The organism is Occallatibacter sp., assembly GCF_049510455.1.
GTDB lineage: Bacteria > Acidobacteriota > Terriglobia > Terriglobales > Acidobacteriaceae > Telmatobacter.
In genome coordinates, this window is sequence record NZ_JBEKYX010000032.1 from 1 (window position 1) to 41,171 (window position 41,171).

Annotated in this window: 32 protein-coding genes and 1 tRNA gene; 12 read left to right on the top strand and 21 right to left on the bottom strand. The window is 59.0% G+C overall.

The window, feature by feature from the left end; translation table 11 throughout:
* Positions 1-120 precede the first annotated feature (120 nt).
* From ABSG47_RS07860 to ABSG47_RS07905, 10 genes are all read right to left on the bottom strand, one after another.
* On the bottom strand, positions 121-1,359 hold the full coding sequence (locus tag ABSG47_RS07860) for a tetratricopeptide repeat protein (RefSeq protein ID WP_424168584.1): 1,239 nt from the start codon (positions 1,357-1,359) through the stop codon (positions 121-123).
* 26 nt (positions 1,360-1,385) lie between these two features.
* On the bottom strand, positions 1,386-2,921 hold the full coding sequence (locus tag ABSG47_RS07865; protein WP_424168586.1) for a pyridoxal phosphate-dependent decarboxylase family protein: 1,536 nt from the start codon (positions 2,919-2,921) through the stop codon (positions 1,386-1,388).
* 421 nt (positions 2,922-3,342) lie between these two features.
* Positions 3,343-3,418, bottom strand: a tRNA-Ala gene (locus ABSG47_RS07870).
* Between the two features lie 2,255 nt (positions 3,419-5,673).
* Positions 5,674-6,447 carry a DUF3142 domain-containing protein gene (locus ABSG47_RS07875; RefSeq protein ID WP_424168588.1) on the bottom strand — a complete coding sequence of 258 codons (774 nt, stop codon included), beginning with the start codon at positions 6,445-6,447 and terminating at the stop codon, positions 5,674-5,676.
* A gap of 84 nt (positions 6,448-6,531) precedes the next feature.
* On the bottom strand, positions 6,532-7,800 hold the full coding sequence (locus ABSG47_RS07880; RefSeq protein WP_424168590.1) for an EAL and HDOD domain-containing protein: 1,269 nt from the start codon (positions 7,798-7,800) through the stop codon (positions 6,532-6,534).
* 109 nt (positions 7,801-7,909) lie between these two features.
* Complete coding sequence (locus ABSG47_RS07885) at positions 7,910-8,374, bottom strand: hypothetical protein (protein WP_424168592.1); 465 nt, start codon at positions 8,372-8,374, stop codon at positions 7,910-7,912.
* 100 nt (positions 8,375-8,474) lie between these two features.
* Positions 8,475-9,725, bottom strand: a complete 1,251-nt coding sequence (gene rho, locus ABSG47_RS07890) for a transcription termination factor Rho (RefSeq protein ID WP_424168594.1) — start codon at positions 9,723-9,725, stop codon at positions 8,475-8,477.
* 378 nt (positions 9,726-10,103) lie between these two features.
* Positions 10,104-10,325, bottom strand: coding sequence for a DNA-directed RNA polymerase subunit omega (locus ABSG47_RS07895; RefSeq protein ID WP_424168596.1), 222 nt, complete (start codon positions 10,323-10,325; stop codon positions 10,104-10,106).
* Between the two features lie 508 nt (positions 10,326-10,833).
* Positions 10,834-11,043: a hypothetical protein gene (locus ABSG47_RS07900; RefSeq protein ID WP_424168598.1), complete on the bottom strand. Its 210-nt coding sequence runs from the start codon at positions 11,041-11,043 to the stop codon at positions 10,834-10,836.
* Between the two features lie 361 nt (positions 11,044-11,404).
* A complete protein-coding gene (locus tag ABSG47_RS07905) occupies positions 11,405-12,964 on the bottom strand; it encodes a YifB family Mg chelatase-like AAA ATPase (RefSeq protein ID WP_424168600.1) in 1,560 nt (519 codons plus the stop codon).
* Between the two features lie 187 nt (positions 12,965-13,151).
* Between ABSG47_RS07905 and ABSG47_RS07910 the strand changes: the two genes are divergently transcribed.
* The 3 genes from ABSG47_RS07910 (at position 13,152) to ABSG47_RS07920 (ending at position 16,829) form a co-directional block, all read left to right on the top strand.
* Positions 13,152-14,240 carry a GGDEF domain-containing protein gene (locus ABSG47_RS07910; RefSeq protein ID WP_424168602.1) on the top strand — a complete coding sequence of 363 codons (1,089 nt, stop codon included), beginning with the start codon at positions 13,152-13,154 and terminating at the stop codon, positions 14,238-14,240.
* Between the two features lie 16 nt (positions 14,241-14,256).
* Complete coding sequence (locus tag ABSG47_RS07915; RefSeq protein ID WP_424168604.1) at positions 14,257-15,648, top strand: L-serine ammonia-lyase; 1,392 nt, start codon at positions 14,257-14,259, stop codon at positions 15,646-15,648.
* A 446-nt stretch (positions 15,649-16,094) separates the two neighbouring features.
* Positions 16,095-16,829 carry a 16S rRNA (uracil(1498)-N(3))-methyltransferase gene (locus ABSG47_RS07920; protein WP_424168606.1) on the top strand — a complete coding sequence of 245 codons (735 nt, stop codon included), beginning with the start codon at positions 16,095-16,097 and terminating at the stop codon, positions 16,827-16,829.
* Between the two features lie 6 nt (positions 16,830-16,835).
* Here ABSG47_RS07920 and ABSG47_RS07925 read toward each other — a convergent pair whose 3' ends face one another.
* Entirely contained in the window at positions 16,836-17,564 is a 729-nt protein-coding gene (locus ABSG47_RS07925) for an MIP/aquaporin family protein (RefSeq protein WP_424168608.1), read from the bottom strand.
* A gap of 123 nt (positions 17,565-17,687) precedes the next feature.
* A complete protein-coding gene (locus ABSG47_RS07930) occupies positions 17,688-18,809 on the bottom strand; it encodes a purine nucleoside permease (RefSeq protein ID WP_424168610.1) in 1,122 nt (373 codons plus the stop codon).
* A gap of 59 nt (positions 18,810-18,868) precedes the next feature.
* Between ABSG47_RS07930 and ABSG47_RS07935 the strand changes: the two genes are divergently transcribed.
* Both ABSG47_RS07935 and ABSG47_RS07940 read left to right on the top strand, forming a co-directional pair.
* Positions 18,869-19,936 (top strand): isoaspartyl peptidase/L-asparaginase family protein, encoded by a 1,068-nt coding sequence (locus ABSG47_RS07935; RefSeq protein ID WP_424168612.1) that lies wholly within the window; start codon positions 18,869-18,871, stop codon positions 19,934-19,936.
* A gap of 9 nt (positions 19,937-19,945) precedes the next feature.
* A complete protein-coding gene (locus tag ABSG47_RS07940) occupies positions 19,946-20,197 on the top strand; it encodes a DUF2442 domain-containing protein (protein WP_424168614.1) in 252 nt (83 codons plus the stop codon).
* Positions 20,198-20,346: 149 nt separating this feature from the next.
* Here ABSG47_RS07940 and ABSG47_RS07945 read toward each other — a convergent pair whose 3' ends face one another.
* Entirely contained in the window at positions 20,347-22,023 is a 1,677-nt protein-coding gene (locus tag ABSG47_RS07945) for a S41 family peptidase (protein ID WP_424168616.1), read from the bottom strand.
* A gap of 401 nt (positions 22,024-22,424) precedes the next feature.
* Here ABSG47_RS07945 and ABSG47_RS07950 point away from each other — a divergent pair, with 401 nt between their 5' ends.
* The gene (locus ABSG47_RS07950; protein ID WP_424168618.1) at positions 22,425-24,212 is read left to right on the top strand and encodes a peptidylprolyl isomerase; all 1,788 of its coding nucleotides are present in this window, start codon (positions 22,425-22,427) and stop codon (positions 24,210-24,212) included.
* A gap of 97 nt (positions 24,213-24,309) precedes the next feature.
* The gene (locus tag ABSG47_RS07955) at positions 24,310-25,296 is read left to right on the top strand and encodes a 3'-5' exoribonuclease YhaM family protein (RefSeq protein WP_424168620.1); all 987 of its coding nucleotides are present in this window, start codon (positions 24,310-24,312) and stop codon (positions 25,294-25,296) included.
* Here ABSG47_RS07955 and ABSG47_RS07960 read toward each other — a convergent pair.
* The 5 genes from ABSG47_RS07960 to ABSG47_RS07980 all read right to left on the bottom strand — a co-directional run bounded on the left by ABSG47_RS07960 (position 25,287) and on the right by ABSG47_RS07980 (position 29,212).
* The gene (locus tag ABSG47_RS07960) at positions 25,287-25,577 is read right to left on the bottom strand and encodes a type II toxin-antitoxin system RelE/ParE family toxin (protein WP_424168622.1); all 291 of its coding nucleotides are present in this window, start codon (positions 25,575-25,577) and stop codon (positions 25,287-25,289) included. The two genes, ABSG47_RS07955 and ABSG47_RS07960, sit on opposite strands and share 10 nt — an antisense overlap.
* Positions 25,578-25,579: 2 nt before the next feature.
* Positions 25,580-25,837, bottom strand: a complete 258-nt coding sequence (locus tag ABSG47_RS07965; RefSeq protein WP_424168624.1) for a type II toxin-antitoxin system ParD family antitoxin — start codon at positions 25,835-25,837, stop codon at positions 25,580-25,582.
* Between the two features lie 54 nt (positions 25,838-25,891).
* Positions 25,892-26,311, bottom strand: a complete 420-nt coding sequence (locus tag ABSG47_RS07970; RefSeq protein WP_424168626.1) for an EVE domain-containing protein — start codon at positions 26,309-26,311, stop codon at positions 25,892-25,894.
* 468 nt (positions 26,312-26,779) lie between these two features.
* Positions 26,780-28,783, bottom strand: a complete 2,004-nt coding sequence (locus tag ABSG47_RS07975) for an ArnT family glycosyltransferase (protein ID WP_424168628.1) — start codon at positions 28,781-28,783, stop codon at positions 26,780-26,782.
* An 87-nt stretch (positions 28,784-28,870) separates the two neighbouring features.
* Positions 28,871-29,212, bottom strand: a complete 342-nt coding sequence (locus ABSG47_RS07980; RefSeq protein ID WP_424168630.1) for a helix-turn-helix domain-containing transcriptional regulator — start codon at positions 29,210-29,212, stop codon at positions 28,871-28,873.
* 481 nt (positions 29,213-29,693) lie between these two features.
* Here ABSG47_RS07980 and ABSG47_RS07985 point away from each other — a divergent pair, with 481 nt between their 5' ends.
* Positions 29,694-31,241 carry a Ppx/GppA phosphatase family protein gene (locus ABSG47_RS07985; protein WP_424168632.1) on the top strand — a complete coding sequence of 516 codons (1,548 nt, stop codon included), beginning with the start codon at positions 29,694-29,696 and terminating at the stop codon, positions 31,239-31,241.
* Here the strand turns inward: ABSG47_RS07985 and sixA are convergent.
* Entirely contained in the window at positions 31,193-31,720 is a 528-nt protein-coding gene (gene sixA, locus ABSG47_RS07990; RefSeq protein ID WP_424168634.1) for a phosphohistidine phosphatase SixA, read from the bottom strand. The two genes, ABSG47_RS07985 and sixA, sit on opposite strands and share 49 nt — an antisense overlap.
* A 119-nt stretch (positions 31,721-31,839) precedes the next feature.
* Between sixA and ABSG47_RS07995 the strand changes: the two genes are divergently transcribed.
* Together ABSG47_RS07995 and ABSG47_RS08000 are read left to right on the top strand one after the other, a co-directional pair.
* Positions 31,840-32,733: a hypothetical protein gene (locus ABSG47_RS07995; protein WP_424168636.1), complete on the top strand. Its 894-nt coding sequence runs from the start codon at positions 31,840-31,842 to the stop codon at positions 32,731-32,733.
* A gap of 148 nt (positions 32,734-32,881) precedes the next feature.
* Positions 32,882-33,583 carry a class I SAM-dependent methyltransferase gene (locus ABSG47_RS08000; RefSeq protein WP_424168638.1) on the top strand — a complete coding sequence of 234 codons (702 nt, stop codon included), beginning with the start codon at positions 32,882-32,884 and terminating at the stop codon, positions 33,581-33,583.
* On the opposite strand, the gene ABSG47_RS08005 is transcribed toward ABSG47_RS08000, so the two are convergent.
* Both ABSG47_RS08005 and ABSG47_RS08010 read right to left on the bottom strand, forming a co-directional pair.
* Positions 33,580-33,840 carry a hypothetical protein gene (locus tag ABSG47_RS08005; protein WP_424168640.1) on the bottom strand — a complete coding sequence of 87 codons (261 nt, stop codon included), beginning with the start codon at positions 33,838-33,840 and terminating at the stop codon, positions 33,580-33,582. The two genes, ABSG47_RS08000 and ABSG47_RS08005, sit on opposite strands and share 4 nt — an antisense overlap.
* A 543-nt stretch (positions 33,841-34,383) precedes the next feature.
* Positions 34,384-35,091 carry an RNA polymerase sigma factor gene (locus ABSG47_RS08010; protein ID WP_424168642.1) on the bottom strand — a complete coding sequence of 236 codons (708 nt, stop codon included), beginning with the start codon at positions 35,089-35,091 and terminating at the stop codon, positions 34,384-34,386.
* Between the two features lie 259 nt (positions 35,092-35,350).
* Between ABSG47_RS08010 and ppk1 the strand changes: the two genes are divergently transcribed.
* Positions 35,351-37,603, top strand: a complete 2,253-nt coding sequence (gene ppk1 / locus ABSG47_RS08015) for a polyphosphate kinase 1 (protein WP_424168644.1) — start codon at positions 35,351-35,353, stop codon at positions 37,601-37,603.
* Between the two features lie 199 nt (positions 37,604-37,802).
* A complete protein-coding gene (locus ABSG47_RS08020) occupies positions 37,803-41,156 on the top strand; it encodes a S41 family peptidase (protein ID WP_424168646.1) in 3,354 nt (1,117 codons plus the stop codon).
* The last annotated feature ends 15 nt before the right edge of the window (positions 41,157-41,171 follow it).

Genomic DNA, 41,171 nt, shown 5'->3' on the forward strand with positions numbered 1-41,171 from the left:
GGGGCTAAAGCCCAAAGACTTTATCAGCCGGATTTTCGGCACGACTCAAGTCGTGCCCTGTTACAAAACAATTCAAACTGAGCCTGTATCTCCGAACTTTATACCTTCGGGAGAGATGCTCTAGCTGCCGTTGGCCCTGGCCAGGAAGAGTTCCTTTGCCGCAGCATAAATTCGTTCTACAGAGGACCGCCGGTAATCCCATTTCGGATCTGCATTCGGCCGATACACAGCCATTGTTGCGTTTGCCTCGTACAGCAGCACCTCTCCGCGCCGGCTCAGGCCAAAGTCAATGCCACCGTAATCCAGTCCCAGTCTTTCCTCGATCCGCTGAAGGGTATGGATGACCGCCGGTCCCAGCACGCCGGCCATGTCATTCAGAAAACATGCTTCCTCAGAGCGGTGCTCCGGATGGTCTTCCATATCGGCAGAGAAGTAATGAATTTTCCACTGCTTTGAAATTGCCAGATGCACCGGGTAAAGCTTTCCTCCGATGAACAGCATGCGGTACTTGCGCATGTTGCCGTCCGCGCCTTCGCCATTCAAGTACTGAATCACGATGAGTTCATTGCCCGGCAAATCATCCACGGATGCGCTCAACTCCTCGGGCCGGACGATGCGGATGAAGTGCTCTCCCATGTGAAAGCCCGGCGAACGCACCAGGAGCGGAAATTCGAAACCATTCTCATGCAACCTATCCGCAGCCGTTGCGGCCATCAGGCTTTCACGCGAAAACACAGCACTGCGCGGCGCAACCACACCGGGAATGTCTTGCAGCCGCTGTGCGTTGTCGCAGCGGCCGGTCGCCAGCACCCGATCCGGCGGATTCACCACCGGAGCCGGAGAACGCGCAAGAACCTGCTCGGCCACGGCCAGAGCCTCCGCGCGAATATCGGCGTCGCCGACACCATTCACAATCAGGCGATGATGCGGCAGAACCGTTTCCTCGTTGTAAAGCTCTACCAGGAGAACGTACGTCTGAAAGACCCGATCATTCAGATACCTCTGCACCAGCACATTGCCCGCGTTCATGGAAAGCAGCAGCAGCACAGGCACCGGCTCACCGCTGCCACGATACGGCAAAGTGACAACCGCCGGCCATTCCACGGCCCTGCCAAGATGCGCAGCCGCGCGGTGCCTGTCGCCGAGTGCGGAATAGGTGCGGTATAGCCCGGCATGTGCCGATTTGGATTTTGGATCACTCTCAAGCGCTTGCTCGTAGAACTCCGCAGCTTCTTCATTTTTGCCCTCGGCAAGCAGCAGTGAACCGGGAGCGCCGATGTCCGGCAGGCGGGCCGATTGCTGCGCCAGGGCAATCAGGTCCGTACTTGCTTGCGTCGTGGCAGAATGCGTCTTAGTCATACACGATCCAGTCATGCACAATCCAGTCATGCGCAATCCTCCAGCATGCGCGCGCACAAGCAGCGGCCTATGCGCAGCGTTTCGTTTACCAGCATCTCGATTTCTCTATAGTCAGTGCGGTGGTTGACGATTGCCGCGCGGATTGCCACGCGGCCATCCAGTGTTGTCGTCGAAGGCGCGACCGCGCCGGACTCCTGCAACTGAATCACCAGCTCGCGATTGAGCCGATTCTGCTGGTCGATCCGGCCTGCCACGCGATAACAAAAACAAACAATGTTCAATTCCACGGGAGCCATCAACTCAAGCTCCCGCATGGCCTCAATGCGGCTCGCGAGAATCCGTGCCAGCTCGCAGGCGCGCGCAATTGCCGCTCCCATTGCAGCTGCACCATGCACCTTAAAGGTGAACCATGTCTTTAGCGCGCGAAAGCCCCGCGAGAGATCGGGCCCGAAATCGCATGGCCACGGCGAACCTGCTGCCAGCCCGCGCGTCTCTCGCGCAAGGTATGCGGCAGGCGATGCGAAAGCCTGCCGATGCAGCTCCCCATCTCGCACCAGAATGAATCCCGCATCGTAGGGAACCTGTCCCCATTTGTGAAAGTCAAATGCCAGCGAATCCGCGCGCTCAATGCCGCGCAGCCGCGGAGCAAGCTCGGGAGCCAGCATGGCCAGCGCGCCGTATGCGCCATCCACATGGAACCAGAGTTGTTCATGCCGGCATAGATTCGCAATTCCATCCAGGTCATCCACGGCGCCTGTATCCACTGTGCCGGCTGTTCCCACCACAAGAAATGGCTTGTCCCCCGCGGCACGATCCTCGGCAATGGCTTCAGCAAGCGCACGCAGATTCATGCGGCCGCTGTCGCAAGGGATCAAGCGCAATTGGTCACTGCCGAGGCCGGCAAAATCCAGAGCGCGTCCAATGCAGCCGTGAACCTGATGTGAAGCATAGGCCTTCAGCTTGAAAGAAGAATCGCTCACACCGGTGCGCCGTACTGCGCTCCCCAATGCAGCATCGCGCGATACAAGCACTGCAATCAGGTTGGCCATGGATGTGCCGGTAACAAAGAGGCCGCTTGCACTCGCCGGAAATCCGAACAGCTCACACATCCAGCGCGTAATCTGCCGCTCCACTTCGACAGGAATCTGATTTCGTCCGCCGGTGTTGGCGTTCATTCCGGCAGCCAGCATCTCCGCAAGCATGCCCACGGGTGTGCCGCCGCCGTGAACCCACCCCATAAAGCCTGGATGCGCGTTGCCCACCGTATAAGGAAGAATGTGCGAGAGAAATTCCTCATGCACGCCGGCCAGATCTGACGGCTCGAATGGAAGCCTACTGTGGAATTGCGCCCGTGTTTCCTGAGACGCCGGCTGCCACACCGGCCGCTCACGAATCTTCTCAAGATAATCCAGCATGTCGTCCAGCATGGTGTGCGCCTGACGGCGAAAGCCATGCCAATCATCTGGATCAAGTGAGGCGGAAGAGTGCGAATCTGCCGAGCCGCTTGTCAACGGATGAGACGAAGGAGCGATTGCCGCCGGAATTTCAAGGATCGACTGCATCTGTGCGCATTCCCCGTGGTGTCTCTGTTGCCAGGCTAGGCACAGATTAACCGCGGGCCTCTGCAGCTCTTGAGAGTCTTATGTCGATTTTTCCGCATGTCGCGCCGATATGGAACCAGCTACAAAGTATTTCCCAAAGTTATTTTATTTTGATTCTGGGCAGCTTGTTCATAAGTGGACGTTTCTGTTCGCTACCGAACGCCCGGTTCGGCAGTGAAGGGATAGCGAGATTGATTTGATTCGCCTTAGTTTGTACCGAGGCCGGCATACAAAATGCCATGAAGTATTGCGAGCAGGGGCAATCGCACTATTCTATTTTCAACTAATTTCAGCTTTTAGGCTTGTTGGATATGGGGCGAAGCGGTTTAAGAGACAAAACTGCGGAAGGAGATGGAAGGAACGCCGCAAGTTGTTGATTATTTGGTGGAGCTGAGCGGGATCGAACCGCTGGCCTCCTCGTTGCGAACGAGGCGCTCTCCCAGCTGAGCTACAGCCCCACAAACTCTTTTGATTTTAACAGCGATGCTGCGGTAAGGCAAAGACGCCGGGCTAGAAATAGTACGGCGTCTTTGCTGTCCAGGGTGAGTCTGGGAAGTTCTTGTGGAGGAGCTGGAATGCGGCTTTGCTGATTTGGCGTAGGCGAGAACTTGCCGACCGAGGAGTTCGGGTGCGTCAGGGAGAGATTTTAGGCGAGCGTACTCGTCTGCGGCTTGTTGTTGCTCGGAGGCAGTGAAGAGGGCTGTAGGTGCAGGCAAGACAGGCTTCGGGTGTGACTCGCCATAAGACTGCTGCGGGGCACCGATTTGACACCACCAGTTATAACGATACTGATCGAACTGGTTATAGCTGGCAACGCGGGCGATGCCGGGGTCGAGGATAGGCTGAATGCCATCATTGCGGAGAATGGCGACGATGGCTGGGAAGCCGGAGGTTGTTTGTGCAGTGACGCTGAGAGCTTTGGGCAGAAACGGGACGAGAGCGGCTGCGGATTTTGGATCGTCTAGGATGACGGCGCGGGTCCAGGCGATGATGGTGATGTTCTGGCGGAGGTTTGCGGGCAGGACAGGCGATTTTGCGGCTTCGATGAGACGCGAGAGCGGGGTTTTCTCGTTGAGGATGGTGGCGACGTCGTCATCGAAGGTGAGGGGATGGTCGAGTTCGGGGCAGGGTGCGGTTGTTTCAGCGTAGAGCGCGATTCCGGCACGGTTTTGACAGCCTGCACGCAGGTCAACTGCAGCTTGTGAGCCGGTTTCAAGCGCGGTGCGCGGGGCATAGGTGAGGAATTCGTTGAAGTCGCGGGCGGCTGAGAGGCGTTCGGCGAGGAGCGCGTTGCGCCATGAGTTTGGCTTGCTGGATTTGGTTGCGGCGATGGCGGGATCAAGGAGTGCACGGGCTTCATCAAGGTGGTTGAGTTCGAGGAGCAGGCGGACGCGATGGTAGAAGACGGTTTGATATGCGGGTGAGGTTGTGGGTACGGCTGCCGCGGCGGTGAGGAGCTCGGGGATGGCAGTGGAATCGGATTTGACGTTGGCTTTGGCGATGGAGACGACTAGCCATGGGAGCGCATGGGAGTGCTGCCAGAGGGCATAGACATCTTGCGGCTTGGCTGTGCCACGCCAGGCTGCGATCCAGGTGAGCAGTGGTGGCTGAGTTTTGAAAGAGGATGACACATTATTCGAGAGTATCCAGCTCAGGTCTTCAAGATTTTGCTTGAAGTGAGGATCGGGCGTGGGGCCGGTGAGTGCGGCGCAAATTTCTGTAGTGCGTTTCTCTGGTTCGGTACGGATGCGAATGAAGTTAAGCTCGGCTTCGAGATCAAAGCGTGAGGGCTGAGGATTGGGGCTGGCGAGCTCGCGCTCAAGAATTTGTTGCGCTTGTTGCATTGTGGCGGTATTGAAGCCTGCACGGTCCTCGCTGAAGGCATTTGCTCCTTTATCTTCTGCAAAAGCTTTGCGGACGGTGGCGCGCGCGGCGAGATAGTTGCCCCATTCCTGCCACGGAGAATCCTTATCGGCGGCAATTGCGGTGAATTGCTGCGCAGCCTCTTCGAATTTTTGCGCGTAGAAATTGGCGGCGGCGATCTGATAGGCGCGGTCTGCGTGGAGAAGAGTTGGCGCGTTAGCCGGCGCAGGGACGGGCATGGATGCGTCCTTGCCGTTGCAGTTGGAGAATACGGCATCCTGCGCGTGAATCCAGTCCCGGAATGTTGGGCTGGATTTGCCCCAAGTGGCGGCACGCTTGCGGATGGTGAGTGTAGCTGTCTGGAAGGCGTGATCTGAGCAGTTTAGGAAGTTTGACTGGTAATGAAAATTTCCGCTGGATATATCGACTGCAATGTTCTGATCGGGAGCGGGGATTGATGGCAGGTATTGTGCACGTGCTTTTTGCCAGAGTTTGGGAGGGGTTGATTCTTCAGCGGCTTTTTGGGCAGCTTCGTATGCTTTCCATTGTTCGGGCGTCATGCGGTCGAAGTCAGGCTCGTGTGGCTCGACTGCCTTTTGTTCTGCCGCGTTGAGCGAGCCGCCATTGAGGTAGCGGAAGCCGACTGCGTACTCGTTGGAATCGAAGCCGGGTTGGATAATACCGAGCTTGCCTTTGGCGAAAGCCGCTAGGTCATCGGGTTGATGAGGCCGAACGAAGACTTCGTCATAGAAGAAGGGACCGCAGGCTTCTACTTGGCCGGTGGGTGAGAGCAGAGCGGCGAGGGTGAAGGTGGCAATGGCTAAAGTGCGGCGGTGGTTGAAGGCGGGATTCACGGGAGTCTCCGGATGAGGTCGGTGGGCGAATCTTCTTGCCAGCCGTTATCGGGAAAGATGTAGAGGCGTTTGCCGGCGAGATTATCGGGCCAGGGTTCGGTGGTGGAAAGGCCGGCGGAGCCTAAGCAGAGTGGTTCGCGGATGGCGTAGGTTTCGAGATCGCCGGGATGGCGGCCTGGTTCCATGCGGAAGAGCATGGGTACGGCTTCATCGGGTTTGGCTTCGGGGGGCAACGTGCGGAGCCAGTCGTCTGCCGCACACCATGAGGCCAGCGCGGTGATGGAGAGCGGAAGTTTTGCCGGGAGTTGGCGGCGGAGGTCTGTTAGCAGGGCGCTGTAGAAGGCGCGCTGGGAGCGGGTGGCGTCGAAGTCGATCTGCAGGGCGGAGATGCCGGGTTCAGCAGCAACATCGAGGAGTTGGTGGACAACTTCGGCGCGGTTTGCATCACTGAGATCGACATAAGGCAGAGTTTCTATGCGGACGACTGGGATGCGTGAGATTGTGGCAGGAATGATAAGTGTGTCGCGTCTAGGCTGGTTCGTGACGATTAAGCCGATGGTGATGGTGCGATCGAGGTAAGCGACGGCGAAGCGATGGGTGTCGAGAGTGTGGAGATCTTCATAGCGCTCCCAGGCCCAGAGGGTGACACGGGGAAGAGCTGAGAGGCGGGATTGGAAGTGCGGCAGCGCGTCTGAACGCACGCAGAAGGCGCAGAGGAAGACGACTGCGGCTAAGGCGAGATCGTAGGCGATGGATGCGCGGCGCGGCACGGAAGTGGCAATACAACAATGAGGCAAGTGATGAAGGAAATCAAGAGGCAGATGTGAAATGAAGCGGCGTTATGTTCTGGCCCATTACGTTCTGGCGAGGATGCCGTCGGTCCACAGCGTTGCCATGTTCAGGGTGTGCTCTAAAACGTGGGGCTTGAATCCGAGTGAGGCTGCGAGCGCGTCGCAGCGCGCGAAGTCTCCGTGCTCGTGGCTTTCAAGCCAGGTGAGCGGAGATCGATCGGTGTTTTGTTGGCCGAGAAGAGCGGCTTGAATTGGCGCGGGCAGAGAAAGAGGGGCAAGCGCTTCCCGAATGGGGATCTGGAGCATTGCATCGAGCAGACTGAAGAGGCCAAGCAGATACTGCTGTGATGGTTCGAGATGGCAGAGCAGAGCTGCGGTCTCACAGAAACGCGCACGCAAAAGAGCCATACGCAGGATTTCAGGGGAGGGCCCGGTGTTGAGTTCAACGGTAACTGCCAGGGTCGCCATGCGCCGAAACAGCTCTTCGCCCATTACAAGCAAGGCAGTGGTGATCGAAGTAACTTCCTGCCTGAGACCACAGGCCGCTGAGTTGACGTACTGAAACATCCTGTAGGCGAGGGCTGGCTCCGACTTGATGATTTCACCCAGCGCCTGGACGTCCAATGGATCCTGCTGGAGCAGCCGCACGAGCTCAAGATGCACCAGATGGTTGGAAGGCACGGCATTCTTCCTTATGAGCGCGGGCTTGCAGAAGTAATAACCCTGGAAGAGTGTGAAGCCCTCCTGTGCGGCTTCTTCAAACTCCGCGCGGGTCTCGACTTTTTCCGCCAGGTACTCGCCGTGGAAATGGGTCAGGGCTGAGATCAGAGTTTGCCTGTCGGCGGCGGGCGTGCTGCGAAAGTCCATCTTGATGAAGTCGGCGATTTCGATGAGTGGATCGATGGAGGGGCTGTAGATGAAGTCGTCCAGTGCGATTTTGTAGCCTTTTTGCTGTAGCCGGATGCAGGATTGCACGATGTCTTCGGTTACTTCGACGTCTTCGAGCACTTCGAGAACGGTGGACGAGGCGGGCAGCAAGAGAATGTATTCGCTGGAAAGCGTGGCCGCTGTGCAGTTGATGAATGCGGGCAGGCCTGCGGTCAATTTTTCCAGGCCATAGATCATGGCGTTATCGATCATGGTCTGGCTCGCGGCGTCTCCTGAACCATCGAATGCAGAGACGGCTGCGCTTCTGAAGAGAAGCTCGTAGGCCACGACGCGTCCTTGCCCGTCAAGGATGGGCTGACGCGCCAGATAACGCATGGCGGGGGATGGCGACGCAGCGCGGCCTTCAAGGCCGGGAACCGGGATGCTGTGACGAGATGGCTCCATGTCCTCCTATATCGGAGATTCAGAGAGCTACTTAAGCGTTTCAGGGGCCTGAGCTAATTCAGATCACTGGAACGCTTAATTGCCAGGATGGCGGCCTGAGCCAGGCATCTCAGCGCACGTAGGTGAAGGTTCCGCAGAGGCTGGTGGAGTGCGAGATGGCGTCGAAGGTGAAGACGGGAACGGCATCGCCGGAAAAGAAGGCCACTTGAAGAGTCCTGCCGGTGGTGTAGGTGACCATGTAGTGCGTGTCATCCGATCCGCAGAGTGTGTTTTTGTGCTCGAACTTTTGCGCGGCGGGAATGTCAAGCCGGTAGACGGTGGCTAGTACGGCGGCGCTTGCGTCGGCGTCGAAGACTGCGCTGACTTCTTCTGGCTTGAGGCTGCGGATGGGAGCAATTATGTATGGTTTGAATCCAATTATGAGCTTTGTTTCGGAGATGGTGATGTCGCTGGTGACGCCGGTGGCTGTGTTGCTGGCGGCGCGCCAGTAGCCGCGTTCGGGTTGCTGTGCTGTGGCGCAGAGTGACAATGTGAGTGCGAGAGTTGCGATTGCTGCTTTGAAGATCTTCCGCATGGCTGCTCCCGTTGGATACTTGCAACGAAGGCCGGAGCTGGGCTCCGGCCTTTGCCTCATGGTGAAGTGACTAGACCACCTAGACCCACCTAGAGCTTATTTAGAGCTGGTTCATGTTCTGGAGGAACTCTGCATTGTTGCGGACCTTCTCCAGACGGCTGATGAGGAGTTCCATGGCTTCGACTGGCGAGAGCGGGTTGAGGACCTTACGGAGGACCCAGATGCGCTGCAGGTCTTCCTTGGGGATGAGGAGCTCTTCCTTACGGGTGCCGCTGCGCTGGATGTCGATAGCCGGGAAGACGCGCTTGTCGACGAGCTTGCGGTCGAGGATGATTTCCATGTTGCCGGTGCCCTTGAACTCTTCAAAGATGACTTCGTCCATGCGGGAGCCGGTATCGACGAGAGCGGTGGCGATGATGGTGAGCGAGCCGCCTTCTTCAATGTTGCGGGCTGCGCCGAAGAAGCGCTTGGGGCGCTGGAGGGCGTTGGAATCGACGCCGCCAGAGAGCACCTTGCCCGAGGGAGGAACGATGGTGTTGTAGGCGCGGGCGAGGCGGGTGATGGAGTCGAGGAGGATGACGACGTCGCGCTTGTGCTCGACGAGGCGCTTGGCCTTCTCGATGACCATTTCCGCGACCTGGACGTGGCGCGCGGCGGGCTCATCGAAGGTGGAGCTGATGACTTCGCCCTTGACGCTGCGCTGCATGTCGGTGACTTCTTCCGGGCGCTCATCGATGAGCAGAACGATGAGGACGACCTCGGGATGGTTCGCCGTGATGGAGTTGGCAATGGACTGCAGGAGCATCGTTTTGCCGGTACGCGGCGGAGCAACGATGAGTCCGCGCTGGCCTTTGCCTACGGGCGTGAGCAGATCCATGACGCGGCCGCTGGTGGCGGCGCGCTCGGTCTCCATCTTGATGCGCTCCTGCGGATAGAGCGGCGTCAGGTTGTCGAAGAGGATCTTGTTGCGGGTTTCCTCGGGCGACTCGAAGTTGATGGCTTCGATTTTGACGAGGGCGAAATATTTCTCGCCTTCATGGGGCGGGCGAACGTTGCCGCTGATGGAGTCGCCGGTTTTGAGATCGAATTTGCGAATCTGCGACGGGGAGACGTAGATGTCATCCGGGCCGGGAAGGTAGTTGTAGTCCGGTGAGCGGAGGAAGCCGTAACCGTCGGGGAGGATTTCGAGAACACCATCGGCAAAGATGTGGCCCTCTTTTTCGCTCTGGGCCTGAAGGATCTTGAAGATCAGATCCTGCTTGCGAAGGCCGCTGGCGCCGGGAACTTCGAGAGTACGCGCGATGCGGCTCAGTTCGGTGATGTTTTTTTCTTTGAGTTCAGAGATGGTCATGTTCACCTGCAAAAGGGAGGGATGGATTGGAGAAGGAGATTGAGATGGGAAATTGTGCTCCGAGAAATTAGGCGGGACTTACGATATTTTCAGCCAATCCGTGCTCTCTCTGCTGTCTTTCAAGATTGCTGCTTCCTGGAGGAGTGCCCCATCGCGTAAATCGCTCGCTGGAGGGCTTTGGTCGCATCGACTTGAGTTTGCGCCTTCGAGATACAGTGTTTCTGAAAATGCTTGATGCTAAATGCTGTATAAATCGGTCGCGCCAGAATGCCGTTGGCTGAGCGATTTGGTTAAGGGCTTGAACTGGTTAAGGGCTGGGGCGGCTTTTTGCTCAAAAAGCTGCCGCCCACAAGCCATTGCGGGGTGAGGGTGTTACGTTTACGCAGCGCGGCGCTGCTGTACCGGCGATGCTTTGACGGGTAGAGCAGGGGAGATGGCGGCGGGATTCGATCCATGAAAGCGGTACAGGACTTCGTTCGTCGTGTCCTGCAGGCGAGTCGTTGGCTTATGCAGCTTGCGGGTCGCCTTGCTCGCCAACTGACAGAGCTGATAGCGGTTGGACACATGAGAGAGTGCCCCAAAAACTAAATCAGAACGCATTTTGAAATTCTCCTTCTCATTTCTGCCCGGCCGGAACATTGATTGCGCCGTCAGTGCAGCCGGCAGCCTGTTTATCTGGCCGCCTTTATTCCATTCCAAGGGTTTAGACGCACGTCCTTGGCCCAGAGTTCAAAGTATTTGATGCGATTCCGCACAATGTGGAACCATATTTATGCATCATTCACAAAATTGGCTTGATCGGAAGTCCTGTTGGCTTGCCGGACAGACCACGGAGATTGGGAATCACGCACACACCACGACAACGCCCGAGCCGAAGCTTCTCAACTCATAAGATGCGGGAAAGAGCAGAAGTACGCGCCAACTTGGCTATACATTCTCCACTTGGGGATAGCACTTTTGACTTTATACCCGCTCATGTTTCAGGTCAATAGTTTTTTCGCGTGAAAGCGCTCCTCGGCCAAAGCGGTTCGGGTTCATGTATATAGTTGGTTTTTATGAAGTTATAGTCGCTTTGGCCGAAGTTTTGGAATTCTGGTCGAGTGGAATATCAATCCTGATCCCAGGGGCGGCCATCGGGGTCAGTCATCACGGATTGCAGCTCCGATTGGCTGACCGGAGCGAGAACGCGGCCGGTACGTCTGGTTTTGCCGCGGGCTGCTGCGACATCGAGCTTGAAGATGCTGGCGACGAGCAAGAGAACCAACGGGAAGACACAGAGGAATGTCTGGAGATTGCTGGGGTGAATTGTGGGGGTCATGAGGAATGTCCTGGAGATTTCTGCTTATATTTTTGATGCCGGGTTCCCTTTCGGGAGTTGTTCCGGCTTGGGAAGCAGAACCTACTTTTCTTTTCGTCGGGAATGTAAAAGGCATGAAGAGAATTGCGGAAGCAGCGAGGCGGGTTGCGCACGAAAGTAATGGCGCGGAGCGGAATGGGGACAACGGGAGTGGCCGGGCGTGTCTGACGAATACTCTTCGCGTGGATTCCACCGCAAAAGAGCATCCCGCAGGGGCTAAAGCCCAGATCATTTTTGAAATCTTTTCGGCACGACTAAAGTCGTGCCCTGTTACAAAACAGGCGAGGTCGATTTGTCAGGTATTGCCTGTTTCCGCCAGATGCTAAGACCAGTAGCTGCGATCGAGAGTGCGGTACTGGATGGCTTCCGCGAGGTGCGAGACGGCGAGATTTCCGGCGCCTTCGAGGTCGGCGATAGTGCGGGCGACCTTGAGGATGCGGTCGTGAGCGCGGGCGGTAAGACCCTGCTGCTGCATGGCGCGCTCGAGGAGTCGCTCGGCGTCGGGCGGGAGCTCGCAGTAGGCGCGAATCTGGCGGGTGGTCATCTGCGCATTGGAGTAGATTTTTTCGCCGTGCTGGCTGAATCGGGCGCGCTGGCGCTCGCGCGCGGCAAGGACGCGGTTGCGGATTTCGGCTGAGCCTTCGGCGGCGGCTCCGCCGCGCAGCTCCTTATATTGAACGGCCGGAACCTCTATATGGATATCGATGCGGTCAAGCAGCGGGCCAGAGACCTTGGCGACATAGCGCTGGATCATGGGCGGCGTACACATGCACTCACGGGATTTGTCATTGAAATAGCCGCAGGGGCAGGGGTTCATGGCGGCGGCGAGCATGAAGCGGGCAGGGAAGCTGAGCGACATGCTGGCGCGGGCGATGGTGACGGTGTGGTCTTCAAGCGGCTGGCGCATGACTTCAAGGACGTTGCGGGGGAACTCTGGAAGCTCGTCGAGGAAGAGCAGCCCGTTGTGCGCGAGGGAGACTTCGCCGGGGCGCGGGACGGCTCCGCCGCCGATGAGGCCGGCGTCGGAGATGGTGTGGTGCGGCGAGCGGAATGGGCGCTGGGTGACGAGACCTGCGGCGGCATCCAGCACACCGGCGACGGAGTGAATTTTGGTGGTTTCGAGAGCCTCGTCGAAGCTGAGCGGCGCGAGGATGGACGGGAGCCGCTTGGCGAGCATGGTTTTGCCGGAGCCGGGCGGGCCGATCATGAGAATGTTGTGGCTGCCGGCGGCAGAGACTTCGAGGGCGCGCTTGGCGGTCTGCTGTCCGCGGACATCTTTGAAATCCACGTTGAAGTGCTGCAGTTCGCTGAGCAGTTTTTCTGTGGAGGAGCTGAGGGCAAGGCGCTGAGGCGCACCGTTTTCGGAGCAGTTGAGAAGATCGACGACATCGAGGAGCGAAGTGACGCCGTAGACGCGAACGCCTTCGACGACTGCGGCTTCCGCGGCGTTGGATGCGGGAAGGATGAGGTGAGGGATGCCTTTCTCGCGGGCCATGATGGCCATGGGCAGTACGCCGGGAACGGAGCGGACACCGCCGTCAAGCCCGAGCTCGCCGACCAGCAGATAGCCATTGAGATTGTCGATGCGCAGAGCGCCGTATGCGCCGAGGATGCCAATGGCAATGGGGAGGTCGAAGCCGGAGCCTTCTTTTCGGATGTCAGCGGGCGCCAGATTGATGGTGATGTGGGTGGGCGGGATCAGGTAGCCGGAGTTCTTGATGGCGGAGCGGACACGATTGCGGCTTTCGCGAACGGCGGCATCGGGAAGGCCGACGGTGTGGAAGTGATCCTGCTCGGAGACTGTGCCGCTGTAATCGACTTCGACGTCGATCAGGTTGGCATCAATCCCGTAAACGGCTGCGCTGAAGGATTTGAAGAGCATGATGGGGGATTTGAGGCGAGTGTATCACTTGTGTGGGATAGATCGTACGGCGAATTTATCTGAAAATTGAGATTGAGCGATGGCGCATTCCCCTCGGACAGATGTGGAGCACAGGGAAATGCACGGTGCGTCCGGCGTACACCTGATGCAAATCGCGTGGGCCGAAGTAGATCAATCAAGGTGTTCTATGGCAATGGAAGCTAATCCGACGTTAACCGCGCGGGCAGTTCCTTTCGACTATACGCATGCGATGGAGTACCTGATCGACGTGGTTCAGGATCTCTCGCTGGCACGCGACCTGGGTCACGTGATGCGGATTGTGCGTCATGCCGCGCGCATGCTGACCGGCGCGGATGGAGCGTCCTTTATTCTGCGCGACGGCGACCAGAGCTTTTATGCGGATGAAGAGGCGATAGGGCCGCTGTGGAAGGGATTGCGCCTTCCTATGCGGGTATGCATCAGCGGGTGGGTGATGACCAACCGCACGCCTGTGGTGATTGACGATATCTTTGCCGATTCGCGTATTCAGTTGGATGCTTACAGGCCCACATTTGTCCGGAGCCTGGCGATGGTTCCGATTCGCACGGCTGATCCTGTGGGCGCAATCGGCAACTATTGGAGTTATACCTATACGCCAACGCTGGAGCAGGTGCGGATTCTGCAGGCGCTGGCGGATATGACGGCAGTGGCTCTTGAAAATGTTCAGCTTTATGGCAGCCTGGAACGGCGTGTGCGCGAGAGAACCGCCGCGCTGGTGGCGGAGAACGAGCGAGTCCACATGCTCTCGCTTACGGATGATCTGACAGGTTTGTTTAACCGGCGCGGCTTTATGGTGCTGGCGGCACGGCAGCTTCGCGTGGCGCGGCGCGCGCTTGGCAATGCATGGATTCTGATGGCGGATATGGATGGTTTGAAACCCGTGAACGACAGCTTTGGGCACGACGCGGGCGACAAGCTTTTGTGCGCAGCCGCCAGGGTGCTGCGGGCCTCGTCGCGCGACCTGGATATTGTGGCGCGCATCGGCGGCGACGAGTTCGCGATCTTTGGAGCGGGCGAGCAATCGCCCGTTGGCCTGGTGGAGCGCGTGCAGGGAGCGATTGAACTGCATAATATGCGCGAAGAAAAGGGATTGAAGCTCTCGATAAGCATGGGACTGGAATACTGCGAGCCCACGCACGAGACCTCGCTTGAATCCATGCTGACGCGCGCCGACAAGGCGATGTACGCGATCAAGGGCGCACGCTCCGGCCGCGAGATGCGAGGCACCTGGTCTTAAAGCTACAATTTCTTTTGTGACGACAAGTCTTTTCGATCTTTACAAGGTGGGCGTCGGTCCTTCCAGTTCGCATACGATGGGGCCGATGCGCGCGTCTTTCCGATTTGTGCGCGGGCTGGCGGAGCGAGGGTTGCTGGAGCGGGTTCGGCGTGTGCGGGCAGATCTCTATGGATCGCTGGCGCTGACGGGAGTGGGCCATGCGACGGACCGCGCGGTACTGCTGGGGCTTGCGGGCAGCGAGCCGGCAACGATTGATCCGAATGCGATGGATGCGACGGTTGCGGCGATACGCGCGAGCAGGCGGATTGTGCTCGATGGCGTTCATGCGATTGAGTTCGACGAAATTAACGACCTTGTTTTTCACAGGGACACGATGTTTCCGCCTGGCGCACAGATGCAGCATCCGAATGGGCTGCGGTTGACGGCTCTCAATGCGGAAGGCGCGGCGGTGGAGGAGCGGACGTATTTCTCTGTCGGCGGCGGGTTCATTGTGGAGGATGGGGCTGCAGAGGCGCAGGGTCGCGCTGCAGGTAAACAAAAATATCCGTTTCGTAGTGCTGCTGAACTTTTAGAGATCGCAGCAGCGAACAAGTTGGCAATTCATGAGCTGATGATGGCGAATGAATGTGCTTCGTCGAGTGAGGCTGAGGTTCGCGCGGGCATTGAGCGCATCTGGCAGGCGATGAAGTCTTGCATGGATCGCGGCATGGCGACGGAAGGCATTTTGCCTGGGGGATTGAATGTGAATCGCCGGGCATGCAGGTTGGCGAAACGGCTGCACGATCGCGAGATCGACGGCAAGGCGGGCGATCCGCTGGCTCCGCTGGACTGGGTAAAGGTATTTGCGATGGCCGTGAATGAAGAGAATGCGGCCGGCGGGCGCGTGGTGACAGCGCCGACGAATGGCGCGGCGGGGTTGGTGCCCGCGGTGGCTCGCTACTATGAGCAATTTGTGGAAGGCGCCGACAGCGAAGGCATTCTGCGCTACTTTCTTACCTCTGCCGCAATTGGGATTCTCTATAAGGAGAATGCCTCGATCAGCGGCGCGGAGGTGGGATGCCAGGGCGAGGTGGGTGTTGCCTGCTCTATGGCTGCGGGCGGACTGGTTGCAGCGTTAGGCGGAACGAATGGGCAGGTTGAGCATGCCGCGGAGATTGGAATGGAGCACAACCTGGGCATGACATGCGACCCGATTGGCGGACTGGTGCAGATACCGTGCATCGAGCGCAATGCGATGGGCGCGGTGAAAGCGGTGCATGCATCGCGGCTGGCGATGGATGAGGATGAAGGGCACAAGGTATCGCTCGACCAGGTGATTCGCACGATGTACCTGACCGGGATGGATATGCAATCGCGTTACAAGGAGACAAGTCTCGCGGGGCTTGCGCTGAATGTGATTGAGTGCTGAGGCGCGCCGAGTTTGCGCCGACGGGTGAGCTGATTGATAGCAAGAAGCCGGACTGTTATTCATCGGCGCAAGCAAAAGATGTGTTCAATCAAAATCGACAACGCGCCCCTAATGAAAAAATTGTTGCCACTTTTTCCACTCTCAGTGTGTTTTTTTCTTGACACTTGTTTTGAGTAAATCTATACATTCCTCATCTGCAATTCACATTGCAGGCTCGATGCAACTCATCGAAAAGGGAGAATAGGCAAATGGCAACGAAGAAGGCAGCCAAGAAGGCACCTGCAAAGAAGGCGGCAAAGAAGGCCGCGAAGAAGAAGTAATCGGTACCAAACAACAACAAGGCAACGTTGAAGGGGACGCTTAAAGCGTCCCCTTCAACGTTTTGCGCGAGATGTGGAAGAGAGCATACGGGCCGCTAGAATCAATATGTTTGAAGGGATACCGAGATGACGCGCCGCCGCTGGATTGCCGAGCATTGGGATGAAGCCACAGCCACTTTGACTGGAGCGCAGGCTGAGCACCTGGCGCGCGTGCTGCGTGCGCAGCCGGGGATGGAGGCCGATGTGGTTGCCGGTGGGTTTGTGTTTCACGCGGAGATTGCGGCGGTTTCACCTGAGGAGATTCGTTTCAACTTGCTTACGGAGCTTGAGGCTGATCCGGCGCTGCCGATTACGCTGGTGATTTCGATCTTCAAGTTTGACCACATGGAGTGGGGCATTGAGAAGGCGACGGAGTTGGGCGTGACCACGATTGCGCCGGTGATTGCGCGAAGAACAGAGAAGCACCTGGCGCAGGCTGCGGAGAAGCGCGTGGAGCGATGGCGGAGGATTGCGCATGAGGCGGCGAAGCAGTCGCGGCGATCGGATGTGCCGTTGATACTGGAGCCGCAGCCGCTGGCAGAGCGAGTGAAGGCTGCCGGCAATGATGTGATGCGTATTGTGCTGGCGGAGCAGGAGCGCGGTGTGACGCTGCGCTCGGTACTCGAAGAGGCGATGAGTGCGTCTATCAGCGAGATGCCGAAGCTGGAGCTGGCCTTTGGTCCTGAAGGCGGATGGGCTCCGGAGGAAGAAGCGCTGTTTGATGCGAACGGTTGGCGCGCGGCTTCGCTCGGTCCGCGGATACTGCGCGCGGAGACAGCGGCGATTGCGGCGTTGGCTGTGGTGGGATCGTTTCTTGAATAAGCGCCATTAGAGATTAGCGAAGCGTAGAAAGAATCCTGCGAGTACGCCGCCGATGAGTGGGCCGAGGACTGGAATGGGTGCGTAGCTCCAGTTTGAGCCGCCTTTGCCGGGGATGGGCGCGAGTGCGTGAACGAGGCGAGGGCCGAGGTCGCGTGCAGGGTTGATGGCGTAGCCTGTGGTGCCGCCGAGCGAGAGACCTATTCCCCAGACAAGGCTGGCGACGAGCCATTGGCCGACTCCCGCAACGGGGCCGTTGGTAGAGACTCCGCGTGAAGAGATGGCCGCGGCAACGATGATGAGCACCGCGGTGGCGATGATTTCGCTGAGTAGATTGAAGGGCGTTGTTTTGACGGCGGGAGCGGTGCAGAAGATGCCGAGCTTGGCGGACGGGTCGGGCGTGTGACTCCAGAGCGGCCCGTAGTGGAGCGCCATGAGCGCGGAACCGGCGATGGCGCCGAGCATCTGCGCGGACCAGAGCGAGAGAAGCTGAGAGAAGTCTCCTGAACGGACAGCGGATGCGAGCGAGATGGCGGGATTGAGGTGCGCGAAGGCACTGCCGCATGCCTGCGCGACGAGCACACCGCAGAGGACCGCGATGCCCCAGCCGGTGGTGATGACGAGCCAGCCTGAGTCAGCGGCGTACGACTTGCGGAGGGTGACGCCGGCGTTGACGCCGTTGCCGAGCAGAATGAGAACCAGCGTGCCTAGAAATTCGCCGAAACAGACAGAATGCATTTGCGGTTGTCCTCTTTTTGCGTTGAGGAATTGAATTCAGGATCGCAAGGATTCTCTACTGTCAGACGTAGATTCGCCAAGGTCCTTTGCGGACGGAGATGGCGTTTTGCGCATCTTGTGCGATTACGGATGTGATTGCGGTGGTAAGACAGCAGCGTATTTTGGCCAGTTGGTGAGCAACTCATTTACGACGGTGTGGCCGACGGTGTAAGCGGCTTCAAGCGAGAGGAGATAGGCGCTGTAGGTTCCGATGCGCTGCTCGGCGAGACTTTGTGCAGCAGTCATGCGGCGGGGCTGGCGGTCGAAGTTGCTGACGGTGCGGAGGACGAGGATACGCGACCAATCGACGCGGCCCGCGTTGGCGAGGAAATGCAGCGATTGAAGCGTGCCGGTGTCTTCCATAGCGGTGGTGGCGAAGTCTCCTTTGCCGGCGGTGAAATAGCGTGTCCATTCCGTGGCCCATGCGTCAAAGAGCTTGCCGTGCCAGTAAGTGGAGGAGGAGACTTCGTCGCCGAGGGTGACGAAGGGAGGTTTTTGCGCGGCGGCTCCGTCAAAATTTGAGCGGACTTGTTTGAGCTTGTCGGTGTCAGCGAGTGGAGCGTCTTTGGTGAGCGCGAAGGCCCACTCGGCGAGGTTGCTGTTGAGCTCATACATTTGTCCGGGGAGGGCGACGGCGGGTTGTTCATAGGGGCGCGTCTTGCGGAGAGGAATGAAGCCGGTAGACCAGTCAGGTGGAATTTCACGCGCGTCGATCTCATAGGCGAGATCGCCATCGATGACCCAATGCGCCCATGCGGCTGAGCCGAGAGAGACACGATCCGGGCTGCCGCCGGCAATGCCTGCGACGATCCAGTAGGCGTGGGAGAGATCGAAACGTGGATCGAGGCCGAGAGCCATGATGGTTGAGGCTGCAGAGGCGGTTCCCTGGCCGGTGAGGATGGCCATTTCACCGCGGTCATTCATGCGCGCGGCGTGATACGCGGCAGGGAGCGGATAGATATGGTTGAGATGATCGCGTTCTACCCAGTACTGCAGTTCTCCGGGCTGGTCGCCTGTGTCCTCGCCGACTTCAAACATGGTGACGATTACGACTTTGACTGGAATGGGAGCGGGACTTGGCGCGGGACCTGGCGCGAGACCGGGCGCGAGACCGGGCGTGGATTGTGCGATGACCAGGCAACAGGAGGCGAAGAGAGCACCGGCAAAGAGTGCGCGAGTAAAGTGGGGCAAGATTCGGCGAGTCATGGCTGCGATGGTAAATGCGATAGTAGGATGGGTAAAAACAAATACGAGGGATACGAGCGATGAGACGATTCTGGCTGACAGTGGCGACGATGGCAGTTTGTGCGGCAGCAGGAGCGCAGCAGACGGCTACGCATAAGTGGACGATCGTGGTGCATGGGGGCGCTGGTGTGATTCAGCGCGTGGCGCTGGGGCCGGAGGGAGACAAGGCCTATCGCAAGAGCCTGGAAGAGGCGACGATGGCGGGCGCGAAGGTTCTGGATGCCGGCGGCACGGCGCTGGACGCGGTGGAGGCCACGCTGAAGGTGATGGAGGACGATCCGCTTTTCAACGCTGCGCGCGGGGCGGTTTTCAGCGCCGAGGGACACAATGAGCTTGACGCCTCCATCATGGATGGCGCATCGCTCAAGGCTGGAGCCGTGGCTGGCGTGATGCACACGCACTACCCCATCAGCCTGGCGCGGGCGGTGATGGACAAGTCGCCTTACGTGATGATGATCAGCACTGGCGCGGATAACTTTGGCGCCAAGGTGGGTTTGCAGCAGGTGGACAACAGCTTCTTCTTCAGCGAATCGCGTTGGCAGGCACTGGTGAAGCAGTTGAAGCAGGAAGGCAGGCCGGTTCCGCCGCGTCCGGCAGGCGCGCCGCCGGAGCCGGGCAAGACTGTACCTGTGGCGTTTTATTACGACGAGGCTGCTGACCCGCGCAGCCACGGAACGACGGGTGTTGTGGCGCTTGACCGCAGCGGCAATATTGCCGCGGGGACTTCTACTGGCGGAATGCAGGGCAAGATGCCGGGACGCGTGGGCGACTCGCCGATTATCGGGGCGGGTACTTACGCGTCGAATCAGTCCTGCGCGGTTTCAGCGACGGGTTCGGGCGAATACTTTATCCGGCTGGGCGTGGCGCGGGAGATCTGCAACCTGGTGCGGTTCAAGGGAATGAAGATACAGGATGCGGCGGATGAGGTGATTCATCATGAGCTGGAAGCGCTGCATGGTGACGGCGGCGTGATTGCGCTTACGCCGGATGGACAGACTGCGTTCAGCTTTAATACGCCGGGAATGTTTCGCGCGCGGCTGACGGAGGGCGGAAAGATTACGGTGGGGATTTATAACGACGAGCAGTGAGGGCGTGGAATGAGCACTTCAGTTAGTCCAATGCGCGTGCGCTTTGATGAATACAGCATGTGGGTCGATCTGAGTGATGGCCGCGTTCTAGGTGTGCCGCTGGCGTGGTTTCCGCGGCTGGTAAACAGCACTCCGGAGCAGCGAGAGCAGGTGAGGCTCAGCAGCCGAGGTCTGCACTGGGAAACGCTGGACGAAGATATTTCCGTTGCAGGATTGCTACAGGAAACTCTGATGAGTGCAAGGAATCCCCTCGGGGGCTAAAGCCCATTCTTATTTTTCGCGAGCTTTTCGGCACGACTGAAGTCGTGCCCTGATACAAAGCTCATTCAACTAAAAGCGGAATGGAACAAGGCTCTAAAGCAAAACGGACCGGCGATTGCCGGTCCGTTTTGCTTTGTGTGTGAATGAGGTTAGCGCTGGGCGCCAGTGGCGGCAGGAGCTTCATTGCGCGCCTGCGCTTTCTGCGCCTGGACCTTGTGAGAGTTGTCTTCGAGCGTTTGTGCCTCAGGCAGGAAGGTAAGAGCCTTCTGAATCATTGGATCCCAGTCGGCGAGAACGCGCAGGCCGGCAACGGAGCCGAACTGGGTGCCCAGAACGTCATCCTTGATATTGACCTTGATCCAGTCGAGATTGTCGGTGATGTCCTTGTCGGTGTACTGCACGCCCTCATTGGTGAGGTACTGCTTGAAGCTGGCGATCACGGAATCGTCTACCTGGAAGTTGCGGTCGACGGAGGCGTGGGTGGAGAAGTAGAACGGCGCGTAATGGAAGAAGACGTTGTGGTACAGAACCTCGTCCTGGAAGTGATCGGACTTGGGCGTTTCGATCTTTTCGTCTGGCGTGATTCCGCCTCCGCCATAGACGGTGCGGCCGGAATCGGTCATCTTCACTTCGCGGTTGTTGCCGTCAGCGGCGCCGGCGTGATTGAAGTAGTAGTCGTAGAGCGAAACGCCTTCGTAGTTGCGCTGAATGAGGCGGCCGGATGGCGTGTAGTAGTGATACGTGGTCAGCGCAAGGCCGGTGTTCTCGCTCAGGTTGTAGACGGTCTGCACCAGGCCCTTGCCGAAGGTGGTTTCGCCGACGATGAGGGCGCGGTCATGATCCTGCAGCGCGCCGGAGACAATCTCCGCGGCTGAAGCAGTGCCACGGTTGACGAGAACGACAATGGGAAAGGTCTTGCCGCCGTTGCCGTGCGTGGCAGTGTAGTTCTGATCGGGGTATGCTCGCCCGCGCTGCGAAACAATCGTCTGTCCCTTGGCGAGCAGATGGTCACAGATCTCGACAGCCTGGCTGAGCAGGCCGCCGGGGTTTCCGCGCAGATCGAGAACGAGCCCCTTGAGATTACTGAAGCCATCGACGGCGTCATCGACCTCCTGTGCGCTGGTTTCCATGAACTGCGTGAGATGGACGTAGCCGATGCCGGGGCGGATTTCGTACTTGAGATCCACGGAGGGATGCGGAATTTCGTCTCGGACGAGATCGAAAACGAGCGGCTTGGACTGGCCGGCGCGCGACATGCTGACCTGCACGTGCGTGCCCTTGGGGCCTTTCAGGTTTTTGGCCACAGAGTCGGAATTGCTGATGACGTTGGGATCGTTGCCGTCCGGGCCAACGGTGACGGGCTTGCCATCCACGGAGACGATGACGTCCGCGGGATGGATGCCTGCGCGGAAGGAGGGAGTGCCCTCATACGGCGTGATGACAATGACCTGATCCTTGCCGGTTTTGGGATCGCGCTGCTGCTGAATCAGCATGCCTACACCGTAGTAATGGCCGCGCTGATCCTCGCGCATCTTGGCATAGGACTTGGGATCGTAGAAATTGGAGTGCGGATCGAGGGTCCGCAGCATACCGGGGATGGCGCCGTCGTAGATGGCGGCATCCGCCTTGTCGCCGGTGATGGGCTCGGCGTAGTTCTGCTCCACGAGAGAGTAGATATTTGTGAAGGTCTTGAGGCTGTCGCGGATCTGGCTTTCATCCTCAGAGGATTGCGCGCGGACACGGCGCTGGAGCATGGAGCCCAGAACGGCGCAGACGGCGAAGAAGAGGACGACGGAGAAAAGAGCCCGGCGGGCGCGGGGAGTCATACGTTGCTGGAACCTCCGGGCGCAAGCTGAGGCACGGGCCACAGTGTGGCCCGCCACAGCATGAGCCGTGAGCTAAAGTATAGCACCGGCTTTATGGACGCCGCGGCAGGTGCGACGGTTAGCAATGCGGCTTCCAAACAGATTTTGAGATATATGCGGGCCGCGGCCCGCATATTGCCGGTAGTGTCTCAGAATTTGAAGAAACTGCCACAGGGGCTAAAGCCCGATTTCATTTTTATGGCCGTTTCGGCACGACTAAAGTCGTGCCCTGTTACAAAGCAATTCAAATTGAGACACCGCCGTATTGCCGATTCTGCTCCGCGATGGCTCTCCCGGCATTTACAATGACGTCTATAAGACAGGTGATTCCATCTGTGCCTGTTATGTGCCGAATGATGACATTGAGATTGCTTCGTATTCCCGCGGTGTCTGCGTCCATGCTCTCTATGGTTGGCGCCATGCTGCTCGCTGTTCCGGCCTTTTCGCAGGCCAAGCCCGTTGCCGAGCCGGCCAGCCCCTATGGCGGCGCGACCGTGGAAGAGATTGTTGCCCGCGTGAACGACCAGATCATTACGCGATCCGACTATGACCGCGCGATGAAGGAACTGGACGATGAAGGCCGCCAGCGTGGGTTGACCATGCAGCAGCTCTCGGAGGCGCATAAGGATCTGCTGCGCAATCTGGTCGACCAGCAGCTTTGGCTTTCCAAGGGCAAGGAGCTGGGAGTTACCGGCGACACGGAGCTGGTCAACCGGCTGAACGAGATTCGCAAGCAGTACAACCTGGGTTCGATGGATGACCTGCAGAAGGCGGCTCAGGAGCAGGGCGTGTCCTTTGAGGACTTCAAGGCGAATATCCGCAACCAGATTATTACGCAACAGGTGATGCGGGACGAAGTGGGCCAGCGCATCCACATTACACCGGGCGAGGCACAGCGCTATTTTGAGGCGCACAAGCAGGAATATGTGCAGCCGGAGAGCGTTCATCTGAACGAGATTCTGGTTTCGACCGGTACAGGCGATGCGGACGAGGCGAAGATCGCAGCGGCCAAGGCTAAGGCAGACGATATTGAGACCAAGCTGAAGGGCGGCGCCGATTTTGCACAACTGGCGCGCACTTCAAGCGAGGGGCAGACGGCGGGCGAAGGCGGCGAACTGGGCGAGTACAAGCGCGGCGCTCTGGCTAAAGTGCTGGAGGATGCAACCTTCGGCCTGAAGGCGGGGCAGTACACCGAGCCGATCCGGACACGGCAGGGCTACGTGATTCTGAAGGTCACGCAGCATACCACGGGGGGCGTACCGGAGTACAAGGACGTTCAGGGCCAGGTGGAAGAATCGTATTATATGACCAAGATGGAGCCGGCCATGCGCGACTATCTGACCAAGATGCGCGAGGACTCCTACGTCATTGTCAAGTCAGGCTACGACGATACGGGCGCGACGACGAACAAGCGGATCAATCCTATCGCCTACTCGACATATACTCCCCCGGTTCCGAAGAAAAAGAAGCCGGTGGAGCGCACGCGGTTCCGCGAGAACGCGCATTTCCGTCAGAAGTCGCCGCAGGTCGTGAATGCTTCGGTGACCACGACTACCCCCGCAGCCGCGCAGAAGGCCGCGCAAGCTGCCGAGAAGCCGGGCAAGAAGGAAAAGATTCGCTTCGGCAAGGCTCCGACGAAGACGCTGCCAACAGCCGCTGCGGCAACTCCGACGGAAGATGCAAACGGAGCTACCGGAGCAACGGCAGCCACGGCGACAGCTGGCACGCAGGTAGCGCAGAATGCCGAGCCGGATAATCCGCTGGAGCAGGCTGCACCGCAGAAGAAGTCGCGCTTTAGCGATCGCGCGAAGCTCCCAAAGCAGCCCAAGGCCACGGCGACATCGCTGAAAGACGCGCAGACTCCTGACGCGCCAGAGGCGAGCGAGGTGGCGGATCGTCAGACGCAGTCACAGCCGCTTGGTCTGGGTGGCGATACCGCGAGCAAGAAGAAGAAGAATGACAACGCTACGGCGGGCGAGAAGACGCGCTTCAGCCAGCGGAAGCCGGACGATCCGCAAAAGGCCGGCGAGCCTGCGCAGCCCACGCCGATTCCGCAGGCGCAGGGTGCGGCAGCGGCACAGCAACAGCCGGCTCAGGCTCCCGCGCCGGCACCGCAGCCGCAAACTCCAGCGCCGGCACCGCAACAGTAAGAGCGAGCTTGCTGCAAAGGCCCTCAGTGCGCTGAGGGCCTTTGCTTTTTGCGATGCTCTGCCTCAGGCCGGTCTTGTGCTTTATCCTTCCGTAAAGATGAAGACATTGTTTGTTTCCGATCTGACTTCGATGCGCGAGGGAGATTCCGTCGAAGGCTTCTTCCTGGTTCTTGAAAAGCAGCAGCGTACGGGTAAAACCGGAAGCTCTTATTTCGCCATTCGGCTGGCGGATAAAAAGGGCGACGTCGAGGGCCGCATCTGGAGCCCTGCCGATGCTGAGATCAAGGAGTTCGAGAAGGGCGAAATCGTAAAGATACGCGGTACATATAGCCCTTTCAACGATAAGCCGCAACTGAAGGTCGATAAGCTTCGTGTGGCCAAGCCGGACGAAATAGATAAAGCCGATTACCTGCCTGCGACGACGTACGATGTGCCTACGCTTTGGGCGGAGCTTGAGGGCTTTGTGGCGAGCTTTACGGAGCCGCATCTGAAGCTGTTGGTTGAGACTCTGCTGAATGATGAACGAATTGGCGGCAAGTATCGCGAAGCTCCGGCGGCCAAGCAGTTACATCATGCATGGCTGGGCGGGCTGCTGGAGCATGTGGTGAGTCTGCTCAAGCTGGCTGATCGCGTGGTGCCGAATTATGCGATGCTGAATCGCGATCTGGTGCTGACGGGCGTGATTCTGCATGACATCGGCAAGGTTCGGGAGCTGGCCTGGGAGTCGGGCTTTGAGTACACGGTTGAGGGTGTGCTGCTGGGACATATCCAAATGGGATATGAGCTGGCGGCGAAGACGATGGACGCGCTGCCGGATTTTCCGCCGCGGCTGCGGACGCTGGTGCTGCATCTGATCCTGTCGCACCACGGCAAACTTGAGTTTGGCTCGCCGAAGCTGCCGATGATCCCTGAGGCGCTGGCGTTGAGTTTTCTGGACGATTTCGATGCGAAGATGATGGCGGTGCAGCAGGAGTTTGAGAAGTGCGCTCGCGAGGGCAAGGCCGCGGATGAGATGACGGGGAAGGTTTGGGCGCTGGATCAGCGGCAGATGCTGAATACGAAGGGGTGGCTGGGTCAGAAGTAGTTAGCGGGCAGCATTTGCTGGTGAAGGACGCGGACTATCAGTATTGCGTCAGGTTCAATGATGTAGAAAACAGCGTGCCGACCCACTTCGATTCGGCGAAATTCTGGACGAGTCGATTCGCTTTTTCTTCCTAGTAATGGGTTTTTCCGGATACGCTCAAAGCATTTGTCCAGCTCATTCATGTACTTTGCAAGCTGGCGCTGACCCCACGTGTTCCATGTGTGCTCTGCGATCTGTTCGAGGTCAGTATCTGCATCTTTAGAGAATTTGATTACGAGCATATTTATGCTCGTTTTGCCGGCAATCCGTATTTCTTACGGATCCGTTCCATGGTGCCTGGCCTGGCAACTCCGCTGGCAAGACCAGAGGCCAGCGCTGTACGAAGGGCAATGAGTTTTTCCTCGTTTTCCTGCTCATCGCGTTCCAGCAGGCGCAGGGCTGCGCGCATGACTTCACTAGCGTTGGCGTAGCGGCCGGCTTCAACCTTTGTCATGACGAGCTGGTCGAGTTCGGGAGTTAGGTTTACGTTGCGCGTAGGCATGTGATACCTCCCGCTCAGTATATGTAGATTGGCATACTTTGCCAATCTGCATGGTCAGTCTATGAACCAGTCCCACTGGTCTTTGGTTAAGGGGACTACGGAGAGCCGGCCGATTACTACCAGTGGAGAGTCTTTGAAGAGCGGCTCGGCCTTGATGGCGGCTAGTGTTTTGGGTGTCTTGAGGCGCTTGCCTACTTTGACTTTGACGATGGGAACTTTGGGGTCGGTGGGATCGATGCTAACGACTGAGCCGGTGCCGACGGCGGTGCGCTCGTCGCCGGTGTGGTAGAAGATCCACCTGGTTCCGGCTTTCATTTCGCGCAGGTGCTTGACGGCGGTGGGATTGGTGACGTTGTCCCAGATGGTTTCCTGATCGCGGAGAAAGTCGTCGAAGGAATAGACCTCGGGTTCGGTTTTGAAAAGAAAGTAAGCGGGCATGGAGAGATAGTACGAGGGATAAGGGAAGAGGGACAAGGGACTAAACAACTAGAGACTAAGGGACTCTAGGGACTAAGGGACTGGGGAAGCGCCAGGAACGAGGGATAGAAAGGCTTCGCTTTTTGTTTGCTGGTTTGTACGGTGGTGCGGATTTATGCACTAAAATCTTGTAAGTGATTGATTTTAATATGCTAGATAGCGTTTATTGGTGTTTACTTGTCGGTACATAGACATCGAGAAAGTGGTTACTTTTTAGAAAAAATTGTTTTTTTCCTTTTTTTGTGGCTGGTCTAGAGCATTTCTCCTCTTGCTGTGGAGCGATCCCACCCTGGCCGCTAAAACAAATACGCGGCCAGGGTGGGGCGTCCGAACTTTATATCTTCGGGAGAGATGCTTTAAATGGAAACAGCCCGATTCCTGAGAATCGGGCTGCTCTGCCTGCTGATTCTTACTATGGCACAAACACCCTTAATTGCATGCAAGGGTTTTCCACATTTTGAAGATTTATTTTTCGGGTTGCGTGGGGAGCGGCCGGTCGGTCCAGAGAGCTTTGTCGGCAATGGACTGGACGGGATAAAGGCGTCCGGCGAGAAGCTGCTGCACCTTGGGCTGGTTGGTGTCCTGCGCGAAGAGCCACTTGCGTTCGCCTGTGCCCCATTGCCGGCGGAGTTGATCTTCACTGAGGAAGATCTTTGGCGCGTCAGGCCAGCAGGAGCCCCAGAGAAGCGAGGAACCTTTGCCGAATGGCGAGCAGGGCTGCATGACGATATCTGCTGGCTTCCTGAAGAAATTGTGCGTGTAGAAGATGACTGACGAGGCGTCGGACTGGTCGCCGTAGATGATGAAGGTATCGGCGGGCGTGCCTTTGGCAAGAATGGTGTCGGCCAGTTGCCTGGAGCTGAGCATGGGCTCAAAGCGCGCAAAGGCGATGTGCGCGGCGACGAGAAAGATGGCTGAGGTGAGAGCGAGCGTTGTGGTTGCGCTCAGGTGCTTGCGCCTGAGGCGCAGCCACCAGCTCACTGCCGGGCCGATGAGCAGCGTGACGGCAGCCAACGAGGCGGGCAGGCGCAGCGCAGCGAAGGAGGCCGTGGTGAGATCGAAGAAGTGCGATGTTGCAAGCGTATAGCCGCCTACATCGCGGTGGGCGAGAAGTGTGCCGATGTCCGCAACGAAAGGAAGGTTGCGCGACTCCCACAGGCCCCAGCCGAGAGCCAGCGCAATCAGCACTCCCACCACGGCAAAGACCGCCTGCGCGATGGTGAGCCAGTTGAGCGAGAGCAGCGGATGGCCTTCGTCGCTACCGCGGCGTTCTTCGGTGTTGGCCAACAGGCCCGCGATGAGGATAAGCAGAGCAGGCCACGCGGGGAAGGTGTAGTACTCCTGATTGGTTGAGAGCGAGAAGAAGAGCAGGACGAAGGCGGCGTAGAGGCCGAGCAGCCAGTTGGTGCGGACGCGGAACTTGAGCCGCGTGACATAGGTGGCGACGTCTTCACGGGCGGCGTGGTCGAGATAGAAATCGACGGTCTGGCCGGCATCGCGGCGCAGGTGCTGGAGCCATGTGCGGCGCGTGCGCCAGGCCACGATCGCGAGCGCAGGCAGGAACAGGCTCCAGGGAAAGAGCCAGACCAGATGCGCAAGCCAATACACGGCTACAGGCATGCGGTTGTAGTCGTGCGGCCAGCGTGTGCCGAGGAAACGGAAGACGTGCTCGTTGAGGAAATAGAAGTACCAGAAGCCGTGGACGTTGCCGGGTGTGGGAACATTGCCGACGGGATGGCCCTGATCGGGATTGGCCAGGCCGGCGAGGATGTGCCACGGCGCGGCGATGGCGAGGAATAACAGGAAGCCGGAGAACGGCTTGAGATCGCGCCAGCGGCGCCACTGTCCGCTGAGCGCGAGCAGTGGAATGGCGGCGGCGAGGAAGAAGATGGGCGCGATGAGGCCCTTGGTAAGTGTGGCGAGCGCCAGCGCGGCCCACATCCCGTAGAAGCGGATAGGACGCTGGCTTTCAAGTCCGGATAAGAAGCTGTAGAGCGCAAAGAGCAGCAGGAAACTCAGCAGGGCTTCGGGGATGGAGAAGCGAGTCCAGAGAAACGGTCCAACGGCGGTGAGCACGCCGAGAGCTGCATAGAAACCCGCACACCGGCCCCAGGCACGAAAGGCCCACAAATAGGCGATCCAGGCGCAGCCGAGTACGGCCAGGGAGTTGGAAAGGTGCGTGGAGAAGACATTTTCACCAAAGACGCGGTAGAAAGCCGCGGCGAGCCAATAAGGCAGCGGCGGTTTTTCAAGATAGCGGATGCCATTGATATGAAGCGTGACCAGATCGCCGGTCTCGGCCATGTATTGCGCAGCCTGGGCATGGCCGGCGTCTACGTCATCCTGTAGCGGCGGTGTGAAAAGAGAGGCAAAATAAACGGCGGCGAAGACGATCGCCAGAACGAGCCAGGCGGCAAGCGGGGAAGGCCCGGAGCGGGTTCGATTTTCTTGCTGAGCGTATGTTGTCATTGCAAAAAGTGCAGCTATGTCAGGATAACAAGGTTATCTGCGCATGGTTCTGCAATGGCGGACGGGAAGGGCAGGCCTTATGAAAATTTATGCGGCTTTGCGTTTGACGGCTTTTGCTTTGACCACTCGGACTTCGAAGGCGATGCCGTCTGCTTTCCGCAGGTATGCGATCAGATCGAAGAGATTGCGCGCCTGGGGATTGCCGGTGGCGCTGAGCATGCGCATGAGGCTCTTGGGCGAGCGGTTGAGGGCCTTGCCTGCGGCTATGAAGCCTGTTGTGCCGTTGATGTATTCGCGGAGCATCGATTTGGCGAATTCAAGATCACCTGCAAGCAGGTCATCGATAATTCCCTGAAGGAATGCACGGCGGTATTCTTTGTTCCGTAATTCTTCCATCACGGACTCGCGAAAGCTACGCGTGAGGGCCATTTGATGCTCCTTTCTTACGTTTCTTGTATTCATCCCAAAGCTGTTTTGCCAGCTCAATATCATCCTGTTGCCGGCGTTTTGTGCCACCTGCGAGAAGAATCACGATTTCCGATCCGTCCTGACCGAAGTAAATCCTGTATCAGGGCCGAAGTCGAGACGCAATGCAGAAATTCCGGCACCTTCCGGCTTTACGATCGAGAAATTTCCCTGTCCCAGTCTAAAGACTGCGCGATCGATTCTGGTTCGAATGTCTGCATCGCAGTTCGTGAGCCATTTGCGATAGTGATTCCGTCCGCTTGCATCAATGTACTCACGTACCTCGATCATTTTTCAATGGTAACGCGCATGTTACCGGTTGTCGAGTCGTTTTTCAAGAGGCCGAGCGGATTATCCGGTCAGTCAATTTGCGCCTTGTTTTGCAGGTTGCAGAAATGCAACGGAGGTCGTGTATCTTCGTGTGAGAAGAGCACTCCCTCCGAAGATGCCTACATTTGCAGCGATAGATATTGGATCAAACTCCTGCCGGTTGAAGATTGCCCGGGTTGTCGCGCACCAGCTCAAGACGGTGCATGAGGACCGCGAGGTGACTCGGCTGGGATCGAGCGTGTTTGAGTCGGGGTTGATTTCGCCGGAGGCGATGGCGCTGACGCTGCGCGCGCTGAAGCGGTTTCAGAGGGCGGTGCAGGCTCATGCCGCGGACGAGACTCGCGTGGTGGCTACGGCGGCGCTGCGGGATGCGCGCAATGGCGAGGCCTTTCAGGCGTGGGTGAAGGCGGAGACGGGCTGGAGCCTGGAGATCATATCGGGCCTGGAAGAAGGACGACTGATTCATCGCGGCATTATGAGCGCGGAGCCGGGCGTGAGTGGCCGGGTGCTGCTGGTGGACCTGGGCGGTGGAAGCTGCGAGATTACGCTGAGCGAGCATAAGCGGATCAAGGAAACGGTGAGTCTTCCGCTGGGCGCGGTGCGGCTGACGGAGGGGTTTCTGACGGCTGATCCGCCGGCGGCAGAGGGGCTGGCGCAGATGCGGCAACTGATCGGGCGCGAGCTGCGGCGGGCGAGGCGGAAGATTACGGTCGAACGGGTCTCACTGGTGATTGCCACGAGCGGCACGGCGGCTGCGCTGGCGGAGGCGAGCGCGGCGGTGGCCAAGGCGGGCAAGGCATCGGTGAAGAGGCTGGTGCATGGGCCGGGAGTGGCTCCCGCGCTGCTGGTGCGGAAGCTGGCGGCCAGGCTGGCGAAGATGCCGCTGCAGGAACGCGAGACGATGCCGGGGATCGGGCCGCGGAGAGCGGAGATCATTATTGCCGGGGCGCTGGTGTATGCGGAGCTGCTGGAGCATTTTGCGCTGCCGGGATTTCGGTACTCGCCGCTGGGGCTGCGGGATGGGATTCTGGCGCAGATGCTGGCCGAGCAGGATACGAGAGCCAGCAGCCATGTGGAGTTTGAGCATGAGCGGTGGGAGAGCGTACTGGCTACGGCCAGGCGCTACGGCGTGGACCCGCGGCAGGCGGAGCCGGTGCGGGCACATGCGATCCAGCTATACCGGGACCTGAAGACTCTGCATGAGCTGCCGGGCGATTACGAACACTGGCTGGCTGCCGCGGCGTTGCTGCGCGACACGGGCAAGTTCATTAACCACCAGGGACACCACCGGCATACGCAGTACATCATTTCGAGCTCCGAGATGTATGGATACACGCCGATGCAGCGGACGATTGTGTCGGCAATTGCGCGGTACCAGGGCAAGAGCCGGCCGGGGCCGGAGGACCGGGCGCTGAGGAACATTCCGACGGAAGAACACCGGAATGTGCATCGCGCGGTGGTGCTGCTGCGGCTGGCAATCGCACTGAACCAGGACCGGGCGAGCGACGTGCTGAAGGTGACCGCGAAGATCTATCCGAAGCGGGCGTACCTCGAGATCCGGCCGGGGCGGACGGGCGCGGAGCTGGAGCTCTGGTCGCTGCGGAAAGAGGCGGATTACTTCCGCGAGGTCTTTGGCCGCGAGCTCTTTCCGACGCTGGCGTAGATATTCCGGATAAGCCGCGGATCGATGAGCCAGTGGAGCTGCGCCGGATGGCGGTTGAGATCGATGCGGGCGATGGCTCCTTTGCGCAGACGGAGACTGGCGCCGCCGTTGCCGGTGACAAGCTTGCCCATGAACTCAAAGAGATTGGGATTGTGGCCGACGGCGAGTACCCCTTCCGTGTTGGAGTACTCGGCTAGAAAAGCCTGAAAGTCGGTGTATTTGCCGTCGGGCGCGAGCGCGGGGTTAATTTCGATCTTTGCTTCGTGGCCCAGCTCGGTGGCGACGAACTGCGCGGTCTGCAGGGCGCGCTTGAGCGGGCTGGAGACAACGGTGTCGATCTGGACCTTGAAGGCGCTGAGGGTGCGGGCCATGAGAACGCATTGTTCCTTGCCGTCTTTTACGAGGCCACGCCTGGCGTCGAGTGAAGGGTTCGGCCGGGGAAGGCCGGCGTTGGCGTGGCGCATAAGGTAAAGAATCATAGAGAGCCGTTTCGGCGGGGTCGGTCGGAGACGCCTGCGCTAGAAAGCTGATTTTAACATTTCTGTAACATTACCGTCCGGCTCGATACGTGGAAAATATGCGGCCTACAATGAGAATTGTGGCGACACTGCTGAATTCGCCTTCCCGGACGGCTGGTTTGCGCCTCGGCGTGCCGGGTGGGCCGCTGCATCTCTGGCATCTGGCCAGCCTGGACGCGCCGACGGTGGCGGCGGTGTGGGCGTGGGCCTTTGCGTGGGCCGCGCATGTGAGCCTGCCGGTGTGGATGACGGCGGCGCTGGCGCTGATCGTGTGGACTATCTACATTGGCGATCGGCTGCTGGATGCGAGAGCGGGGCTGCGGACACCGCCGGCGCATGAGTTGCGGGATCGGCACTACTTTCATTGGCGGCACAGGCGGGTGCTGCTGCCCGCGGCTGTAGTGGCTGGTGTGGCGGCCGCGGGGCTGGTGATTTCGCGGCTGCCGGCGCGGAGTGTGCGGCCGGATTCGATTGTGGCGGCGGCGACGCTGCTGTGGCTGACGGGTGTGCATACGCGGCGGAGGATGTTTTCCCGCGCTACCGTGCATTTGCGCGAGTGGGTGGCAGAGATTGTTGTTGGCGCGCTGTTTGCGATTGGATGTGCGCTGCCGGTTTGCTCGCAGGTGGGCGCGGCGCATAGTTGGCAACAGTTTTTGCGGCTGCCGCTGGCTGCGATTGGGATTTATGCGGCATTGGCCTGGTTGAATCTTCACGCGATTGCGGTGTGGGAGTCGCAGCGGGCGGTGCGTGTGCGTGGGGCGGCGGTGGGTCTGGCGGTTGTAGCGTTGTCTTTGGTTGTATTTTGTGCGCCGCGGTCTGCCGTGCTGCTGGTTGCCGCGGCGGGAGCGGCGCTGCTGCTGGCGCTGCTGGATTGTTTGCGCGGACGGATTGCACCGCTTAGTCTGCGCATGGCGGCGGATCTGGTTTTGCTGACGCCGGCGGTGTTTATTGCTGAAAAATACCTCAGGGGCTAAAGCCCAGTGCTTTTTCCTGGGTATTGCGGCACGACTGAAGTCGTGCCCTGTTACAAAGCCGGTCCGATTTGGGTTTTTCCGCAAGCTGTGAAGTCGTGCATGGTTACAAAGCTGGTCCGATTTGAGTTTTTCCGCAGGTTGTGAAGCTATGCCTGTTACAAAACAATTCAACCTGAAAGACTGCGAAGTGGCGGCCTATACGGCTCCAAATTTCGATCGGCTGGCCGGCGCTTACCGCTGGATGGAGTGGCTCAGCTTTGGGCCGCTGTTGCAGCGGTGCCGGTGCGCATTTTTGGGTGAGTTGAGGACGGTGCGGCGCGCGCTGGTGCTGGGAGATGGCGACGGGCGGTTTACTGAGGCGTTGCTGCGTGTCAACTTCGAGGTGCGGGTCGATGCTGTGGATGCCAGTTCTGCGATGCTGCGGGCTTTGGTGGAACGCGCCGGAGCGGATGGAGGACGGGTGCGAGCGATTGTGGCGGACATTCGTTCCTGGCGGCCGGAAAACGGTGATGTCTACGACCTGGTGGTAAGCCATTTCTTTCTGGACTGCCTGACGGCGGAGGAGGTTGAGGCGTTGGCCGGCTCCGTCAGGTTGAGTCTGGTGAGACGGGGCCTGACGGAGGGTGCGCAGTGGGTTGTCTCCGATTTTGCTGTGCCGGAGGGTTGGGCTGGCCGGCTTGCCGGCCGGCTGCTGGTTGGATTTTTGTATCGTGCTTTTGGGGTGTTGACGGGGCTGCGCATCCGGCGGCTTCCGGATCATGCGGCGGCGCTGAAGAGTGCCGGGTTTGTGATGGAGCGAAGGAGAGAGATGCTATTTGGGCTGCTGTTCAGCGAGGTGTGGCGCGGTTAGGTGGTGGTGAGGGTTTCGGTGACGAGGTCGTGGATTTTCTGGTTGACGTCACTGGCGCTGATGAAGAAAGGCGCCTTGAGGCACTCGATGCTGAGCTGCTGCGAGTCTGGCGAGTAGTTCCAGGCGACTTCGACGCCCATTTTGGAGGCGGAGCCGGAGTTTCCTGAGATGGGGATGCCGGCGGAGCCAGCCTTTTGCTGGAGGACGGCGAACTGGGCGGGCGAGATGTTGTTGAAGAGCTGCGGTGTGTTGGACATTGGATTCTCTCCTTTTACACGATAGTTGAGAGTTGTGATTTGTCGGGTTGTGACACGCGTCCGGTTCTGTATTCGCGTCGGTAAATTACAGATAATTTGTCGTTCAGGTGGAAATTTTCTCAGAAAATTCCTTCCAGACGCCGAGATTCAAGGAGCGGGTCAGGGGTTTATTCTCTTTTTTCGCTTTCTCCGGGAGCACTCGTATGTGCAAAGAGAGTTCATGGGAGTTCCTTTTGTGGAGATAATCAGTAAAAAACAAAGACCGCCAGCCCGAAAATGGGATGGCGGTCTTTTGTTTTTCCGATCATTTCCAGTGTGACATAAAGCCAATAAATTATGTGCAAAGTGGACGAAGTTTTTTTCTCTTTAGAATCAGTGGGTTATAAAGTATTTTTGGCTGAGAGGCTTGACAGGGTTTTCGATAAGAACATACCGGGCAGACTACGCCGTTTGTTCCAGTTCCATTCGAATGGACAACCTTCTGAAAGATCACAGGCGCCCTACCCTCGCGAGTTCTCGCAGCTCCAAGCTAAAAGCCGGCTGCTAGCTCTTAATCCCGGTCTGCAAAAGCTGCGAAGCCAGCCCACACAACGCCTGCTGAAACAGCTCTCTGACCGCATCCGCCGTCCAGCCCGCAGCCTTCGGGCCGCCATACGCCGCCAGCAGCGCCGCCGTCTCGCCCGCCGGAATCCCCGCCACAGCCCGCAGCGTAAAGATCACACGCATTCCGGCAGGCAGGCTCTCCAGCCAGGTCCGCACACGCTCCCTGTCCGGCCCGGCAATCGCCCGCTCGAACTCCTCGCCATGCTCGCTCGCCGCATCCAGATCGTCGTCCTCAATGCAGGTCTGCGCATGTTCCAGGCCTTCCGGAGCCGCCAGCGCATCCGCATCCCGCGCCGAAATCTGCGTCAAAGCCTCGCGCGCCAGCACCCGCTTGCTGCTCAAGCCCGCCTGCGCCGCATTCTGGCAACAGGCCACCTCGGAGTCGGCAATCGCCGCCTCTACAAGCTGAATGCTCTCTTCGCCCTCGCCCACCAGCATGGAAGCAATGCTGTAGAGCTTCGCCGCAATCAGGTCGAACATCCCGTCCTGGCCCTCAAACGCGCGCTCCACCGTCGCCTCGTCCTTCTCTTTGCCGTCCAGCAGGCTCGACATCGTGCGCTTGAACTCCTCAGCGCCCGCCGGAACCGGCTGCGACAGATCCAGAATCGAATCCCCCATCGAATTCCCGCTCTCAGTTTCCTTGGTCATCTCGAAACGCTCCTCGCCAGCATGATCAGGAGTGGGGCCTGTCTCCTCCATCCTCAACCCGCCAAGCCCTCAAGTCAAACATCGTCGCTACGCAGGCCGCTTTTGTTTTTATCTCTTCCTTTTTCCTTTGTCCCTCTGTTCCTGTCTTATCCCATCTTTTCTCATCCCCTTAACACCTTTAAGCCCCGCATCCTGTTAGCTAGTAACTCAAGACCCGAACGCGTTAGACTTTCACATCACCGGCGCAGGTGCCATTCCCATGCCAAAGACCACACCCCGGCAAAAGCTCTTCAACGGCCGCGACGAATCCTGGATGCAGTTCAACCGCCGCGTCCTTGAAGAAGCCGCCGACTCTGCAAACCCGCTCCTGGAGCGCGTCAAGTTCCTCGCCATCACCGGCTCCAATCTCGACGAGTATGTCGAGATCCGCCAGGCCAGCCTCATGCAGCGCATTGAAGACGGCGGCCGCGAGCCCGGTTACGACGGCCTCATCCCCGAGGAATCCCTCACCGCCCTCACCCGCGCCATCCACACCTTCGTCACCGCGCAGTACGAGTGCTGGACCACGCAGCTCCTGCCCGAGATGCGCAAGCAAGGCATTCGCCTTCTTAAGTGGAACGAACTCGACGAAACCGCACGCGCCTTCGCCCAGAATTATTTCCAGCGCGAAGTTGATCCGCTCCTCACGCCCATCTCCATCGATCCGGCGCACCCCTTCCCGCGCGTCCTCAACAAAGCTCTCTGCCTGGCGCTTCTTCTCCGCCTCAAGCGCAAAGCCTCCGGCCCGCAGGTTCTCGGCGTCGTCACCGTTCCTCGCGCGCTGCCACGCTTCATACGCCTGCCCTCCGAGCAAGGCAAATACGACTACCTGCTTCTCCAGGACCTCATCGCGCAGAACCTCTCCCGCATGTATCGCGGTTATGAAGTCCTGGCCAACGCCGCCTTCCGCGTCACCCGCAACTCCAATCTTTACTTCGAAGAAGAAGAAGCCCGCTCGCTCCTCGAAACGATTCGTTTCGAGCTCCACAACCGCCGTAAAGGCGACGCCGTGCGCCTCGAAATCGAAACCGGCGCGCATCCCGAAATCGTCGAGCGCCTCCGCGTCAACTTCGAGCTGGATGAAGATCAGGTCTTCTCCACCGATGGCCCGGTGAATCTCTCGCGCCTCTTCTTCCTCTACTCAGACGTCCAGCGCCCCGACCTCAAATACTCCTCCTTCACGCCAAAGCCCCTCACGCTCTCCCGCAAATCCGCCAACATCTTTGAAGAGCTGCGCCAGCGCGAGATCCTCCTGCACCATCCCTACGATTCCTACGATCCCGTCGTCTCCTTCATCCAGCACGGCGCGCACGATGACCGCGTCCTCTCCATGAAGCAGACCCTCTACCGCACCAGCTCCGACTCGCTCATGTTCCAGGCCCTCATCGAGGCCGCGGCCACCAAAGAAGCTACCGTCGTCGTGGAGCTCATGGCCCGCTTCGACGAGACCGCCAACATCCGCTGGGCCCGCTCCATGGAAGACGCGGGCGTCCAGGTCTTCCACGGCGTCGTCGGCCTCAAAACCCACTGCAAGCTCGCCATGCTCGTCCGCCATGACGAAGACGGAGTCACACGCCGCTACTGCCACCTCGGCACCGGCAACTACAACCCCGTCACCGCGCGCTTCTATACCGATCTCTCGCTCCTCACCTCGAACGCCGAGATCGCCGAGCGCGTCCACACCGTCTTCAACTACCTCACCGCGCACGCGGAGATCGACGACTACCGCCCACTGCTCGTGGCCCCGCTCACCATGGCGGAATCCTTCCTCGGCCTTATCCGCCGCGAAGCCGACCATGCCCGCGCCGGCAAGCCCGCGCGCATCATCGCCAAGATGAACGCGCTCCTCGAACCCAGCGTTATCGAAGCACTCTATGAGGCATCCCAGGACGGCGTGCAGATCGACCTCATCATCCGCGGCCTCTCCATCCTCAAGCCCGGCGTCAAGGGCCTCTCGGAAAACATCCGCGTCCGCTCCATCGTCGGCCGCTTCCTGGAGCACTCCCGCATCTTCACCTTCCTCAATGGCGGCGCAAGCCCCAGCGAAGCCGAAGTCTACATCGGCTCCGCCGACTGGATGCCCCGCAACCTCTTCGAGCGCTGTGAAGTCGTCTTCCCCATCCGCGATGCCGCCGCCAAAGCCCGCATCCAGAACGAGATCATCCCTGCGCTCCTCGCCGACACCGTCAAAGGCCGCCTCCAGCAACCCGACGGCGTCTACCTGCGCGTCCATGATCTCTATAAAGACGCCCCCGCATTCTCCAGCCAGGATTTCCTCATGCAGTTCGCCGAGGGCAAATCCGATCTCTCCGAAATCCCTCCACCTTGCCCCAAAATCGGAGCCCACCACGGGGCGCACCACCATAGCGACCACAACGGAGCAGACTCTAACGGCCACACCGCCCCCGAACCCGCAGCCTCAAAAGCCCCTGCAAAGCGCTCCCCCAAAGCCGCAGTCCTTGCCGCCGACTGATGGCCGTTATGTAGATAAGATCGTGTCACCCGCTCAGGATGGCAATTTTGTGGGGTGTGGGCGGAGTGCTGTCCCACCCTGGCGGCAAAGACAAAGACGCCGCGAGGGTGGGGCATTCGGCATGCGGTGGCGTGTAAGATGGTGCTCGATCAAAATTTGTGTGTGGGAGTTTCCGGTGCGTCGATTTCGCTTCTCTGCAGTGTCTCGTTTGGCAATTGCTCTTTTCTCTGGTCTGCTGATGGCGGGTGTTGCCGATGCAGCTTCTACTCCGCACATCTTTCAGCGGCCTGCGCTGAGTAGAGACCTGATTGCTTTTGCGTATGCGGGCGATTTGTGGACGGTTCCGAGAGCGGGTGGGCGCGCGACGCGGCTGACGGTGGGCGTGGGCATTGAGACTGCGCCGATTTTTTCGCCGGACGGGCAGACGATTGCGTTCACGGGCGAGTATGACGGCAATACGGATGTGTTTACGGTTCCGGCGACGGGCGGCGTGCCGTTTCGCGTAACGTATCACCCGGCGGCGGATGTGGCGGTGGCGTGGACGCCGGATGGGGGAAGCATTGTCTTCCGCTCGAACCGCGATTCCGCGAGCCGTTATACGAAGCTGTACACGGTGCCGGCCAAGGGGGGCGTGGCGAAGGTGTTGCCGCTGCCAATGGCGGCTCAGGGCGTGTTTTCGCCGGATGGGAAGGCGATTGCTTACTCGCCTTTTACGCCGGCGTTCGGGTTCAACTACACGAGCTTTATTTCGTGGGGCAACTATCACGGCGGGCTGGCGAGCACCATCTGGATAACGACGCTGCCGGGGCTCGATTCGGAGGAGATTCCGCATGACAAGTCGTCGGATTTCTTTCCGGTGTATGCGGGCGGCAAGGTGTATTTTCTCTCCGGACGCAAGGGACATACGGCGATCTTTGCGTATGAGCCGGGATCGAAGGCTGTAAAAGAGGCGCTGGCGAACGATGGTTCGGATATTCGCTCACTGGCGGGCGAAGGCAACACACTGGTGTACGACCAACTGGGCGAGATTTATCTCTTTGACACGGCTACGGGCAAGAAGACGATGGTGCCGATTGAGGTGGATGCCGATTTGCCGGATGTGCGGCCGCGTATTGTGAGCGTGGCGGAGCAGGTGGAGAATGTGACGATTTCACCGACCGGTTTGCGCGCGGCGGTGGAAGCGCATGGAGAGATTTTTACCGTGGCGGCGAAGCATGGGCCGACGCGGGACATTACGAATACGCCGGGTGTGATGGAGCGCGAGCCCGCATGGTCACCGGATGGGCTGTCGATTGCGTACTTCTCGGATGAGAGCGGGTTGTATCAACTGCATGTGGCGGGGCAGTTGGGATCGAGCGTGGCGGGTGCGCCTGCGGTGAAGAAGTTTTCGCTGGGGAATGAGCCGGCGTACTACTTCAACACGCAGTGGTCGCCGGATTCGAAGAAGATTTTGTTTCACGACAATCGGCTGAACATTTACATGCTGGACACGACCGACGGCAAGCTGGCGACGGTGGGCGCGAAGAACGTGTATGGCGGCTTCTCAAACACGAACTACGAGGTGGCGTGGTCACCGGATTCGAAGTGGGTGGCTTATCCGCAGTCCATGCCGAACCATCTGCATGCGATTTTTCTGTACAACGTGGAGACGGGCCAGTCGACGCAGGTGACGAGTCAGATGGCGGAGTCGACGACGCCGGCGTTTGATCGCGATGGCAAGTATCTCTTCTTTACGACGAGTACGAATGCGGGCGCGACTTCAAACGGGTTGGATATGACGAGCGACCTGTACGAGGTGACGAACAACATTTATGCGGTGACGCTGGCAGCGGATACGGCTTCTCCGATTGCGCCGGAGCTTGAAGACGAGAAGGCTGACGATAAGAAGAGCGACGACAAGAAGGCGGATGCGGATAAGAAGCCTGATGCCGGCGCAGATGCGAAGGCTGATGCGAAGGATGGCGACAAGAAATCCGATGAGAAGCCAGGCGGCAAGGATGCGGTGAAGCCGATCAAGGTGGATCTGGCGGGGATTCAGGATCGCATTGTGGCGCTGCCGCTGCCGGCGAGTGTGTATGCCGGGCTTACAGTTGGATTGAAAGGGAGTTTGTATTTCCTGGAGGCGAATGCTTCAGGGAGGTTTGCCGATCGTGGATTGACGCTGAACCGCTGGGTGCCGGAGGACCGCAAGACGGAGAAGCTGGCTGAGCATGTGACTGGCTTCGATCTGTCAGCGAATGGCGAAAAGATGCTGGTGGGAACCGGGCCCAGTTGGGCGATTGTGCCGAGCGGCGTGCCGGTGAAGCCGGGCGACGGGGTGCTGAACTTCGGCGATTTGAAGGCGCGTGTTGAGCCGCATGCCGAGTGGGCGCAGATGTACCACGAGGTTTGGCGGATTGAGCGGGCTTATTTCTACGACAAGAATTTCCACGGCACGAATACGGTGGCGGATGAGAAGCGGTTTGAGCCGTATGTTGCGTCGATTGCTTCACGGGCGGATTTGAACTACATCTTCCAGGAGATGCTGGGCGCGTTTTCAGTGGGTCATCTGCGCGGGTTCGGCGGGGATATACCGGCGGCGAAGCAGGTTCCGGGCGGGCTGCTGGGCGCAGATTACGAGATCAAGGATAACCGCTACTGCGTTAAGAAGATTTACACGGGCGGCCAGTTCAATACACAGGGGAAGGCACCTCTGGCACAGCCGGGACTGAATGTGGTTGTGGGTGAGTGCATCCTGGCGATTGACGGGCAGGACCTGACGGCGGCGATTGACATACAGCAGCCACTCGAGGGCACGGGGGGGAAGACCGTGAACCTGCGTATCGGCGCCGCAGATGGGTCTCATGCGCGCGACATTACCGTTCAACCACTCATCAGCGAATCAATCCTGCGCAATATCGACTGGATCGAGGGGAACCAGGCGAAGGTGGATAAGCTTTCAGACGGCAAGCTGGCGTATGTGTATCTGCCGGATACGGGCGGAGGCGGCTTTACGAACTTCAATCGCTACTACTTTGCGCAGACGGACAAGAAAGGCGTGGTTGTTGATGAGCGATTTAATGGCGGCGGGCAGGTGGCGGATTACTTCATCGAGGTGATGAAGCGGCAGGTTGAGAGCTACTGGGCTCCGCGCTACGGCACGGTGGAGCATACGCCGAATGCCGGGATTTATGGGCCGAAGGTGATGATTGCCAATGAGACTTCCGGCTCGGGCGGCGATGCGCTGCCATGGCTGTTTAAAGAGGCGAAGCTGGGGCCGCTGGTGGGCAAGCGCACGTGGGGCGGACTGGTGGGCATTGGTGGAATTCCGGTGCTAATGGATGGAGGACGCGTGACTTCGCCGAGCGTGGCGTTCTTCTCGCCGAAGGGTGAGTGGGATGTGGAGAACCATGGCGTCGATCCGGATTACGAGGTGGAGCAGGATCCGAAGTTAGTCAGCGAGGGGCATGATCCGCAGTTGGAGAAGGCTGTGGCGCTGGCGCTGGAGGAACTGGCGAAGCATCCGGTGGATACGAATCCGGCGCGGCCAGCTTATCCGAATTATCACAAGTAGTGCCGCCAAAGAACG

Coding starts and splice junctions, on each gene's coding strand:
- ABSG47_RS07920 (WP_424168606.1), top strand. CDS start 16,095: ATGACGCGCCGCCGCTGGATTGCCGAGCATTGGGATGAAGCCACAGCC.
- ABSG47_RS07900 (WP_424168598.1), bottom strand. CDS start 11,043: ATGACCCCCACAATTCACCCCAGCAATCTCCAGACATTCCTCTGTGTC.
- ABSG47_RS07980 (WP_424168630.1), bottom strand. CDS start 29,212: ATGGCCCTCACGCGTAGCTTTCGCGAGTCCGTGATGGAAGAATTACGG.
- ABSG47_RS07865 (WP_424168586.1), bottom strand. CDS start 2,921: ATGCAGTCGATCCTTGAAATTCCGGCGGCAATCGCTCCTTCGTCTCAT.
- ABSG47_RS07925 (WP_424168608.1), bottom strand. CDS start 17,564: ATGCATTCTGTCTGTTTCGGCGAATTTCTAGGCACGCTGGTTCTCATT.
- ABSG47_RS07945 (WP_424168616.1), bottom strand. CDS start 22,023: ATGACTCCCCGCGCCCGCCGGGCTCTTTTCTCCGTCGTCCTCTTCTTC.
- ABSG47_RS07860 (WP_424168584.1), bottom strand. CDS start 1,359: ATGACTAAGACGCATTCTGCCACGACGCAAGCAAGTACGGACCTGATT.
- ABSG47_RS07955 (WP_424168620.1), top strand. CDS start 24,310: ATGAAGACATTGTTTGTTTCCGATCTGACTTCGATGCGCGAGGGAGAT.
- ABSG47_RS07895 (WP_424168596.1), bottom strand. CDS start 10,325: ATGCGTTCTGATTTAGTTTTTGGGGCACTCTCTCATGTGTCCAACCGC.
- ABSG47_RS07910 (WP_424168602.1), top strand. CDS start 13,152: ATGGCAATGGAAGCTAATCCGACGTTAACCGCGCGGGCAGTTCCTTTC.
- ppk1 (WP_424168644.1), top strand. CDS start 35,351: ATGCCAAAGACCACACCCCGGCAAAAGCTCTTCAACGGCCGCGACGAA.
- ABSG47_RS07985 (WP_424168632.1), top strand. CDS start 29,694: ATGCCTACATTTGCAGCGATAGATATTGGATCAAACTCCTGCCGGTTG.
- ABSG47_RS08005 (WP_424168640.1), bottom strand. CDS start 33,840: ATGTCCAACACACCGCAGCTCTTCAACAACATCTCGCCCGCCCAGTTC.
- sixA (WP_424168634.1), bottom strand. CDS start 31,720: ATGATTCTTTACCTTATGCGCCACGCCAACGCCGGCCTTCCCCGGCCG.
- ABSG47_RS07965 (WP_424168624.1), bottom strand. CDS start 25,837: ATGCCTACGCGCAACGTAAACCTAACTCCCGAACTCGACCAGCTCGTC.
- ABSG47_RS07935 (WP_424168612.1), top strand. CDS start 18,869: ATGAGACGATTCTGGCTGACAGTGGCGACGATGGCAGTTTGTGCGGCA.
- ABSG47_RS08010 (WP_424168642.1), bottom strand. CDS start 35,091: ATGACCAAGGAAACTGAGAGCGGGAATTCGATGGGGGATTCGATTCTG.
- ABSG47_RS07885 (WP_424168592.1), bottom strand. CDS start 8,374: ATGCGGAAGATCTTCAAAGCAGCAATCGCAACTCTCGCACTCACATTG.
- ABSG47_RS07930 (WP_424168610.1), bottom strand. CDS start 18,809: ATGACTCGCCGAATCTTGCCCCACTTTACTCGCGCACTCTTTGCCGGT.
- ABSG47_RS08000 (WP_424168638.1), top strand. CDS start 32,882: ATGCCTGTTACAAAACAATTCAACCTGAAAGACTGCGAAGTGGCGGCC.
- ABSG47_RS07960 (WP_424168622.1), bottom strand. CDS start 25,577: ATGCTCGTAATCAAATTCTCTAAAGATGCAGATACTGACCTCGAACAG.
- ABSG47_RS07975 (WP_424168628.1), bottom strand. CDS start 28,783: ATGACAACATACGCTCAGCAAGAAAATCGAACCCGCTCCGGGCCTTCC.
- rho (WP_424168594.1), bottom strand. CDS start 9,725: ATGACCATCTCTGAACTCAAAGAAAAAAACATCACCGAACTGAGCCGC.
- ABSG47_RS07880 (WP_424168590.1), bottom strand. CDS start 7,800: ATGGAGCCATCTCGTCACAGCATCCCGGTTCCCGGCCTTGAAGGCCGC.
- ABSG47_RS07940 (WP_424168614.1), top strand. CDS start 19,946: ATGAGCACTTCAGTTAGTCCAATGCGCGTGCGCTTTGATGAATACAGC.
- ABSG47_RS07905 (WP_424168600.1), bottom strand. CDS start 12,964: ATGCTCTTCAAATCCTTCAGCGCAGCCGTTTACGGGATTGATGCCAAC.